We start from the raw sequence: 57,671 nt of genomic DNA, 5'->3' as shown, positions 1-57,671 counted from the left end.
GATCTGTGAGGGGTCAACCTGAATTTCATGTGCCAGCATTCGATTCGTAACTTGTGTGAGATTTTGTAAAAATATAAGTTTTTCATAGAATTGCATAAAATCCCTCGCTTTAGTCTCAATTCTGATGAGTCATGTACCAGAGGATCGTCTTCCTGAGACCCGTTTCAAAATCATAGGAGGGGACCCAGCCTAACTCCTGCGTGATTTTTGAAGTATCTGGTACAGATTGTCTGCTATGATTCCCATTATCTTTAGAACAGTAAATAAGATCTTCCGGTTTGTTCAGAATCCTTAATATTGTTTTAACGGCTTCGGTTTTCGTCAGCACACTTTCACTGACAATATGATAGATCTCACCGTCTTTTCCCTCATTTATAATCAGATCAAGGGCACGGCAGTGATCCGCTACATAGAGCCAGCCGTTTATGGTTTCTCCGTCTATCTCTGGAATTATCGTTTCTTCAGCCAGTGCTTTCCTGACAACCGTGAAAGGGAATTCATTTTGGTTACAATAAGGCCCATAGTTTTTGGAACATCGTGAAATAGTAACTGGAACACCATCGAATCTATGGCACATCCGGGCGGTCATATCCGTGTCTGTCATCACTGGGGAGAATGCGTCTGACACAGCTATGGGAGATTCTTCTGTAAAAATGTGAGGGGTATGATAAGGCGGACGTGTGCCATAGATTTTTTCTGATAATACGTGATGATACCGTCTGATACCGCAGGTGCGGCAGGCATCGAGAAGATTTATGGCTGCTGTCTCCGACTTTTCCGCGTATGAATCCATGTCACAGGGGTCTCTTTGTTCCTGTGAAAAGTTGATGATGATATCGGGTTTTACCGTATCAAGCAGATGAAAAACTGCCTCCCGGTTGGTCAAATTCCATTTCATAAACTGATAGTTAGCCATATCTTCCATCGATCTTAATTTCTGCTTATCCTCGTAAGTATCCAGGTTAATAATCTGATTTTCCGGGTATTTGCCGGCCATATACTGAACAAAATGACTGCCCATAAAACCCGAGCCGCCAGCAATTATTACTTTCATATGTAACCCTCCGTTTTATCTGATCGTAGACCGCTTAGCTGTGGAAGCAATTCATGGTATATCAAAAGAGTACAATTCAAGGAAAATGGCATATGTGTGATTTCTCTTCTTTGCAAAGAATACTTCATTTAATTGTAAATGACAAGATAATGGAAGATATTGGCAATGCCATTTATTTGGCATCAAAAATGCCAGAATATCGCCTGGATAAACCTTCATGATACTTTGGGTAGTCTGAATTGTATTTTCCAATAAAGAGAAAATGGCATCATTATTGCCACATAAATGGCATTGCCAAAACGGTGTAAAATCTTGTTATTTCCGGTAAAAAGAAGTATTCTAAAAACATAAGAAAATGTTAGAAGCGGCGGGAAATATCCCTTGAAGAATAAGTCGAAGGAATGCCAGCCAGTTGCCTGTGGATAGAAAGTCAGCTGTGTAGTATGAGGCTGGCTTTTATTTTATGCCGTATACAGGGGAGACAATGAATGTACGCTTAAAGCATACATTTGCGAGCGCCTTTCAATCCAGTCTGCCCGAAGCTGAATACAAGAGCCGGAAGGAGAATTCCATGAGCGTAGAAAGAAAGACCTCCACGATAGTTTCTACGGTAACAGGGGCGGTACTGTGTGTGTTGCTCATTCCTGTTATTATCATCAATCTGATTTTAATTGTCGGAAGTTATAGGAATCCTGATGAGCTTCCCGGTGTTTTTGGCATCAAGCCTGCCGTGGTGTTATCCGGTTCCATGGAACCGGTGATTCGGGTTGGAGATATGATTTTTATACATAATACGAATACGGATCTGCTGAAAGAAGGGGACGTAATCTGTTACCTTTCTTCTGGAAAGGCGATCACGCACCGTATCGCAGGCGTGACTGCAGGTGAGGAGGGAGAGGTAAGATATGTAACCCAGGGCGATGCCAATAATACAGAAGACCGTCTGCCAGTGACTGCGGATCAGATACAGGGCATCTGGAAGGGCGGAAGAATCGGGGGCCTGGGCAGTATGATCCTGTTTATGCAGACTACTACAGGGATGATACTCTTTATTATTTGTCCCCTGCTTCTTTTCCTTCTCTGGGATATCTGGCGGAGGCGCCGGGCTGACCGGGAGGAAGCGGCCCATACCGCGCAGCTGGAGGCTGAGCTTGCGGCCCTGAAAGCGGAACGTGAGGGCAGGGAGGGCCGTGTACCATGAAGGTTAAGGTCTGATAATTTCGTGTATGTAACGAAATGTAAGAAGATAAGTTGTATGGACTGGCTCTTGCTCTATGGGCACGGCGTAGGAGAGCCATACAGAACCGGGTATGGGAGTGCCCGGGATAAATCTAAATGTCACAGGCACAGGGAACCGTACCTTGACGATGTTCTGTTATCAGCTAAGCGGTTCCCTATTATATGGAAAGCGAGGAGATTAAGTATGAAGAAGAGATCGTATGTTTCCTGTCTTGGCGCTTTGGCAGTGGCAATGACACTTGTGACTACCAGCCTGACAGGCGGGACGATGGCTAAGTACGCTACGGAGGTTACAGGGAGCGCCACGGCTACGGTGGCGGCTTGGAGTTTTAAAGCGAATGGCAAAGAGGCAGCAATGACGGATATTGATTTGGGAAGTACTGTAAACAGAGCCAGTTATGACGAAGGTACTATTAAAGAGGGTGTGATTGCACCTGGGACAGAAGGTTCTTTTGAGATCGTGGTTGATGGAACTGGCAGCGAGGTGGGAATTGATTACAGCCTGGTAATAAAAAAATCTGACAGTAGTAGTTTACCTTCCAATCTTAAATTTACAGTAGGTAATGATGAGTATACATTAGGTAGTGAAATGAAGGGAGAGATCCCATATAGTGATTCTATGAATAAAACAGTTACTGTGAAATGGAAATGGCCAATCGATACACCACAGGATAAAAATGACAATGACTATAAAGGCAGTACTATCACACTGAATATTACTGTCACCGGTACGCAGCAACCCCCTACCGCACCAACTTCATAAAAAGCACTACCCCCTGTGCCGGGGTATTTCTGCGAGGGCCTTCAGCCCTCGGCAAAGAGTATGGGTAACCGTATTTTTTGCCATAGGCTGAATGCACTATTTTCCCTAAAGGAGGATTCATGCCATGGAACAACAGAAAAAAACGGGATCTGATGTAAAAAGACGGGATAACAGCAGAATATGGCTGGTACTGATCCTGCTGTTGTTTTTATTTACACTGATGACATCCAGTCTGGTGGGATACATATTAGGCAGCAATGCCGGACCGTCTTCTATGGGACAGCTGATCGATACGATCTTACTGACCCCGGAGAGCACGGACAACCGTACAGTGATTCATCTCTCCGGTATTGTGGCATACACGGATGGTACGCCGGCAGCAGGACGGCGCCTCGAACTGCACAGTGATCCGATTACAACCGTATCAGACTCAAAAGGCGGTTTTTTATTTCCCAATGTGCCGCAGGGAGAGCATACCATATCCATTCTCACTGATGAGGGAGAAGTACAGGTACAGAGAAAGATCAATATCCAGTATGACAGCAGAAAAGAGAAAGACGTGTCCATTCAATTGACGGAAAATGGGGCGTATGCGATTGAACTATCCATCGATGTACGGGTGCTGGAAGTAGTTATTGAACTGGATCAGGAGAGTATGAGGATTGACTCAGAAAACTTTACCTTTTCCACTCGTGACGGAGACGTTGTCACACCCACGGGAAGTGCAAATGTCAGAGACGGCGTAATCGTGACACCGGGTGGCAACGTGCATCTGCCCGATGGGAACGTAGTATTTCCGGGAGGCAAGACGGATGACACTGCCTATATTATACTCACAGATGACACCGTGATAGAAAAACAGCCGATGGAGTCCGGTGATATTAAGGTGGACGCAGATGGAACGGTAAGTCTGCCTGACGGAACGGTGATTGAGCCTGGAGGGAAGATTATAAAACCGGATGGAACTGCAGAGATTCCGGGCGAATCCGGCGTTGTTGTTGGAGACGGAATTATCAGTCCTATCGGCGGCGGAATCTCTAAGCAGCCGGAGACAGAAAGTGAAGCTGGAAGTGATACGTCTGCCCCATCCTCCGAAGAAGTTGGGAGACCGGGAGCGTCAGACCGTTTTCCGGAAATTCCAGAATCTCCGGAAGAACAGGAGAATCCAACAGAACCAACTTTCCCGGCAGACCAGGTAATGCCATCAAAGCCATCGGGTTCAGGTAACTCATCTGGTTCGGATCTTGATTCTACAAAACCTGAGAAACCGGAAGAACCGACGCAGCCTGATGGAGGAGTCCTTGATGTTTCCGGGCAGACAACGGATGGATCTTATGCACAGTGGACGCAGAACTGTACCATTGATTTATTCTTCAGCCGCACCGACACCGGCGGAGAGCTAAGCAAAATTGCACCGGGTTCTTCCGGATACTACTTATTCCGGCTGCAGAACACGCGGCGTACTCCGCTGAACGTAACGGTAACCATGTCAGAAGGAGATGGACTTCATCTTCCGCTTTCCTTCACGCTGACCCCAATGGATAACGCTGGAAATAAGCAGACGAAGCGGTCGGTTTCCGGTACTCTGCAAAGTAACGGTACAGATCTGAGTTTAAACACGGAAATATCCGCTGAATCGAGTGAATTATACCGGTTGGACTGGATCTGGCCGCCGGTAGGAAATGACAGAGAGGATACCCGTATCGGCAGCGGTACGGAACATACCTATATACTGAATATGAAAATTCATGCGGAGGAAAGCTGACGACACGTCTGCGGCAGATGCAGCGCTTAGCTGGAATGCAGAGACTGGCAGCAGAAGGAACATTTTGAGAAAACTGAGTAAAAACGTTGTTTTAATCCTGATAGTAATTGTCGTTTTAATCAATGCATGGCAGTTATTTTCAAATATAATATGGAAGGATCAATTACCGGCCATCTTTGGCTATTCCCAGGTTATTGTTCTGACGGGCAGCATGGAACCAGTCATATCGGCAGGGGATCTTCTGATTATCCATCGGGAGGAGCTGTATCAGGAAGGGGATATTATCAGCTATTGGGATAACGGCAGCCTGATTACACATCGTTTTATTGAAAATACAGCGGATGGCATTATTACGAAGGGTGATTATAACAATGTGGCTGACCGTGTCCCGGTCCAGACGGACCAGATTGCAGGCCGTGTGACAGTTATAATTCCGGGTATTGGTAATATTTTCATGTTTTTTCGTACAGTTCCCGGCAGGCTTCTCCTATTACTGGCCGTGGTATTGTTCGTATGCTTTCCCGGTCAGACGGTTCGAAAGTCTGAGAGAAATGAGCACTGAATAAGCAGAAATACCATAGGCAGGAAGGATACTATGAAAATGAAAAAGCACCTGACAAGAGCCAGAATCATAGGATATATCTTACTGTTTTGTGCAGTCACAATGACGATACTGCCAAATACCCTTGCCAGATACAGAACCCGAATAGAGGGCGGAGCGGTGGCATCTGTGGCATTGTGGGGAAGCGACAGCAGCGAATTTCAGATCGATATAAATGGGATGAAGCCGGGAAATGACTCGGCACAGCAATATGAGTTCGTTGTTACCAATACAAAAGAGGGCCAGATTAGTGAGGTAGGGCAGAACTATTCAATTACAGTCGAAACCACAGACAATCTGCCATTGAAATTTACACTTTCTGCAAAAGAGGAATCAGGGAGCAGCGGATTAGGAAATACAGTGAATACTGGAGTACTGAGCTTCTCGGATGGGAAAGCCGTCTTGGAAGGCGGCTTTCTTCCACATTCCGTAGAAACTAAACATACTTATGTATTAACTGTTTCGCTGCCCGTGAGCAATGCAGAATTTGCCGATGAGATAGACCTGATAACAGTGACCGTTCAGGCAGAACAGACGACCCCGGTCAGTCCGTGATGAGGAGACAAAGGGAATGAATAAAAATGAAAAAAGCCGGCGTCTGCTGCGGTTTCTTCCAGGAATAGTACTGTTGACCGCACTGACGGCCGGAGTGAGTGTCACTGCGGCACGTTACGTGTCCAGGAAAGCGCAGAGCGGAATCATTGCACCCCAGGAATTCTATTTTACAAGCGATCTTCTGAAGGAAGAGGCGGAGGATGTAAAATATTATATCGATCCGGATAAAGCAAGCTTCACGGTGCAATTGTTTAATTACGCGGATTCTCAAAGAATAACCCAGACAGAGATCCCATATGAGATAGAGGTAACAAATGGAAATGCATCGCCTGAATCCGGTAAGCTTTCCTCCGGTTCACAGACTACAGCAGAGATTACCGTGACGCCGGTTAAAAATGACCAGGTGACAACCGTAACCGTAAAATCGATGTCCCCATACGAAAAAACGTTAAAAGCCGTTTTTGAAAAAGGTCTGGGTAATCAGTATACGGTGGAGGATTACGTGGGCAATGCCGCCGCAGTACTGACAATGATCTGCGCCGATTCGTCAAGAGATATTAAAATTCAGATATTGTCAGATCAAATTACGGTGAATCAGGCCGATGACAGGGTGAAATTAAATGGCAGTGAATTTATCTATACATCACCGGGGCTCGGAGTGTATTCTCTGATTCTGCTGAAGTCAGATACCAGCCTGAATCTTACCGCAGGCGGTCAGTTTGCAGATTCTATCACGATTGGCGGGATAAGCGAGTAAAGGCTTCCTGTTATTCATAAAGTCGGAGGTATAACTATGGACACAAAACAGATACAAAACAGAAGGAACAGGCGGAGATATCACCGGCAGCGGTGGATTGCTGTTGGTCTGATCATCTGTCTTATGCTGACTAATTTGAATTTTGAGTCCATACTTGCCTATGCAACAGAGAGCAGAACAGAAAAATTCCATGTGGGTGAGAGTGTGACCGCTGAATTGGAAGACGGTGTTCTGACGTTAAAGGGTACAGGTGATACAAACGATTTTACCAGGGAAAGCGCACCATTTCTGGAGTATGCAAAAGAGATTCACACTCTGATGATAGAAGATGGCATTACCTATATTGGTTCCTGTTTGTTTTATAACCTTGGAGGTCTGAAAGGAGAATTGAGGCTTCCGGAGAGTATCATGGGGATTGGTGATTATGCGTTTTCAGGCAGAGACGCAGAACACGCTCCCCGATTTTCTGTTGTAATCAATGAATTTGAAGGCGGGGAAATTGTCAGCAGTGATTGGGAACTTTTAGAAAAAGAACAGAAGGCGACACCTTCCAATGCTGCGAAAAAATCAAGTCCAAGCAATGCTTATAGTAAGAATACGCCGCCGACTTTGAATGCAGGAATTATACCCCACCTCCAGCCGCTGTTGTGCAAAGGTGCAATAACGGCTGAGACAAATGACGATGATTCCAGAACGGAAAGTGGTACTGGTACATCCAAAGAAACGGGAGCAGAAAATAGTGCCGGAACACCCGAAGAACCCAAAGCAGAAAATGGTACCGGAACACCCCCGGAAACGGGAACAGAAAATGGTACCGAAACTTCCACAGAAACCAAATCAGAAAGTGCTGCCGGAACACACACAGAAACTGGAACAGAAAGTGATACGGAAACGCCCCCGAAAACGGGAGCAGAAAATGGTACCGGAACTTCCACAGAAACCAAACTGGAAAGTGCTGCCGGAACACACACAGAAACTGGAACAGAAAATGGTACCGGAACGAATACCGAAGCCGGAGCAGAAAACAGTACCGAAACAGATTTCGAAGCGGAGACTGGAGCTGCTGTGGAAACAGAGACCGGTGTGGAAACAGAGACCAGTGCGGAAACAATGCCAGGAGTAGTAAACGAAGCAGCCTCAGTAACGGATCCCACCACAGACAAAGGCAGAAGGAAGATTAAAAATCCCTTGGAGGATGAAGCGGAATACGCCATAGAGTACATAACGGAACAACAGATCGAAAACCCGGAGACCATATTTTATGAGGATCAGAGAGGTTTTGTGATTTGTTCTCAGGACAATCAGACTTTCATGGATGCGGCGGAATATGCCGGATACGAAGTGGCGGACGGACTTGTTACGGTTGCTTTGGATGATATGGCAGAGATGGAACTGCCGGTCCGGGATGAACAGATTCTTCTGCCGGAATGTCCGGAAGAGATCAGTCTGTTCCATGAGGATAACGAATTTTACCAGGAGACGTTTAAAGGCTGGACTTTAGAAGGGGAGGGACCTGGCCGGGTGAGAACTCCCGGGGAGGCCGTTTCTGCGGTGGAGGCAGAGTATCTGAGTTTGTACTCGGTATGGGAAAAGGCCGAAAACTATCATTTCCGCGTGGAAGCGAAGCGGGAAGGGAACACGGCAGTGTATACCGTCATCGATAACAGCACCGGGAAGATACCGGAAAATCCGGATGGATTTATGTACCGGTACCAGTGGCAGGTTACTGATCGTGCCGGGGATATAGAACAGCAGGAAGGAAAGAAGATCACAATCATGAACTCTGCCCATTTCGCTACCCCATCGGAAGCCGATGGCAGTGACATAGAGACAGAAAGCGGCTGGACGGAGCTTCAGGGGGCCGATACTCCAAGATACGAGAGCGCGCTTGAAGAAAATCGTGTTGATTTATATTACCGGTGTGTGATGACTCCCGTGAAACTGACACGTTCGCGCTCTGCTTCTGAGGCGGTTGTGCTGTATTCAGACGCAGTGGCTGCGGTAGAGGATATCAATATAATTTATGTAGATCAGTTAAATGGCAAAGACAGCAATTCCGGAAAATCCAGCGATCAGGCCGTTCAGACGTTGGAAGAGGCAGCATTGCGGCTAAAAAAGAGGGAATACGGAGGAACTGTTGAAAGTAACCAGATTATATTGACACAAAATTATACCTATAAAGGGAATAGTTCGGTGCCTGAGCAAAATAAATGGAAGTGGAATTTTTTATCAGACAATCCAGTCCCTGTCACAATTAAAGGTATCAATGATAAAATAGAATTATCGAATCACGCAAACAGTGCAAACAATGATTTTTACCAGTACGAGGAAATTATCTTTGATTCTGTTAAACTGTTGAACCTGGATCATATGTATTGTAACGGACATAATATTCGAATTAACAGCAGTGTTACAACTGGTTCAAGCATCTATTTGTATGGATCCGGACAGAATGACATCACTGAAAATGTAGGAGAGATTAGTGTATACGCCGGAAAAATCACAAGAATTGTAGGTTATATAAGAAGTAAGCCCTCTGTCGATGTTAAGCAGAAGAAAGCCGTTATTACGGTAGGGGGGAGTGCAGATGTAACGACTATTATTGCGGGCAGCGCCAGTGGAGAAATAAAAAATGCAGACGTGGAAATCAACATAGAAGGGGGAAATGTAGATAAGCTGGTCGGCGGCTGTCAAGGGTTTACTGAGATCAAATCTCCGTATTCCGGAACAACGGTCCTTAATATTTCAGGCGGAACGGTCAAAAGCATCTATGGGGCAGGATCGGGCAGAAATAAAAGCATTCCAACTTTTTCCGGTGAACTGGATATCAATATAACGGGGGGAAGTGTGGATAATGTATACGGTTCCGGTTCCGCAGCCTATGTTACCAGCAGTGGGAGTGAAATATCAAAAGTAAGGATTACTGCTTCCGGGGGCGTCGTAGGAAATATCTTTGCAGCAGGTATTGGCGGGGATGCCAGTGTTACTGCAGAAAATGATGCCAATCAAACGTTAGCTAAAGATTTCGGAAGCTTGACAGGTGACGTAACAATTACAATTAAAGACAATGCAGAGATAACAGGAGATGTTTATACGAGCGGAAGCGGGCATGACACAACGGGGACGCCCGGATATGATATCACCCAGAATGCATATCTGAAAGGAAATGTGACCTTGAACATCTCCGGGGGAGCGATTCAGGGAAATGTATACGGAGGCGGTAAAGGAATCAGCCGGACCGGATTCGATGACTGTGCCCGTATTGAGGAAGGCTCTTTAGTTCATTTTCAGATAAGTGGCGGCAGCATAAAGGGAAATGTCTACGGAGGCGGAAAAAATGCGAAGGTCAAAGGAAAAACCATCATATCCATTTCCGGCGGAACGATACAGGGACACGTCTATGGCGGAGGAGAAAAAGCAGAGATAAGCGGCTCCACGTCAGTAACCATAACCAATGGGATCATCGAGAGTAATCTCTATGGAGGAGGAAGTGAAGGTCTGGTTCGGGGAGATGCCTCCGTATCCATCACTGGCGGAACGATACAGGGATACGTCTATGGCGGCGGAGAAAAGGCCGAGATAAGCGGTTCTGCATCAGTGACCATAACCAGTGGGATTATTGAGAAAAATCTCTATGGAGGTGGAAGCGAAGGCCTGGTTAAGGGAAAAACCAACATTAAAATAGAAGATGGAACCATTAACGGTTCTGTTTATGGAGGAGCACTTGGCAAGGCTGGCGAGCGCTATGTCTTAGGCGGATCCACCGTCAACATGACGGGGGGCTGGATACGCGGCAATTTATACGGCGGCAGTGAATTCAGCAATGACGGGCCGGAAGAAGGCGACCCTGAAGATTTGATTTTTATTAACTTTGTCGGCGGCAAGGTCAGCGGCAAGGTATTCGGCGGCGGCTACCAGGGGATTACGAATGGATCGACTCATGTGCATATAGGGGTGGAGGCGATAGGAGCATGCCAGCACTATAAGGATAATCCGGGTGAAAAACCTGATTTGAAGGCATCCGATCTATCTGTGGAAAGCTCTGTATATGCCGGCGGTGATTTTGGCGGAGATACTCCGGATTATACGACCATAACTGTAAAAGGATTTTCACATATTTATATAGACGGAAAGGGGTATGATTTCGGCGGAGATCAGGACGGCAGTAAAATGAGTATTTCGGGCGGAGTATTTGGCAGCGGCGCCTCCTGTGACGCCGGTTCCGTCAGACTGGTAACCGTGGCTAATTATGGCAGAAAGCTAACGGACGCTAACGGGAATCTGGACAGCGTCAGCAGCACTCTTACATCGATCCAGAGGGCAGACCAGGTTCGTCTCATCAATTCTCATATCCATTTATCCGGACAGTCGGATGCGGCCAATAGTAATCAGACGGCATTGTATTCTTTAAACCGGATTGGAGATCTGGAAAAAACGGAGGAAGATCAGAAGAAGCTGGGCGTATTGGGAAACAGTCTGGTACTGGCAAACGGAAGTACGCTGGTTCTGGATTCCGCTTCCATTGAATTGGCTAATTATAAGAGTGTTCAGATTACGGAGGCGGGAATAAAAGAAGTGAAGTACGAGGAGCTTTCCAGTATTTCCAATACAATTATGCTGACAACCGGTACCGTATTCCTTGTCTCTCATAAATCAACGGCCGATTCTGGAACGGAAACGTATGGAGCGGTTAATGGGTATTCGTACCTGCTTGCGGAGGAGACCGCAAAAGCCTATGCCTACGCCCGGATCAAGAACAATGATGCTAATCCGGACGACGGAGGTTTTGCCTTGCCCGATCAGTCGGGAGAACTGGGGTATACGAATGTCATTGACCAGGGCTTCCGCTTCTGGCAGGTGGCTGGGGCCAATGCCAGCGCTGTGCGGGAAACCGTACTGACAGCGCAAAAGCTGGAAGACGGGCCGGCGGATGGGTTTTCTGTTGCATCAGGCACGGTTGAACTGCCCCCTGCGGAGCATGAATCAGTCTATAAAATCAGCAGTATCACGATTCCGGCCGCAGTTAAGCTTGCAGATACCGCAAAGGATAAGGAGGGAAATTGGATTAAATCCGACGATTCTATTGACAGTGAAACCGAGAAAAATAAGATTAAGGCAGACCCGCTGAACAGTTTCGGTCTGAGCATAGGCACAGACATCGGGCTTATTTCAGATGCGGATCATATCATTTCACCCCATACGGCCAATTCGGGTTCCTCCTATACAATTATCGGAAAAAGTTCAGGCTCTGTCAGTCAGGGAAAGGTACCTAAGATTACGCTGTACCTGACCTATGATAACGACGGGATTACCAAGAGTCAGGACTTAGGGACTGTGGCTGCCGAGATCGAACGCTACGAGGGAAATGTAAAAAAAGAGACGACCACCCTGAATATAGAAATAGTCACGAAGGCGGCTGCGCTGTCCGATCAAAGTGTGGAACTCTACGCGACACAGAGCGGCAATTACACGGGGAAGCTGGTGATACCGTCCGGAATGAGCAGAACGCTGGATTTAACAGGCGTGAAGACCGATTTTAAGGGAACAACCGCATTATGCAGCTATAATTCTGAAACGAAGCTTACAGGGTACAACATAGCAGTCGCCATGCAGCCGATCCAGAGTCAGGGATGGCACAGCGCGGACCTGATGGCAGAAAGTTATGACCTGAGCGGCTATACGGAAGCGGATTCCGTGAGAATTGGATCAACCGACAGCCGGTATGAAGCGGCCATAAAGTTTACCCTTTACAACGCGCCCGGATTTACGGCAAAGAACGATATTGATGTGTTGGCATTAAGTTTGCAGGATGGAAGCGGCGTGACGGTTACCATTGAACTGAATGTTCACTGGGAAGAATCAGCGGTTTCCGAAATAAAGACAGCCAGCGGAAAACAATATAATGGTTTCGAGGCAGCAGAAAATATTATGATCTCTCCTAAAAGTTCGGTGACGGCATCGTTTATACTCAGAAAGCCATACAATGCTGCGGATCTGTGGCTCGAACTGCAGAAGTCCGGAAAACGAATTCCGCTTCCGGCGGGAACGAAATTGACTCTGACAGAACAGGGGAAGCCATTTTATACATACCGTGTAACGGGAAATGAGCAGGACGAAAAGATTAAGCTTGATGAATTCGAGAAGATGTGGGCCGGCAGTAAACTGACTGGTGAGACAGGCAGCAATCCGATTACTGTTATCATGGAATTTGACTCGTCGGACGGGATAACCGCAGATGAGTACAGCCTTCGTCTCCGCAATGAAGAGAGTGCAGATTCCATAGGAGCCGGTTTTACGGTAAATAATTCGTCCGTGTCTTTAACCGTAAGCGGGGGCGATGGTCTTTCCCGCGGTGAGCATACGTTTCAGCTGGAGGTGGCGCTTAGAAACGATACCCGTATGCTGGATGGGGCGGCGGCGGTAATGCAGCCTGAGGACGGAACCGTTTTCCCGGACGGAACGGTATTCACTGTCGGAGAAAAGAATTACTATCCGGTTGGCGGCAGGGTTTATCTGCCCATCAGCTTGAGCGATCTGGAGAAGGGAAGCTTTTTTGTTACCATGAGCACTACAGATACCGTAGGATTACCTCCGGGCGAAAACCGCGTATCGGTACAGCTTTTTTCAACAGGAGTGAATTCTGGCGGAGCGGCAATCACGTCTGCCGTAACTGATTATACGGCAGAAGAAAATCCGGAATATGGATTGAAGATTTTTACCCATGAGGGGAAAAGATTATTTTCTCCTGGATCGGAAATGATAGTTTATGCAGATTATATTGTTAAAAATGCAGCAGAAGGAACTGCGGTGCAGGCAGAGTTTTACAAAAAGGAGAATGGCTCTTACGTGAAAATGGATGACTGGAATGTAAGCAGCAGTGGACTGCCCGAGGGCGGACGCTCACAATATACTGGTACCCAGACATTCCATATCACTGTGCCTGACGCAGATCAAATTACTCCCGGTACTTACCGTCTGGTATTTATCCTTGGAGACAGGAGCGTTCCGTATAATATCATTGTCCGGCAGTGAACTTGAAAAACCGCAGCGATCCCGCTGCGGCTTTTCTTTACCGGAAGAAAGGAAGGTCCAGGCCTGTATTATAAGGAACGCCGGAAGGCTCGGTGTCCGTCCGCCACAAAATCCTGAAAAAGTATTGTAGAAAAATGCGCATTAAGGTATAATAAACCCAATATGCCAAGTAATGAATCATTATAAATTCAACGAATTACCATACAGGAGGACCACAAACCATGACCAGGAGTAAACTGCGTGAACACTGCTTTAAGATGCTTTTCTGTGCCGATTTCTATCCGGCAGAGGAAAAAGAGGAGCAGATAGACCGGTATTTTGACGAGCCGAAGGAAGATGAGACGACTCCGGAGGGGGTAGATGAGATTCTTCATGATGTGGAGATGAGTCCGGAAGATGAAAGCTATTTAAAAGCCAAGACGGAAGCCGTTATGCGGAAGATTCCGGAGCTGGATGAGAAGATCGATGCTGTGGCCGAAGGATGGAAGACGAAGAGAATGGGTAAGTCGGAGCTGACGATTCTGCGCCTTGCGTTATATGAGATTTTATACGATGAAGAGGTACCGGAAAAGGTAGCGATTAACGAGGCGGTAGAACTGGCGAAACGGTTCGGCGGGAATGAATCCCCGGCGTTTATCAACGGAGTTCTGGCGAAACTGGTGTAATGGCCTATGGCGAGTGTATATTCCGTTTCACAGGTCAATGCTTATATTAAGAATATGTTTGCCCAGGATTTTGCATTGAACCGCATATCCATTAAGGGCGAGGTGTCCAACTGTAAGTATCATACGTCCGGCCATATTTATTTTACCCTGAAGGACAGGGGGGCGGCGATCGCGTGTGTGATGTTTGCCGGTCAGCGGAAAGGGCTGACGTTTAAGCTGGAGGAAGGCCAGAAGGTGGTCGCGAAGGGCAGCGTCGAGGTCTATGAGCGGGATGGCCGTTACCAGCTTTACGCTCAGGAGATCACGAAGGAAGGCGTCGGAGATTTATTCGAACGGTTCCAGAAGCTGAGGGACGAGCTTGAGGAGATGGGAATGTTTTCCCCGGAGTACAAGCAGCCTATCCCGCGCTATGCCAGGAAGGTCGGGATCGTAACAGCCCCGACAGGTGCGGCGGTCCGGGACATTATGAACATTTCCGCACGAAGGAATCCGTATGTTCAGCTCTATCTCTATCCGGCCCTTGTTCAGGGCGAGAACGCAAAATTCAGCATTGTAAAAGGAATCGAGACGCTGGACCGCCTGGGACTGGATGTGATCATCGTGGGAAGAGGCGGCGGCTCCATCGAGGATTTGTGGGCGTTTAATGAGGAAATCGTGGCGCGCGCCATCTTTGCCTGTAAGACGCCTGTGATCTCGGCGGTGGGACATGAGACCGATGTGACGATCGCAGATTATGTGGCGGATATGAGAGCGCCGACACCGTCCGCGGCGGCGGAACTGGCGGTGTTTGATTACAGCCAGTTTGAAGGGCAGGTGGAATTATACCGGGACGCCCTGGGGAAATCCGCGGCCAGAAAATTAGAACGTTACCGCTATCAGACGGAGCAGTTCAGGCTCCGTTTTCAGCTTTTTGACCCGCGACGCCAGGTGAGGGAAAACAGGCAGCGGGCGGCCGATCTGGAAGAAAAGCTGAAAAACAGGATGGCTTCCCAGATTGTGACAGACAGGAACCGTGCCGTGGAGGCGGAAAGCCGCTTAAGGCAGCTCATCGAAAAGCAGGCGGTAAGGGACAGGCATCGCCTGGAGCTTATGAGCAGCAGGCTGGATGGACTGTCTCCCCTCAAGAAGATCGGCGGCGGCTACGGCTTTTTGACCAATGATAAGAACCGACGGATCGAGTCGGTGGAACAGGTGAAAAAAGGAGATCTTATTCAGATGAGAATCCGCGATGGACGGATCGATGCTGTGGTTTCCGGCACTGCTGCTGCGGAGCTTGGAACTGGTACGGCGCTGCATAATAACAGTGAATCCGCAGCACAGTACCAGGGTAAAGAAGACATCGGACAGTAAGGAGGCAGATGCGAATGGCTGCAAAGAAAGAGAAAAGCGTTGAGGAGACCTTTCAGGAGCTGGAGGAGATTATTCGTAAGCTGGAAAGCGGCGAAAGCTCTCTGGAGGAATCCTTTAAATATTATGAGGCAGGAATGAAGCTTGTGAAATCCTGCAATGAAAAGATAGACAAGGTAGAGAAACAGATTGTTGTCCTGGAGGAAGATGGTGAAAGTCATGAACTTTAATGAGATGCTGGAGACCAGAACGAGGGAAGTGGAAGCTGTGGTGGAGCATTATCTTCCGGCTGCGGATGGATATCAGAAGACCGTTCTCGATGCCATGAATTACAGCGTGCGCGCCGGCGGCAAGAGGCTGCGTCCCATGCTGATGGAGGAGACATACCGGTTGTTTGGCGGCAGCCGGGAGGTGGTCGAACCGTTTATGGCGGCCATCGAGATGATCCATACCTCATCCCTGATTCACGACGACCTTCCCTGTATGGATAACGACGAACTCCGGAGAGGGCTTCCGACCGCATGGGTGAAGTACGGATACGACATGGCGGTTCTTGCTGGCGACAGCCTGCTTATTTACGCAGTGGAGACTGCGGCAAAGGCATTTGCCATGACGGAGGATCCGGCGGTCGTGGGCCGCTGTATCGGAATTTTGGCGCAGAAAACAGGAATCTATGGCATGATAGGTGGGCAGACTGTGGATGTGGAGCTGACTAATAAACCCATTCCTCATGAAAAGCTGGACTTTATCTACCATTTAAAGACGGGGGCTCTCTTAGAGGCTTCCATGATGATCGGCGCGCTGCTTGGCGGCGCTGACGAGGAGGAGACCCGGCTGGTGGAACAGATGGCCGCGGCCATCGGCGTTGCATTTCAGATTCAGGACGATATCCTGGATGTGACCAGCAGCATGGAAGTGCTGGGAAAGCCGGTACTCAGCGATGAAAAGAACAATAAAACCACTTATGTGACCCTGGAGGGGCTCGAGAAGGCAAAAAAGGACGTGGCCCGGATTTCCGACGACGCTGTCCGAATCCTTCATGAACTGCCAGGGGAAAACGAATTCCTGGAGGCATTGATTCACATGCTGGTGAGCCGGGAAAAGTAAAAGGATCTGGTTAAATTATGATACTGGAATTAATCAATGGCCCGGAGGATATCAAGAAACTGACGGGGAAAGAACTGGATATACTGAGACAGGAGATACGGGACTTTCTGATCGGAAAGATCAGCAGGACCGGAGGGCACCTGGCTTCCAATCTGGGAGTCGTGGAGCTGACCATGGCTATTTATCTCGTGTTTGATCTGCCGAAGGATAAGATCATCTGGGATGTGGGACATCAGTCGTACACTCATAAGATCTTAAGCGGCAGAAAGGGTGAGTTTGACGATTTGCGGCAGTACGGCGGGATGAGCGGCTTCCCGAAACGGAAGGAGAGCCCCTGCGACGCCTTTGATACAGGTCACAGTTCTACTTCTATTTCGGCAGGACTCGGTCTTGCACAGGCCAGGGATGTTTCCGGACAGGACCATTTCGTCGTGTCTGTGATTGGCGACGGTGCATTAACCGGCGGTATGGCCTATGAGGCGCTGAATAACGCTGCCCGCATGAAGAAGAATTTCATCATTATTTTAAATGACAACAACATGTCCATTTCCGAAAATGTCGGGGGAATGTCCAGGTATTTAAATGGAATCCGGACCGGCGACGGATACCTGGATCTGAAGAAATATGTGACAAATATCCTTTCCAGAATCCCGGTAATTGGAGATGAACTGATTGACAAGATCAGCCGTACGAAAAACGGCATCAAGCAGCTCCTGATTCCGGGAATGCTGTTTGAAAACATGGGAATCACGTATCTGGGACCGGTGGATGGCCATGATGTCAAGGCCCTGGCCAGAGCGCTCAAAGAGGCGAAAAAGCTGGACCACGCGGTTCTCGTCCATGTTATCACGAAAAAGGGAAAAGGCTATGAGCCTGCGGAAAAGAATCCGTCCAGATTCCATGGTGTGGAACCATTTGATGTGCTCACAGGGGAATCGAAAAAAGAGAAAAAGAATCCCAGCTATACGGACGTATTTTCCAAGACGATCTGTCAGCTGGCGGAAAAGGACCCAAAGATCACGGCGGTGACGGCAGCGATGCCGGACGGAACCGGACTCAAGCGTTTCAGCCGTCTCTATCCGGAACGGTTCTTCGATGTCGGAATCGCGGAGGAGCATGCGGTGACTTCCGCGGCTGGGATGGCTGCCGGCGGTTTGAAGCCGGTGGTGGCGGTCTACTCATCCTTTTTACAGAGAGGCTTCGATCAGATTCTGCATGATGTCTGTATCCAGAATCTGCCTGTGGTATTTGCCGTGGACCGTGCCGGACTGGTCGGCAGCGACGGCGAGACCCATCAGGGAATCTTTGATTTATCCTTCTTATCGGCAATCCCGAACATGAGCATCTTCGCCCCGAAGAATTTATGGGAGCTGAAGGCGGGACTGGAATTTGCCGTGTCCTTCGGTGGGCCGTTTGCCATTCGCTATCCGAGGGGAGAGGCCTACAGAGGCTTGAAGGAATTTAACGCGCCTGTCGAATACGGCAGAGGCGAGATGCTGTACGAGGAAAAGGACATTGCCCTTCTGGCCGTGGGCAGTATGGTGAGTACGGGAGAGCACGTCCGGGAGAAGCTAAAGTCAGAGGGCTGGAGCTGTACGCTGGCCAACGGCCGGTTTGTCAAGCCGTTTGACGAGGAGCTGGTGGACCGCCTTGCGAAAAACCACTGGCTGATCGTCACCATGGAGGAGAATGTCCTTCAGGGCGGCTACGGCCTCATGGTCACCCGGTATATCCACGAGCACTATCCGCACGTGAAGGTGATGAATATCGCCATTCCGGACGGCTATGTGGAGCACGGCAATGTATCGCTTCTGAGAAAAGGTCTGGGAATCGACAGTGACTCCGTGATCTGGAGGATGAAGAAGGAATATCTCGATACCGAGCGTCAGAATATGGAATGGAAGACTATCAATACAGAGGAAAAGAAGGCATGAAAGAACGATTAGATGTGCTTTTAGTGAAACGGAATTTAGCGGAATCCAGGGAGAAGGCGAAGGCTGTGATCATGTCCGGAATCGTCTATGTGGAAGGTCAGAAGGAAGATAAGGCCGGAACCACCTTCGATGAGTCCGCGAATATTGAAGTGCGGGGTCATACGTTAAAGTATGTGAGCCGTGGCGGACTTAAGCTGGAAAAGGCCATGAGTCATTTCGGCGTCATGCTGGAGGGAAAGACCTGTATGGATGTAGGCTCTTCCACCGGCGGCTTTACCGACTGCATGCTTCAGAACGGGGCTGTAAGGGTCTATGCCGTGGACGTCGGACACGGCCAGCTGGCCTGGAAGCTTCGGAACGACGAGCGGGTAGTCTGCATGGAAAAGACAAATATCCGCTATGTGACGCCGGACGAGATCCCGGAAAAGATCGATTTCGCATCCATCGACGTGTCCTTCATCTCCCTGACGAAGGTGCTGGAGCCTGTGAAGAAGCTTTTGAAGGAAGACGGCGAGATCGTCTGCCTCATTAAGCCGCAGTTTGAAGCAGGCCGTGAGAAGGTTGGGAAAAAAGGGGTGGTACGTGAGAAGAGCGTGCATCTGGAAGTGATTGAGATGGTGATCGCCTACGCGGTTTCCATTGGCTTTGAGGTGCTTCATTTAGAATACTCTCCGATCAAGGGGCCGGAGGGCAATATTGAATATCTCCTTTATTTGAAGAACCATCCGGAAGGAGAGCATTTTCCCGACGTGCCTGTGGCGCCGAAGGAAATTGTGGAAGCCGCGCATCAGGAACTGAGCGAGGGAAAATAAGGAGAGGTTATGAAAGAGTTCTTTATCATCATGAATCCCGAGAAACAGGGGGCGAAGGAGACGGCGCAGGTGATCCGCGATTATCTGACCAGTCATGGCGCTTCCTGTCTGATCGGGAAGGGGGACGGCAGACGGGGCGGGGATTACCATTATACGGACGCTTCCATGGTGCCGCCGGAGACGGAATGCATCATCACGCTCGGCGGAGACGGAACCCTGATTCAGGCGGCCAGGGACTTAGCGGGCAGAAATATTCCCATGCTGGGAATCAACCGCGGAACCCTGGGTTACTTAACGCAGATTTCCAGGACGGAGGAGATCGATACGGCTCTGGATGCCCTTCTGGCAGACGAGTATCATCTGGAAGAACGAATGATGCTAAACGGGCGGGCCTACAGCAGTACAGGCCGTCTGTATGAGGACATCGCGCTGAACGAGATCGTTATCACGAGAAATGAACGGCTGAAAATGCTTCATTTTCGGGTTTATGTCAACCATGAATTCTTAAATGAATACCGGGCGGATGGGCTGATCGCAGCCACCCCCACAGGATCTACCGCGTACAATCTGTCGGCCGGGGGACCGATCATAGTTCCGGATTCCACTCTGATGGTATTAACGCCCATCTGTTCCCACGCATTAAATGCCAGGAGTATCGTCATGTCCGCTGACGCGCGGATACGGATTGAAATACTTGGCGACCCGGGAACGAGCCAGGCTGCCGTCTACGATGGGGACACGGCCGCGGAGCTGCATTCCGGGGATTACATCGAGATACACCGGTCGGAGACGAAGACCGTTCTTATAAAATTAAAAGATGTATCATTTCTTGACAACCTGCGCAATAAAATGGCTGGCATATAGGAGGGCACATTATGAAACTGGAAAGACACAGCAAAATTGTGGAACTCATCGGAAAATATGAGATTGAGACCCAGGAGGAACTGGCGGAATACTTAAACCAGGCCGGATTTGCCGTGACTCAGGCGACGGTATCGAGAGATATCAGGGAGCTGAAGCTGACAAAAGTTCAGTCGGAGTCCGGAAAACAGCGGTACGTGGTGCTTCAGAACCAGAGCTCCTTTTCTGACAAGTACATCAGAATTCTGCGTGACGGGTACATGTCCATGGACATGGCGCAGAACATTCTCGTCATCAAGACTGTTTCGGGCATGGCCATGGCCGTGGCGGCTGCCCTGGACGCTCTTCATTTTAATGAAATCGTAGGCTGTATTGCCGGGGATGATACGATCATGTGCGCAGTGCGCAGCGCGGACGATACCATTCTGGTGATGGACAAACTGAAAAAACTCATCGCAGGATAAAGGAGGCGTGCCATGCTTTCAGAATTACATGTGAAGAACCTGGCCCTGATCGAAAAGGCGGATATCGAATTCGGGGAGGGGCTTAACATTTTAACGGGTGAGACGGGGGCTGGAAAGTCGATTATCATCGGCTCAGTCACCATGGCGCTGGGCGGTAAGGTGCCGAAGGACATGATCCGCAGGGGCACGGAGTATGCCTATGTGGAACTCTTATTTACCGTAACGGAGCCGGACAAGGTGCGCGTATTGAAGGAGATGGACGTCTGCCCGGATGAGGGCGGAACCGTGATCATTTCCCGGAAAATCATGCCCGCGCGCAGCCTCTGCAAGATCAACGATGAAACGGTAACTGTCGGAAAGCTTAAGACGATTACCGGTCTTCTAATCGATATTCATGGTCAGCATGAACATCAGTCTCTGCTGTACAAGCACAAGCATCTGGAAATTCTGGATAAATACCACGAGCGAAAATCACATGACCTAAAACAGAATATTGCCGGCCTGTACCGGACCTATACCGGGCTTAAGGATCGGGTGGCTTCGTTTCACATGGATGAGGAATCCCGCCTGCGGGAGATGGATTTTCTGCGGTTTGAGATTGATGAGATCGAGGGGGCGAACGTAAAAGACGGGGAGGAAGAGGAGCTGACGGCCCGCTACCGCCTGTTTGCCAACGCCAGAAGGATCGCGGAGAGCCTGTCGGCCGCTTACGCGGCGGTGAACACCGATACGCTGGATTACGCCTTAAAAGAGGTGGAGCATGTGGCCTCCTTCGATGAGAAGCTGGGGGCCATCCGGGATCAGCTGTTTGATGCCGACGCGATTTTGAGCGATATCAGCCACGAGATTTCATCGTATATGGAGGACATGTCCTTCGACGAGGAGGAGTACCGGGAGCTGGAGGAGCGGCTGGATGTGATCCACAATCTGGAGGCCAAGTACGGGAAGACGGCGGAGCAGATTCAGGAGAATTTAGAGAATAAGAGGAAGCGTCTGGAAGAGCTGGAAGATTACGATGCCTTAAAGCAAAGGACGGAGCAGGAGCTGGAAGAGACGGAGAGCAGGCTGGAGGTGCTCTGCGGGCAGCTGTCCGAGATGAGAAAGGCTGCGGCGAAGGAGCTGACGGCGAAGATCAAAGCCGGGCTCACGGACTTGAATTTCATCGATGTGGAGTTTTCCATGGAATTCAGCCGTTTAAGCCACTTTACCGCCGGCGGATTTGACGAAGCGGAGTTCATGATCTCCACGAACCCGGGAGAGAGCGTAAAGCCCCTGGGCATGGTGGCCTCCGGCGGCGAGCTGTCGAGAATCATGCTGGCTATCAAGACCGTGCTCGCGGATACCGACGATATTCCCACTCTGATTTTTGATGAGATCGACACCGGAATCAGCGGCAGAACGGCGCAGATGGTATCGGAGAAGCTTTCTTACATCGCAAAGAACCATCAGGTTATCTGCATTACCCACTTACCGCAGATTGCGGCTATGGCCGATGCGCATTACGAGATCGCGAAGACGGCCTCGGATGGGCGGACCACCACTACGATCCGGCCGCTGGCGGAGGACGAGATGGTGGATGAGCTGGCAAGGCTGCTGGGAGGCGCGAAGATTACCGAAGCAGTGAGAGAGAACGCCAGGGAGATGAAGAGGCTGGCGGGGGAGAGGAAATAGAGAAGGCAACTGTATTTTTTACAAAAAGAATCACCGGATTTTTGTCCGGTGATTCTTTTTGTATCTTAGCTGTGATATCCGAGCTGGTAGGAAATATCCTGGACAGCCTCCAGGATTGTCCGGAAATTAGAATTAATAAAATCATCTGTCATACGGCCAAGCGGACCTGTAACACTTAATGCTGCTATAATCTGACCGTTGTAGTCACGCAGTGGGAAGGCAATGCAGCGGGCGCCGAGTTCACACTCTTCATTGTCATAGCCGTACCCTCTTTTCCGGATTAGCTGCAACTCGTTAAGGAGCATCTCCTTGGTAACCAGGGTATTGCTGGTGTAACGGGTAAGACCTTTCAGCCGGATCATCTCATCGATCTTAGATTCCGGGAATTCTGAGAGGATTACCTTGCCGACACCGGTGCAGTGCATGGGAGCCTGACTGCCAATCCGCTGGGTGGTCCGCAGCATCTGGCCGGGACCGTCTGCGACGTGAACGTAGACTACAGTATAGTCCTGTTCTACCGCCAGGCAGACACATTCACCAAGATTGGTAGACAGCTGTTTCATCGGACCGGATGCGATTTCCACAATGCCGGTCCGGTTGCTGATATGGCTGGCAAGGCCGCATAACTTGTAAGTCATCTGATACTTTAATGTTTCACGGTCCTTGTAGACATAGCCGTTGCGTTCCAATGAATTTAAGAAACGCAGAGTCGTGCTGGTGTTGTAATTTAACTGGTTTGAGATATCAATAAGTCTCATGGGCTCTTTGCTGCAGGAAAGCAGTTCTATAATGGCTAATACCTTGTCAGTCGATTGATTGTCCTTTGCAAAGCGGTTTGAATGTTCTGTCTCTTCCATGATCCGCCTCCATTTCTGTTCTTGAAGATTAGTATACCATAAATACGAAATTCGTGGAAGACCTTACTTCGTGTTCATAGTATTCCATACTTTATTGGGCTATGAGTATATCATATCGGCTGCCCTATATCATTGTCAATGGATTTTGGAAAAATAATTTTAATAAATGAAATTTGATTTTGAAAAATAACATAAAAATATAAAAATATCTTGACTTATTTTGTAAAATAATATATAATTTTGATTAACAAAAGTAGAGTTCAACTGTAAAAACAAACAGCCGGAAGGAGGGTATAGAAATTACGCTGCACTGGGGAAGCAAGAGGAAAATATGGATTGGTACACGAAGGAGGAGAACATGAAAAAGAAGATTTTAGCTCTTTTAGCAGGAACGGTATTGGTAACGGGGATACTTGCCGGATGTGGAAGCTCCGGAAAAACAGAGGTGCAGAATAACAGCACCGAGGCGGGGAAGGCAGAGAATACGGAAACGGCTCAGACTGAGGAAAAGAAAGAATCAGTGGAGATGGAAACCATCACCGTATGGTCTGATAATGCCCATGAGCAGGAAGTGAGAGAAAAACAGATTGCGGATTTTAACAACGGAGAAGGAAAAGAACTGGGAATTCAGATCGATTACAAGGTTTACGGGGACAAGTACTCCGATACGATTAAGATTGCAGCCCAGGCGGGAGAAGCTCCCGACTTATTCCGTTCGGATTCAAAGTGGATGCAGGATTTTGTGGACAATGGCTTCCTGGTTCCGATCGAGGAACTTCCGGGAAGCGTGGCACTTCTGGAACAGTATAAGGATCTGGTGGCGAACCAGTCCCATGTATTTAACGGCAAGACGTACACACTGCCTTATAACCTGACTACATATGGATTTGTAATTAACAAGGACTTATTTGCAAAGGCTGGTCTCACGGAAGCAGACTATCCGACGACCTGGGATGAAGTAAGGGAGGTGGCAGCGAAGATCACAGAGGCTTCGGAAGGAAAGGCGTACGGCCTGGGACTTTCCAGCACGCTATGGACGATCAGTTCCTTCTATACCATGCCGGCAGGACAGAACGCAGGTCACTATGGGTATGACTGGAATGCGAAAAAATTCGATTATTCCGCATTTAATCCGATGATTAAGGCGATTGATCAGATGGTAGCGGATGGAAGCGTGTTCCCTGGATTTGAGACGTTGGATGGCGATGGCATCAGAGCTCAGTTTGCAGCGGGCAATATCGGTATGATCGGTGCGGCCAGCTTCGACTGTGCAGTTTATACGACTCAGTTCCCGGCTGTATGTGACTGGGAAGTCATTGATATTCCGAAGTTCAGCGAGGATCAGGTAACCTATAAGCGTTTCGGAAATCCAACAAACCTTTTATGTGTGGGTACAAAGGCCAAAGAGCATCCGGAGAAGGTGCTGAAGGTGCTGGAATTCTTCTATTCAGACAAGAACGCAGCCGAGATGTATGAAAACGGCTTATATATTCCGGTCAGATCACAGGCGGTCGAGATGGCGGCAAATAAGCCGGAGTTAAAGGGCTGGGAGGCATTTGCTGATTTTGATGAGATATTTGCTATGCCGCCGGTTCCGGATACCTTAATTACAGTGGAGGGCACTACCTACAGAGAGGCCATTGCCAATATCTGGGCCAACGCGGATATCGATGATGTGGATTCGATTATGGCAGATATCGATCAGCGTTACAATGACGCCCTGCAGAAGGCCGATCAGGCAATAGTGGCGCTTTACTCACTGAAGGACGGGGTAACACCGGAGAAAAGTAAATAGTATACCAGGATAGTGAGAACAGGAGCCGTATTCTTAAAACTGCAGAAAATTTAAGGATGCGGCTCTTATAAATGCAGGAGGCGGGGGATTAAAAAATGAAGGTAATCAGGAAAGAACAGGCCCTGGAGGTCTGGAAGCATGTGGATATCGTCGTGGCAGGAGGCGGTCCTGCGGGGGTAGGAGCGGCCGTGTCAGCTGCACGTCAGGGGAAAAAGGTGCTTCTGCTCGAAAAACGGGCGTACCTTGGCGGTAATATTACGGCGTGTTATGTGGAGAACTGCAACTACTTCCTTAAGGGGACGGGTTTCGAATCAGAGGGGATTTATGCCGAAATCGAAAAAAAATGTTATGAGAAATATGGGAATGATAATCTGCGGGAACGCAATAAGACGTGTTTCAGCAGCGAGTATCTGAAGGTGTTCCTGGATGAGTTTGTGCAGGAAGCGGGTGTGGAAATCCTGTTTCATTCCTTTGTAAATGAAGTGATCATGGAGAAGGACCGGATTGCTGCCATTCTGATTCAGACAAAGAAAGGTCCGATGGCAGTAACTGCTGATATCTACATTGATACCACCGGCGACGGTGATGTGGCCTTTGCGGCAGGAATTCCATATGAGCAGGGACGAAAGGAAGATGGACTCTGCCAGCCGGGAACCGTTTCCCTGCGGCTTTCAGGCGCCGATACGAATGCATTGCTGCAGAATGGAGACCGGCTCTCTGAAATCGGGCGGATATTTAAGGAGGATTACCGGGCCGGCAGGACGGGGCTCCCCTGTAAACGCCAGGATCTGCCGTTTGGAAGGCTGACTGGAGGAGGGGTGATCTCTTATGTGAATTATTCCTGCTGTTATGGCCTGGATCCTACGGATCCCGGGGATTTGACAAAGGGAGAACTGGAATGCAGACAGTATGTCATGGATATCTACCGCTATTTAAAAGAGCATTTTGAAGAGCTGAAAGGAATCGAAGTCGCCTCCATATCGCCGGAAATTGGCTTCCGTGACAGCAGAAGAATTCTGGGTAAGTATTATCTGACAATTGAGGATATGGAGAGTCAGCGCCATTTCGATGACGTAATAGCAGTATTTCCACGATTTTATGACATGCTTGCACCGGATGCCTATATGGATGGAGACGGCAGGGTGGAAGGAAAAGGCTACAAAGGCCATATCTATGAACCGGTTGTGGACAAGAGAACGTTTGAGATTCCGTATGGCAGTCTGCTTCCTGTATCCGTCACTAATCTGTTGACTGCGGGGCGGTGTATCAGTGCGGATCACGTGGCTGAGAGCGGCGTGCGTGCGATTTCGCTCTGCATGATGACGGGAGAAGCGGCAGGTATGGCGGCGGCGCTTGCAGTCAGAGACCAGGTGACTCCGGCGGAGATCTCTGTGAAGGAACTGCAGACCATGTTAAAACAGCAGAACAGACTGCTGCCGGTATAAGACAGGGGTGGATAAAATGGGAAAAGAGAGAAACAGAAGGCTCCCCGGAAAGAGACGCAGGCTGAAAGGGGATTCCATTCAGGCAATCGCCATGCTGGCGCCGATGATGCTGGGATTTGTAATATTTACTTATGTACCGATTGTATACATACTGCGCTACTCTTTCTATCAGTCAAACGGTTTTCGGGAAACCTGGATCGGTCTCGATAATTTTGTCAGGGTATTTACAAGAGATCCTGCATTCTGGCAGTCCATCGTGAATGTCTTTATCCTGTCGTTAGGGAAGTTGGCTGTGGAAATCCCGCTGGCTCTTCTGCTGGCAGTACTGTTAAACAAGGGGCTGAAGGCTACAGGTCTGTTCAGGGTTGCCTTATTCCTTCCGGCGATCATCAGCACAGCCATAACCGGCCTCATCTTTTCGCTGATGTTTGCCTCGTTTAACGGAATCATCAACGGCATGCTTCAGAGTATTGGATGGATTCAAAAGCCGATCAGCTGGTTCAGCCATAAGGGCACCGCCATGCTGGTGCTGGGAATGGCTTCTGTTTGGAATAATTTCGGAATCAACATGATTTTCTTCCTCATGGCACTCCAGAGTGTTCCGGTAGAACTGTATGAATGTGCGGATATTGACGGAATTACTCCGTTTAAGAAGTTTTTCTACATCACGCTTCCGATGATAGGGCCGACCTTCCAGGCGGTACTCTTAATGGCGATTGTGGGAAGCTTAAAGATGAGCGAGCTGATACTCGCTTCCACCAACGGCCAGCCGGCAGGCAAGACCGAGGTGGTTATGACATATGTTTTCAAGTATTTCTTTGGATATGACGGAAGAACCGTAGAGGTGGGGTACGCTTCCGCGATGGCACTCGTAACGGGTGTGATTCTGGCAGGTATTTCCGCCGTATACATGAAGTGCAGCAATAAAATCGGACACAGCATTGATTAGGGGACTGGAAAGGGGTGTACATATGAGCGAAGGCAAACGAAAAAAATTAATATCATCCGCACTGGTTTATCTGGTCCTTACGGTAATCCTGATCATTTCTATTTTTCCTGTTCTCTATACGATTCTGGGTTCGTTTAAAGGAAATATGGAACTGCTGACCGAAGGCAACCGTTTATTTCCAAGGAAATTTGTTCTGGATAACTATATTCAGGCGTGGAATCTGGCGGATTTCGAGAAATATACCGTGAATTCCGTGTTTATGTCGGGGACCATTGTCATCGGTACGATTGTGACCAGCACGATCGCCGGATACGTATTTGAGCGGGGAGATTTCCCCGGAAAGAATCTTTTATTTGGACTGGTTATTTCATCCATGTTTGTGTCACTGGGAAGCCTGACTCTTTATCCGACCTTCGTGATCGCCAAGTTTTTCGGCATCAATAAGTCTTTATGGGGCGTCATTATAATCCGGGTATTTGGGTTAAATGTGACGAATCTTTTTATCACCCGGTCCTATATCCGGTCCATCTCGAGAGAGATAGACGAGTCGGCCAAGGTGGATGGCTGTTCCTTCTTTGGCATATACCGCAGAATCATTTTTCCGCTGCTGAAGCCTCTGATTGCTACGATAGCGATTCTGGAGTTCCGCCATTCCTGGAATGATTATCTGATGCCCATGGTGTTTACGCTGTCGAATCCGGACCGTATGCCGCTGATCGTGGGAATCATGAACTTAAAGGGATCGGGAGAAGCGGCATCATCCTGGAATTTAATGCTGGCCGGATCATCCATCGCGTTAATTCCCATGATTATTGTATATCTGATATTTAACCGTTATTTTATCGAGGGCCTGACGGCCGGTTCTGTAAAAGGATAAGGAGAGGAAACCAATATGACGAAAAAGGAATTGATTACAGAAATAAGAAAATACAGATGTTCCGATCTGTCTGATGGTATGGATGCGCTGGGGCTGGTCGATACGGGAACAATGGCTGAAACCATGCGGCCCATCCGGCCGGGAATCGAGTTTAAGGGGTATGCCCATACGGTAAAACTTCTTCCGAGACAGAGCGCGGTGACCCGCTGCACGAGCGTGGAAGAATGGAGAAAAGTACTGGCAGAGGGCTGTGATAATATTTATAATTTCGTGGATACCGTGACGGAAGAGAATGCCGGCGATATGGTAATCTGCATCGACATGGCCGGTGTGCGTGGTGGTGTGTGGGGATCAGAGATTGCCATGACCATGATGGAAAAAGGAATTGAGGGTGCCGTGATTGATGGAGGATGCCGGGATTCGTATGAAGCGAATCTGGAAAATGCGCCTGTGTTCTGCACAAAAAGAACCTTTACTCATGCTTATGGCAGAGTGGAGCGCGGCGCCATCGGCGTACCTGTGGAATGTGCCGGTGTTACCGTGAAACCGGGAGACATCATCTGTGCAGATGACGACGGTGTTCTGGTGATTCCCATTGAATACGCGGAGGAAGTGATACAGTATGCACGCGCCCAGCTGGAAGACGATATCGCGGTCAGAAGCAGACATTACGAGAATCTGGGATATGAGCCGGACTCCACTCTGGAGCGGTTAAAGGAGTAAGATGTTTTACGTATACGGCAGTATGGCGGAAGAACAGCCTGTGCAGTTCGCCGCCGGAAAAGTGAGAGAATGGCTGGAGGGTTCAAACAGCGGCGGTGATCTGTCTGTTTCCCTGGAAGAAGACAGGAGGTGCCCCGAAGAGGGATACCGGCTGAGGCGGGAAAATGGCGGTTTTCGAATCGCGGCTTCAGACCGGGCCGGCATGATGTACGGTCTGCTGGATCTGGGCCGGGCACTGGCTAACGCGGATGGCCGGGCGGAGTGTGTCAAAGACAGGAGTGTGACGCCGTACATACGAAAGAGAGGGATCAAGTTTAACATCCCTCTGGATGCCAGAACGCCCAGCTATTCTGATGCATCAGACTCCGCCTTCGAAACAATCCCCGATGTGTGGAATTTTGAATTCTGGCAGGAATACTTAGACGCTATGGCGGAGTACCATTACAACGTCCTTTCCCTCTGGTCTCTGTCTCCTTTTCCTTCTATGGTGAGGATCCCGGAGTACCCGCTTACCGCACTGGAAGATGTAATGCGGTCCGTAATTATTCCTCAGCCGGAGATGAGCGGATGGAAGATGTATACAGAGGACATGAAGAAAGGGCTGTATCCGGTAAAGAAGATGTCCATGGATGAGAAGATGGATTTCTGGAAACGGGTTATGGCCTGCGCCGCAGACCGATGCATCGAAGTGTATCTGTTTACCTGGAATCTGTTTGTCTATGGTACGGAAGAGAGTCCGTACGCGCTGACTTCCGATCAGCATAATCCTGTGACAAAAGATTACGTGTACCATGCCGTGCGCGCTATGCTGGAGACGTATCCCCTGTTGGCAGGAATCGGCGTGACAGCAGGCGAGTATATGGCCGGAGACGGCACAGATATTGCATTTATCAGGGATACCTACGGAAGGGCGGTGGAAGACTGTCTGAAATGCCATCCGGGCAGGAAGATCCGGTTTATTCATCGGATGCAGTATGCGGCATTCCATGAGATAGAAGAGAAGTTTCGTGATTTTCCGGGGAGGTTTGAGATCAGTTTTAAGTACTCCCAGGCACATATGCATTCCTCGGTAAAACCGCAGTTTTTCCCGGATTTTATAAAGGAACATGATACGGAGACAAGGTTCTGGTTTACACTCCGTGACGATGATTACTATATGTTCCGCTGGGGAGATACGGATTTTGCAAGAGAGTATTTAAGGAATATGCCGGTTTCAAGGATAACGGGATTTTGTCTCGGTGCGGACGGATTTACCTGGGGGCGCGATTATATGGACCGGATAGATCAGACGCATCCCCTCTATATACGAAAGATGTGGTACAAAATGTGGCTGTGGGGCCAGCTTTCCTATGATATAAACTGTGAAGAGGAATTCTTTGCCGGAGAATTGGAGCGCGTGTATGGAACAGAGGGAAAGAGGCTGAGTGCCGTATGGAAAAAAGCATCACGGATTATCAGCACATTTCATCTGGTTCACTGGCACGACTACGATTTTCAGTGGTATCCGGAAATGTGCTGCAGCCTCGAGCATCCACCGGTAAGAAAACTGGAATTTGCAGATATCAATGAATTTATGGCATGTGGGAGCATGCCGAAAGGCGGATGTATCTCTGTTAAGGAGTTTGCAGAGTGCCTCCTGGTGGAAGGGCAGACTGTAAATGTGGTCACGCCTCTTCAAATTGCACAGATTATGAAACAGTATTCGGAATTTGTGCTAAAAGAAGTTGCATTATTGGAAAAAGGTTGTAAGATGGGATGCGGGCTTTATCGTCTTCTCATGGATATGAGAGCGCTGGCATATCTGGGAACCTATTATTCTGATAAATTGAAGGCTGCTGTTCATTTATGCGTCTGGCGCATCGATCCGGAGCGGTACCAGGAGAAAGAGGCGGCAGTCGGACTTTTAAGAGACTGTGCCGGGCACTGGAAAATGTATTCGTCATTTATAAAGCAGTATTATAAACCACAGCGGTTTGCAAGGCTGTGCAGCTATGTAGATCCGGAATATTTTGACCGGTGGGCTGAGCTGGATATTCAGCTGGCTGAAAATCAGTGAGGGACGGGAGGGAAGATTATGCCATGGTGGAAGGAAGAGCCGTGGAGGCTGATTCAGACGAATCTCCGGGAAATCGATATGCAGGATTTATCAGCGGAACGGTATGCTGCGGATTTAAAAGATTTCCATGCTACGGTTGTCCTGCTCAATGCGGCGGGAATCAGCGCGGGATACGATACGAAACTGCCGTATCACAGCAAAAATCCGTATCTGACAGGGGACAGCCTGGAAAGAATCGTGAAACTCTGCCATGAAAATGGTATACGGGTGATTGCCAGAGCCGACTTTTCAAAGGTAAGGCGAAACGTGTACGAAATGCATCCGGAATGGGCATTTCGAACGGAACACGGCGATGTAATGGAACAAAATGGCTTTGTCCAGACGTGTCTCTGCGGAGATTACCAGCAGAAATACGCCTTTGAAATTCTGGAAGAGCTTTTCGGACGGATCCCATTCGATGGTCTGTACTGCAACATGGGCGGCTTTCAGACAAGGGATTATGAATTTCGGGATTATGGATTCTGCCACTGCCGAAGCTGCCGCGAAGCGTTTCGGAATTACTCGGGAAAAGAACTTCCGGAACAAAGAGATTCGCAGGATCCTGCCTGGCGTGAGTATGAGGACTTTCAGAAACACATGCTTACAGATTACCGGAAAAAGATGGCAGGTTTCCTGAAGGGGATAAGCGGGGAGATCTGTTTTGACGACGTAGATTACGCCAGGATTGAAGCGGCTACAGAGGTAAGCACACGCCTGCCCCACTGGATCTACCATGCTTCCAGCAACTGCCGGGCAATCATTGGTGACGGCACATCCGGAATTATCTGTTCCAATACCTCTGTAAGCTATCCTGGTTACGGTCTGCGCCACGCGTCGGTGAGTCCTGCTCTGCATGCCATGCGTCTGTGGCAGAATATGGCGAACTTAGGAGCCCTGGACTACTATCTGATTGGAAGGCTTGATACGGCGGCGGACAGAAGCGCATTTGAAACCGTAAAACGTATTTTTGCATTTCGTGAGAAACATGATGCGGTATACCGGAATCTTCGTTCGACTGCCAGTGTTCTGCTGCGAAGAAAGGACCGATGGGTGGCCACGGAAGAAGAAAAAGGCTGGATTCGCGTTCTGACGGAAGCACATATTCCGTTTGCGGAGATCTTGCCTGACGCGATGAAGCAGGCAGATTTGAGCAGGTACCGGGTGGTAATTCTCGCTGACGAGGGGGAACTGGAGCAGCAGGAAGGAGATCGGATTGATGAATATGTCCTGCGGGGCGGAACCGTAATCGCATCGGGGCAGAACCGGATCAGAGAGTCCCCCGCCGAAAGCGGAGGTACGAAATTCCTTAGAAGCTCCGGCATTCTGAAATTAGAAAAGGAAGACCGGCAGGCCATGTCTGCACAGCTGCTTCTGGAAAAAGAAGAAAAACAGGCATTTCCTTCTCATCAGGCCATCGATGCGGTTCCAGTGGGAGACACCTACTTTTTCCTGGAGTGGGACGAAGCGGCGAAGACTTTTCTAAAACTGATACCCCTTCAGCCCTTTGGTCCGCCGGAATGCTGTTATTCCCGGGAAGTATGGGACTATCCCGGCCTGATTGATTATACGTACGGTTCCGGGAGATATTTCACTCTTCCCTGGCTTCCTGGAAGCTTCTACAGTAAAACAGGCCATTCCAATACAGTTGGAATCATGAGAGATATTCTTACAGAGCACTGCGGCCTGGTAAGTGTGGCTGCGGACTTAACACCGATGGCAGAGGTCACCGTATCTGAGGATGACAGTGGTCATATCCTGATCCAGCTGGTTAATAACAGCGGCGCCTTTGGTCTCACATTTTTCGATCCGCTGCCGGTGGAACAGGTAAGCCTGCAGATTCCAACAGAAAAAATACCGGTAAGTGTTATAAGTCTTATGGGAGGCCATGTGACGTGGCGGAAGGAAAATGGAACCCTGTTTCTGCTGCTGGACCGCCTGGCAGAGTACGATGCCCTGAGAATAGAATTTGAGGATGGAGGAAGTGCCGATGAGAGACAGTATTCATAAGTATTTCAGGATGGGAACCATACTATGGATGAGTTACCCGCCAGCCCAGTATGGTTTTACAGAACCGTTAAAAAAGATCCTGAGCGACGATTATTTTGACGCAATAGAAGTGAAGTCGGTCGAAAACGAGACACAAAGAACAGAAGCAAAGGCACTTCTTGCCCAGTCTCATATGACTGTATGCTTCGGCGCGCAGCCAGGGCTCTTAAGCCGTGGATTAAATCCCAACTCGCTTGTGGAGGAAGAGCGGAAGGAAGCGGAAGCCTTTCTCTGCGCTTCCATCGATGAGGCGGAATACCTTGGCGCGGAGGGAATTGCATTTCTGTCCGGCGCATGGGAAGAGGAGACGAGGGAACAGGCCTTTGAACAGCTAAAAAAAACCACACTGGCCGTATGCAGATACGGAGCGTCAAAAAATATGACTGTAAATCTGGAAGTATTTGATTACGATATGGATAAGAAAGCGCTCATAGGGCCTGCGCCTTATGCCGCGAGATTTGCCTCTGAAATCAGATGCTTTTGCAGGAATTTTGGCCTTTTGGTGGATCTGTCCCATTTCCCGACCACATATGAGACGAGCCGGTTTGTTATTCAGACTCTGAGACCGTACATTACCCATCTTCATATTGGAAACGCGGTGGTGAAGGAAGGGTGTGACGGATACGGTGATAAGCATCCGAGATTTGGATATCCGGGCAGTGCCAACGACACTCCTGAATTGCTTGATTTCTTTCAGGTATTGAAGGAAGAGGGCTTTTTTAGGAAGGATGATCCTCTGGTGCTGTCCTTTGAGGTGACGCTGCGGCCAGGAGAAGACGGGGATCTGATACTGGCCAATACGAAGCGGGTGATTAACCGTGCATGGGCTCTGCTGGAGGATTAGAGAATGAAGATTGTAATATTGGATGGATATACGGAGAATCCGGGGGATTTAAGCTGGAGCGGATTCGAAGCGCTGGGTGAGGTGACAGTCTATGACAGAACAGAGGGATCACAGATACTGGAGAGAATAGGCACTGCGGAGGCGGTGCTGACCAATAAGACGCCTATGACTGCGGAGACGATGGCGAAGTGCGGGAATCTGCGTTATATAGGGGTTCTGGCCACCGGATATAATGTTGTGGATCTGGAGGCAGCCGGCAGACACGGCATTACCGTGACAAATGTGCCCGCCTACAGTACTGATTCCGTGGCGCAGCATACGATGGCGTTAATTCTGGAACTTTGCAACCATGTTGGCGTGCACCAGGAGAGCGTCAGGAATGGTGACTGGGTGCGGAGCCGGGATTTCTGCTACTGGAAGCAGCCAGTCATAGAACTGGCGGGAAAGACCCTTGGAATTGTAGGGTACGGAAGGATTGGGGAGCGGACGAAAGCTCTGGCAGAGGCGTTTGGCATGAAGGTCCTGGTGACATCAGGCCATCTTGGTCCCGGTGTGCTGCCGGGAGGGACGGCAAGAGTGGTAGATCTCGAGACCCTGTTGTGCAGTTCGGATTTCGTGTCTCTGCACTGTCCTCTGACAGAAAAGAACCGGCATATGATGAATAAGGATTCATTCAGAAAGATGAAGAAGAGCGCATATGTAATCAATACCTCCCGCGGCCCTCTGATCTGTGAGGACGACTTAAAAGAAGCAGTATTAAACGGTACCATAGCAGGTGCTGCGGTCGATGTGGCGGAGGAAGAGCCTATGAGGGCAGACAGCCCGCTTCTGGATGTGGAAGGAATTCTTGTCACTCCACATATTGCCTGGGCGTCGAGGGAAGCCAGAGAACGTCTGATGAAGATTGCAGCAGAGAATTTAAAAAAGTATGCGGCGGGGATACCCGTCCATGTAGTCAGTGAAATACCCCGCATTCATTAGCGGGAGTCAATATAATTTGGAGGAAAAAGAAATGAATATCAGTTTATTGGAGCCAATCGGTGTACCGGAAGAGATGATCAACAGCCTGGCAGAGGGCTTAAGAAAGGAAGGGCACGTATTTACGTATTACGATACGAAGACCACTGACGTGGAAGAACTGAAGAGACGTTCTGCCGGACAGGAAATAGTGATGATTGCCAACAATCCCTATCCTGATGAAGTAATTCAGGCCAGTGACAGCTTAAAAGTGATCGCAGTGGCGTTTACAGGAATCGATCATGTGGGACTTGCAGCCTGCAGGGAGAAGAATATTGAAGTTCTCAACTGTGCCGGTTATTCCAACCAGTCGGTGGCAGAACTGGCTGTAGGCATGGCAGTAACTGTGATGAGAAAGATTCTGGAAGGTGATTTCGCGGTGAGAAACGGCAGGACTGCAGCTGGCCTTGTCGGAACGGAAATCTGCGGCAGAACTGTGGGCATCGTAGGCTGCGGCCAGATTGGTTTTAAGACAGCAAGACTGTTCAAGGCATTTGGCGCCGAGGTGCTGGCATACTCCCGCCATGAAAAGGAAGAGTGGAAGGAAGCCGGGATCCGCTTCGCAGATATCGATACCTTATTAAAGGAAAGTGACATTGTATCCCTTCATCTTCCGTTAAATGAAATGACAAAGGGATTTTTTGACGGAGAAAAGATTGAGAAAATGAAGGAAGATGCAATTTTGATTAACTGCGCAAGGGGGCCGATCGTTGATAATGCGGCTCTGGCAAAGGCGCTGAATGAAGGCAGGATCGCTGGAGCCGCCATCGATGTGTTTGATATGGAGCCGCCGATTCCCGCGGACTATCCGCTGTGCAGTGCAAAGAACGTTCTCCTGACACCTCATGTCGCCTTTGCTACAAAGGAAGCAATGGTTCGGAGAGCAAAAATAGAGTTTGATAATGTTTACGCATATCTTCAGGGAAAACCGGAGAATGTATGTAAATTCTGATCCGGCTATTCGGGAAAGGATAGGAGTACATGACAGGAATCGTCTTTCAGAAAATAACCGTTATGTTTCTCATTTTAGCTGTCGGAATCCTGTGCTGCCGATGGAAGCTGATTGATGAAGAGGGCAACCGGAAACTGTCCAATCTGCTTCTGCTTCTGGTCAATCCTGTTGTCATATTCGTGTCTTACCAGATGGAATATGACAGCAGGCTGATCCGAAATCTGATTTTGGCATTTCTTCTTGGGCTGCTCTGTTTTGCTCTACAGATCGCAGTCTGCAGTCTGCTTATCCCTGCAGGCGGCAAGTCAGGTCTTCTGACCCGAAAAAAAGAAAATAAAAATTATCAGATCGAAAGGCTGTGTGCCGTCTATTCCAACTGCGGGTTTATCGGAATCCCCCTGATTAACAGTCTGTTTGGAAGCGAAGGAGTCTTCTATCTGACCGGCTATCTCACGATCTTTTATCTGTTTCTGTGGACTCACGGCGTGATACTCATGACGGGAAAAGCGGACAGACGTACAACCATAAAGAATCTCTGTTCTCCTGCTATTATCGGAGTGCTGCTGGGGTTGTTCTGCTTTGCGTTTCAGATACTTCTCCCGGATACGGTGGTCGAAGCGTTAAGCAGCATCGGGAGTATGAATACTCCCCTGGCCATGCTGGTTGCTGGAGCCGCGCTGGGGCAGACCAGTCTGCGCTCCTGCGTTGGAAATGTAAGAATCTATTATATATCCATGATCAGACTGCTGATCATTCCATTCTGTCTTATTCTGCTGTTTCAGTTTCTGCCGTTTTCCCCGGTTTTACTTTTGACAACGTTAATTGCAGCATCCTGTCCTGTAGGCGCCTGCTGTACCATGTTTGCACTCACATATGGAAAAGACGGAGCATATGCATCCCAGATATTTACGGTTACCACTTTGCTTTGCATCATAACGATTCCGTTTGTAGTGGCGGCTGCGGGGATTGTGGGGATTGGATAGTTGGGAAACGAGGACAGGAATTGGCGTTGCGCTGAAAGGGTATGGGAAGCGGTAAAGGAATGGGGAAACGATATGGAATGAGAAAACAATATGGAGAGGATAAAAAATATAAGAAGTGGGAGGATTCAAAATGGAGAAGACTGATTATTTGAAACACCGGAAAAACAGTGTTGTGATAACGGTTCAAAGGCCGGATGGAAGTCCGGTCAGTAAAAGGGAGGTGGAGATCCGGCAGACGGGTCACAGTTTCCTGTTTGGATGCGGCGCATTTGAGACGCTGAACATCACAGACCGTGATTCTGAACCGGAAAAACGGGCATTCTATGAAGAACGCATGGAGAAGTGGCTGGAACTTTTTAACTTTGCGACGCTGCCGTTTTATTGGGGACAGTTTGAGGCATCAGAAGGAAATACGAGAGCGGAAGCGGTCAGGCAGGCAGCTCTCTGGTTGAAAGAGAGAGGCGTTAAAGTAAAGGGACACCCACTGTGCTGGCATACCCAGACAGCGCCATGGCTTTTAAATCTTGCCAATCAGGACATTTTGAAGAAGCAGCTGGCGCGGATCCGGAGGGAGGTTACGGAATTCCAGGGACTGATTGATATGTGGGATGTGATCAATGAGGTCGTAATCATGCCGGTATTTGACAAATATGATAATGGAATCACCCGCATCTGCAGGGAACTGGGACGGGTACAGCTGGTCTCGGATGTTTTTGGAGAGGCGAGACGCAGTAATCCAGGCGCTGTGCTGCTTTTAAATGATTTTAATACCAGCCCCCAATATGAAGAATTAATAGAGGCGTGCCTGGAAGCGGGCGTTTCCATTGATGCGATTGGGATTCAGTCGCATCAGCATCAGGGATACTGGGGAAAAGAAAAGCTTCTTGAGGTGCTGGCACGGTTTTCGCGTTTTGGACTTCCTGTTCATTTTACAGAAAACACATTTATTTCCGGTCATCTGATGCCGCCTGACATCGAAGATTTAAATGATTACCAGATCGCAGAATGGCCGACTACGGCGGAGGGAGAAACAAGACAGGCTGAAAACGTAGAAGAATTTTACCGAATTCTGTTTGCAGATCCCCATGTGGAAGCCATTACCACGTGGGCATTTCAGGACGGCGCGTGGCTGGGTGCTCCGGCCGGTCTGGTGAGAACGGATAATTCAGAAAAACCGGCCTATGAGGCTTTGAGACATTTAATAAGAGAGGAATGGAACACCAGCGAAGTAAAGTGCACCGATGAATCAGGGCGGGTGGAAGTATGCGGATTCAACGGGCGCTACGAAGCAGTGATTGATGGAGTGGTTAAAAACTTTGAAATAAGGAAGCGGCAAGAAGGCGGAAAGCAGGAAGGTGTGAGACGGCAGGAAGAAATTGCAATTACGCTGAACTGAGTGAATGATTTTTCGGAAGGAAGTGATAAATGTGGCGTCTGAGTATGTACACGATATGACTTCCGGCAATATCCCGGGACAGCTTCTGGCCTTTTCGGCTCCCATGCTTGTTGGAAACATTATACAGCAATTTTATAACATGGCGGATTCTGTTATTGTCGGTAATTACGTCGGCGCCCGGGCATTAGGCGCTGTGGGGGCCTGTAATTCTTTAAATTTCCTCTTCTTTTCTCTGTGTTCCGGGATGGCCCTTGGAATTGGCGTGATTATGGCCCAGTATTTTGGAGCCCAGTCGGAAGTTAAAGTTAAAAAAACGATTATAAACGGATTTTTTCTATTGACAGTCGTGTCTGTGTTAATGGGAGGAATGGGATATCTGCTGGCAGAACCGGCTCTCAGGCTTCTCCGGACGCCAACGGAATACATTGGGGATTCCGTTACATATTTAAGAACCGTATCCTGCGGAATGGCAGCAGTGGCAGCCTACAATGGAGTCGCAGCCATGCTGCGGGCATTGGGCGACTCGAAAACACCACTGATTTTTCTCGTGCTGGCAAGTCTTTTAAACATTGGACTTGATTTGCTGTTTGTTCTCTATTTTAATATGGCAGTCTATGGTGTGGCGATAGCAACCGTGATTGCTCAGGGAACCAGTGCAGTGGGATGTATGATTTTTGCTTTTCGGGTGAATCCTTACTTTAAAGTAAAAAGAAAAGATATGATTCTGGATCGGGACATTCTTGGCCAGTGTATCCGTCTCGGTGTTCCGGTCACCTTTCAAAATGCGCTTATAGCCGTATCAACCTCCTGCCTTCAGGGCGTTGCCAACGGATTTGGTCCCAGTGTGGCTATCGCATATACCATGACAACCAGGCTGGAACAGCTGATCGGCCAGCCATACAGCTCTATGGCCTCCGGCATTTCGACGTTTACGGGCCAGAATATGGGAGCGGGCCGGATTAAGCGGGTAAGACAGGGGCTAAGGACCGGACTTATTTTTTCCGCCGGTTTCAGCGCGGTCATGCTTTTTCTCATGCGTTTTGGCGGTCATTTGATTTTACGGCTGTTTGGCAATGATACAGAAATTCTCGATATCGCCGTAAATGCGCTGAAAATTACAAGCTTTTTTTACTTTCCGCTGGGTGTGATCTACTTAATCCGGGGCCTGTCTAATGGAGCCGGAGACGCGGCCTATTCCATGATGAATGGAATTGTTGAGGTATTTTGCCGCTTTTTCTTTTCCATGGTGCTGACCAGGATTACCGGGATCGGCATGTGGGGAGTCTGGCTGACGACCGGATTTACATGGAGCCTGACCGCCCTGGCCAGCGTGGTACGCTATAAACAGAAAAAGTGGATGAGAGGATATCCGGGAATATCCGTTAATAATTATGTTCAAACAGAGAAAAATGTATGCAAATTCTGACAAGAACGATTTTACGTAAAATCAATTCTGGTTTTAAAAGAAATTAGTTACAACTAAAATATGACAGAGTGTTTTTACCGATTTCTCACATACTATGAAAGGAGCAAAAAATTGTCTCCTTTCATTTTTTATAAGGAGGTATGTGAGATGACGGGAAAAAAATTCCACAGATATGTGGTGGCTGCGTTTTGGGTGAGCCTGGTGTTTTGCATCGGCTTCTCTTATTTCTATATGAAGTGGGTGATACCGGACAAGCTGAATGTCGTAGCTGAAGAAGAAGAGCAGTTTCATTTCTCCATGCCTTTTGGAGTGACGCTGTCTTCAGACAGTGAGGAAGTGGTTTTAAGTAATGGTTCCAATATTCCGACGGATCAGATTAACCTTTCCGTGAACCAGCCGTTTTCTGTATATTCAGAAAATCAGGGAAGCTACAAGATTGGCTTGAAGCTTTTTGGCTGGCTCCAGCTAAAGGATATCCAGGTGGATGTGGTGGATACGAAATACGCCATTCCATGCGGAACTCCAGTGGGAATTTACTTAAAATCTGATGGGATTATGGTGATTGGTACGGGGGATATAACGAAGAAAGACGGTATGATTGTAGAGCCGGCCTTTGGAGTGCTTCAGTCGGGGGACTATATTGAGGCATTTAATGGAACACCTTTAAAGGATAAGGAAGCGCTGGTTACAGAATTAAACAAAAATGGTACCAGCGAGGCGGTTTTGGCAGTCCGGCGCGGAGATCAGGAGATCGAAGTGAAGATGACTCCGGTGGAGGGAGAGGATGGAAATCCGAAGCTGGGCGTCTGGGTCCGTGACGATACTCAGGGTATTGGAACCATGACTTATATTGACATGAATGGTAATTTTGGGGCGCTGGGACATGGGATCAGCGACAGTGACACAGGCGGAGTCGTCCAGATTGAGGACGGCGCACTATATGAAACTTCCATTTTAGGAATCGAAAAGGGAACTTTCGGAAAGCCGGGAGTCATGAGCGGAGTGATCTACTACGGTCCGGGATCGGTGTTGGGAACGATTCATTCCAATACGGAAGAGGGAATATTTGGTACGGTCAATGAACGGTTTAAGCAGACCGCAAAAGCAGACGCGATACCAATCGGATACCGCCAGGATGTTAAGAAGGGGACTGCTTATATAAGAAGCGATGTTTCTGGTGTTGTGAAAGATTACGAGATCGAGATTCAGAAGGTGGATTATACAACGACGCATAAGAATAAGGGAATGGTGATTAAGGTTACTGATCCGGAGTTGCTGGCAATTACCGGGGGGATTGTGCAGGGAATGAGCGGAAGCCCGATTATCCAGGATGGGAAGTTGATTGGGGCGGTGACTCATGTGTTTATTCAGGATAGTACGAGAGGGTATGGGATCTTTATTGAGAATATGCTGGAGGCGGCAGAATAATAGGAACAAAATATGTAATACGCAAAAATCGAGGATGCCGCTCTGAGCTTCCTCGATCTTTGCGTACATTTAAGAAGTTTTATATGCCGTTCCGCCTTCCCATATTCTTATCCCAGTTCTCCAGACTCTTCACGGATTCGGGATCATCCGCGTAGACAAGGTGAATATTATGCTCTGCGATCTGTTCCAGAATCTCCGCCGGTGGCTCGGGATGCGTTGTAATAATGCAGTGTATCTGTGAGGCACTCCCAAAGATAAACATCCGGTTTCTGTGAAAACTCTGACTGGAAGTGACAAGAATCACCTGCCTTGCGACCTGAATCATAGCCTGCTTTACACCTACTTCAATATTTAAGGAAGCAGTCAGGTTTAAATCACTTGAAATACCAGTAGTGCCGATGAACACCTTATCAGGTCTGATCTGATAAAATATCTTTTCCGCCTCCGGGCCGACGGTACACATACTGCGGCTGAGCACCTGGCCTCCGGCGAGAAATATGGTATGGTGGCTTTGCTCCAGTGCCATGGCGGCCCGGATAGAATTGGTAACGATATTGACCGGTGGTAAGGATTTGATTTCGTTGGCGATCATATACGTAGTGGTCCCGGAATCAAGAGCTATGGCGTCATCTGGATGAATCAGCGTGGCGGCGGCCTTGGCAATCAGTTTTTTGTCCTGTTCATTAAACGCTTCACGAAGACTGAAGGGGATTTGATTGTTTTCATATTGATAGGGCAGCGAAACGCTGCCATGCTGTCTGGAGACAAGTTCCTTTGCCTCCAGATTTGCTACGTCTTTTCTTATCGTTACCAGCGAAACACCCAATGTACTGGACAGTTCAGACAGGGATATGGACCCGGTTTTCTGCAGAGCCTGCAGAATATATTTTTCTCGGCTGTTCATAAGTCATTTATTTTCCTTTCTTACTCTGATCTTTTTGAAATAACAACTAAAGTTATCTCGTATTTCCAATTCAATCTTCCAATTATTAATTCACTTCTTTTCATATCCCATATATAAACACAAAAAATGAAATAAGTATACTTTCTAATATTATTTTTTCTTCTATTTAATTTTAGAATACATGATTTTTGTAAAAAACACAAGAGAAAAACGAAAAAAAAGTAAGATAAAAATTTCGATTGCAAAATAAAATCCAAAAATATTAGTGAAAATGATGGTATACATTTGAAAAAGAAAAGAAAGTGAAGGAAAAATAATAAATAACGATTAAAACGAAATATAAAAAGCAAATAAAAATACATAAATAATTTACATACATGTAAAAATAACTAAAAATATAGCGATAAAATGAATGAATATTGACAAAAAATAAAAAAACAGCTAAGATAAAGTCGAGAAAAGAAACTAACAAACAGAAAAAAGAAATAAAAACGAAAGAAAGGAAAATAATGGAAAATCAGAACTCAAGTTTTCAATACTGGATGCCCGTCAGGATTCTTTTCACAGAAGCGGAACCGGATATCAGAGAAGAAATCGCAGGGGAATCCATAGTCATAGTGACCGATCCATTTCTCTATGAATCGGGGGTAGCCGGGCGGACAGGGGACAGACTGGGAAATGCAGACGTTTCCTATTTTTCAAAGGTTGAGCCGAATCCATCGACAGATACAGTGAATGCATGTGCGGCTATGATCCGGGAGCATGAAGCTAAAACTGTAATTGGAATCGGAGGAGGAAGCAGTATGGATACAGCCAAAGCGGCGGCCTGTCTGGCTTCATCCGGCGGTGTGATCGGAGACTATGCAGGAAAGGGGAAAAGCTTCGGAAAACGAACCGTTCGTCTGATTCTGATTCCTACTACAGCGGGAACGGGCAGCGAGGTCACTAATGTGGGGGTCTATACCGATTCGGAGACGGGAGAAAAGAGACCGGTGGTCTGTCCGGAATTTTATGCCGATCTTGCCGTAATTCATCCGAAATATACTTATACTATGCCACGCAGCGTGACTGCGAATACGGGCATGGATGCATTCTGCCATGCTATAGAAGCCTATTGGAATTTAAACAGCCAGCCGATCAGTGACTCCTTTGCTGTACAGGCGATGAAGCTGATTCTCGATAATCTGCTTACAGCGTACCGCTTGCCGGAAGATGGAGCTGCACGGGAGAATTTATGTACTGCCAGCCTTCTGGCGGGACTTGCATTCGGGCAGACACGGACTACGGGGGCACATGTGCTGAGCTATCCGCTGACAGCAAGATACCACGTTCCTCATGGAACCGGATGTGCCGTTACGCTGCCGGCTTTTATACGAATCAGCGTTGAGAAGGCGGGAAAGAAGATGCAGACGCTGGCGGAGGCACTGGGATATATCGATGTGGAAGCTTTGGCAGATGGTGTATGTGATCTTATGAGATCATTGGAGATGCCGGTCGCTTTGAGGGAAATCGGGACGAAGGCAGAGGAACTTTCAGGCATTGCGAAAGATGCAATGAATTATTATCCACAGCTTTCGCTGACGCCTGCGTTCATGACAGAAGAGACGGTGTTTGACCTGCTAAAATCGGTTTACTGAAAAGGAGTTGTTTCTATGATCTGTGCAGAAAATAAAGAACTGGAACAAAAGGCAAAAGAGATTCGTAAGCTGACGCTTACAAGTATTGCAAAGGTCGGAAAAGGCCATATTGGAGGCGCATTGTCTCTCTGCGAGGTGATGAGTGTCCTGTATTTTAAACAGATGAATGTGCGGCCGGATGATCCGCTGTGGGACGACCGGGACCGGTTCGTGCTTTCCAAAGGCCATGCGGGACCTGTGGTTTATGCGGCCCTGGTACTGCGGGGGTTTCTTGATCCTTCCGAGCTTGAGACCATGAACCATTTCGGCAGCATGCTTCCGAGCCACTGTGACAGGAAGCTGACCAGAGGCATCGATATGTCGACGGGAAGCCTGGGACAAGGGTTTGCGGCAGCAGCAGGGATGGCACTGGGGGCGAAGCTGGATAAGAAGGACTGTTTTATCTATGCAATCATCGGCGATGGGGAAAGCCAGGAAGGATTAATCTGGGAGACGGCAATGCTTGCAGGAAGCAGAAGACTGGATCATTTTATTGCATTTACCGACTATAATAAGATGCAGATTGACGGATATATCGGGGACGTGAATGATTTGGAGCCTCTGGATAAGAAATGGGAGTCATTCGGATGGCATGTGCAGAGTATTGATGGTCACGATATTGGAGCAATTGATTTCGCCATTGAGACAGCCCGAAAAACAAAGGGGAAGCCGTCCATGATTATCTTAAATACAGCAAAGGGAAAGGGAGCATATTTTGCTGAAAATAAACTGGAGAGCCACAGTATGAATATCACGGAAGAAATGTATGTGAAAGCGCTGGCAGAAATAGAAGGCCGGGAGGTGTGTCTATGATCTATGAGAGAGAAGAAAGACCGCTTAAGGAGGTTTACTCAGACCTTCTTGTGGAGTACGGCAGGAAAGATCCGCGCATCGTAATCGTGGAGGCAGATCTGATGAAAAGCGGTTCTACGGACAAGTTTCAGCAGGAATTCCCGGACCGGACCTTTGATGTGGGAGTCGCAGAGGCCAATATGATCTGCGTAGCTGCAGGGCTGTCACTCATGGGGAAAATACCGTTTACACATACCTTTGCAGTATTTGCTTCCCGACGTTGCTGTGATCAGATAAACCAGAGCGTGGCCTACGCAGGCTGCAATGTAAAAATGTGCGGTTCGGATCCAGGCATCACCACCGAGCTGAACGGCGGCACTCATATGGCCATGGATGACGTGGGAATCATGAGAAGTATTCCGGAAATGACAATCTTTGAACCGGTTGACAGTCGGCAGCTGCGAGCTGTTTTTCCGCAGATTATTAATCTGGAAACACCTGTTTACATACGGCTGTTCCGTCCCAATGCCACCAGAATTTTTACCGAGGAAGAGACTGACTTCAGACTTGGAAAAGGAATTGTACTAAGAGAAGGAAGTGATGTTACAATTCTGTTGTCCGGAATTATGGTAGCGGAGGCGCTTAAGGCGGCGGAGCTTCTGGAAGAACAGCAGATACAGGCGGAGATAATCAACATCCATACAATAAAGCCTTTGGATACCAGGCTTATTATAGAGAGCGCAGCAAAGACCGGCTGTGTGGTGACTGCGGAAAATGGGAGTATTTACAATGGACTTGGCAGCGCTGCGGCGGAATGTCTGGCGGAGCACCTGCCAAGACCGATGAAACGGATCGGAGTGCAGGACTGTTTCGGGCAGATTGGCCATGTGGAGGAACTTTTGAATGCATTTCACATGGCAGCCGAAGATATTGCCGCGGCCGCTGCCGAACTGGTAAGAAACAAGGAAAAGGGAGGATTGTAATATGTTTGTTTCAATGAAAGAAATGCTGAACCATGCTCATGAAAATAAATATGCAGTGATGGCTGTAAACTGTGTAAATATGGAGCAGGTTAAGGCATGTGTGGAGAGTGCTGAGGAGGAGTGTTCACCGATTATCTTAAATATTTCTCCAAGACAGATGAGAGAGCACGGACACAGCTATGTACTGACGCCCATGGTGCGTTCCATAGCGGAACGTGCGGCGGTACCGGTGGCTTTTAACCTGGATCATGGAGCCGCATATCAGGATTTTGTGACGGCCCTGCAGTCTGGTTTTTCCAGCGTCATGATTGATGCCTCATCCTGCGATTTTGAGGAGAATGTCAGGCGTACACAGATGATTGCAGCACTGGCCCACGGATGCGGTAAATCCTGTGAAGCGGAGCTTGGCCATGTGGGTAATGCGGACGCGGGTGATGATTCCAACAGTGATTATTATACAAATCCGGAACAGGCCAGGGAATTTGTGAAGCGGACCCACTGCGACTGTCTGGCGGTCGCCATAGGTACGGCCCATGGAAGTTATCCGAAGGGGATGATTCCAAAACTGGATTTTGAGCGTCTTACTCTGCTTGCCAATACGCTTGATATACCCCTGGTGCTGCACGGAGGCAGCGGAGCAGGGGAAGAGAATATCAGAAAAGCGGTTGCCTGCGGAATTAACAAGATCAATGTAAATACAGATGTCATGGCCCATGCGGTAGCAGAGACAGGCCAGGCGCTGAAAGAGAATCCGGAATACGGCTATATGGATCTGTGCATGCGCTGTGAAGACGCCATGAAAGATTTTATTAAGAGTTATATGCGTATGATTGGCTCCAGCATGCGTTATACCTTTGAGAGAACGGCGGGAGCGGAATTCGACTGACCGAAAGGAGACGGCAATATGAAAATTGCTTTAATTAATGAGAGCAGCCAGGTATCGAAAAACAGACTGATCTTTGAGACACTGAAGGAAACGGTTGAACCTCTTGGGCACGAGGCATTTAATTATGGTATGAGCGAGGATGATCCGGACTATGTGATCAGCTATGTGGAAGCGGGATTATTGGCAGCGATTCTGTTGAACAGTCAAACGGCAGACTTTGTCATCACAGGGTGCGGAACGGGGGAGGGAGCCTGCCTGGCCTCCAATATCTATCCAAATGTATACTGTGGCTATGTGAAGGAGTCTGCCGACGCTTTTCTGTTTACACAGATTAACAGTGGAAATGCCATTTCCATGCCGTTTGCTAAAGATTTTGGATGGTGTGCGGATCTGAATCTGAAATACGTGTTCCGGGAACTGTTTTCCTGCCGCCACGGAGTCGGATATCCGCCTGAGCGGGGAGCGGTTCAGAGACAGTTCCGGGAAGGCTTCGAAAGGGTTAAGGGGCAGGTGTCAAAAGACATGATGACGGTCTTAAAGGAGGTGGACAGAGATATCCTTGAAAATACGGTCAGCGGAAAGAATTTTAAAAGTCAGTATTTTGTCCATACACCAGATTCGGAAATCCGGCGTTACATAGCTTTGATTTAATCATACGAGGAGAAAGGAGGTGTGTGAGTGAGACATATACTGATTGCAACACATGGCCGCATAGCCAGTGGATTAAAATCGGCGCTGAAACTGTTTTTGAATAAAGCGGATGATATTACAGTTATCGATGCATATGTTGGGGAGGCAGATGAGAACTATGAGCGTGATTTGGAGTTGTTTCTCGGTGGGATGCAGGAGGGGGATGAGGCATACATATTTACAGATATCAAAGCCGGGAGCGTAAATCAGAAGGTGATGGCCGCCTTAGACGGTTTCGATAAGAGGACGGTTCTGGTTACTAATGTCAATCTGCCGCTTCTCGTCGGCCTTCTGGTGGAGGACGATGTGAAGACACCGGAAGAAATAAAGGCAATGATAGAGATGGCTCAGCCGGAGGTCATATCGCTTGAAGAGCTGAAGAAAAATCACGTATACACAACAGAAAATGACTTTTTTTAGGAGGAGGTAAGACAATGATACCATCGTTAAGGATTGATGACCGTCTGATTCACGGTCAGATCGCGCTGGTCTGGAGCAAAGCCTTCGGAACCAACCGAATTGTGGTGGCTAATGACAAGGCGGTGACAGATGAAGTGACGAACGTGTCGCTGCAGATGGCGGTTCCGACAGGAATCAAGCTTTTAATCAAGACTGTGGATGATGCGGTTAAACTGTTCCATGATCCGAGAGCGACAGAGAGCAGTATTTTCGTATTAACAAACTGTATCGCTGATGCGGTGAAAATCGTAAAGGCCTGTCCGGGCATGATACAGTCGGTAAATGTGGCAAATGTCGGCAGGTTTGATACGTCACCGTCATCGGAGAAACAGGTATTATCAAGTACAATCATTGTGAATAGGGCAGAGCTGGAGGCGCTGAAAGAATTGGCTGCTATGGATATTCCTGCATATCAGCAGGTAATACCAAGTGATGCAAAAAAACCGGTAAAAGACCTGTTAAAGGGGCATTGATCAGAGAGGGGGAAACAGTAAATGGTTTTACGTGCATTTTTAGCAGCATTAGCGTATTTTATCTGTTATGGAGGCAACTGGCTGTTTGCACAGTCCATGACGGAGCGGCCAATCGTGGTCGGATTTATCACGGGTTTATTTTTAGGGGATATTAAGACAGGAATCATTGTGGGAGCCGCGGTCGAGGCGATCTTCATGGGTTCTGTGAATATTGGGGGAAATATTTCGGCAGAGCCTGCAGCTGCGGCAACCTTTGCAGTAGTTATGGCAACCATGGAAAATATCAGCGCGGACGCGGCGCTGGCTTTATCCGTTCCGGTTGGCGTTTTTTCAGCCTTCCTTTTCATGATTATCAACAATGTTTTATATAACTTCACAGCGCCTATTATCGACCGCCTCGCTGAAAAGGGCAACGATAAGGGTCTTATTACCATGAACTTTACGATGTGGTTTATCCGATTCTTTATCGTGGCTCTATGCATGTTCGCTGGTCTGCTGGCAGGCGGCGCAGCCATCGAAGCCGCGATTAACAGTATTCCGGCAGTAGTTCTGACAGGACTTAATACCGCTGGAAAATTCCTCCCGGCAGTGGGTCTTTCAATCCTCATGAAAATGCTTTGGAACAAACAGCTGGCAATCTATTTCTTCCTGGGATTCATTATGGTTGTATATTTAGGACTTCCGCAGGTCGCCATTGCGGCACTGGCAATTATTCTGGTAATTTCGGTTGCATTGCGGGATATGGAGCTTCATAAGCTTCAGGAGACCAGAACAGCCGTAACACCAGTTGACAGAGAGGAGGATTTCTTCGCATGAAACAGAACACAATGTCAAAAGAAGACAGAAAGATGCTGAACTCCATTTTCTGGAGATCCATGTTCTTATCATCAGGCCGCTGCGGCGGTCAGGTGAGAATGCATGCCGTTGGATTTATTAACAGCATTCTGCCGGCTCTTCGGCGCTACTATAAGGATGATCAGGAGGGCTACCGCCAGGCACTGATGCGCCACACTACATATTTTAATATGACACAACACGTGTCCACCTTCTGTATGGGGCTGGTTGCATCCATGGAGAAGAAAGCATCGGAAGACAGTACCTTTGATACCAGTTCCATATCCGCGGTAAAGACCTCCCTGATGGGACCAATGTCGGGAATCGGCGATTCGATTTTCTGGGGAGTCCTACGGCTTCTGGCCGCGAGTATTGCAATAACTTTTGCTGCCAGTGGTTCAATTCTGGCTCCGATCTCTTTCCTTCTCATCTTTAATGTGCCCGCATTTATCTGTCGGTATTATTTAACCTATAAGGGATTCAGCCTTGGTACAACGTTTTTATCGGATATGCAAAAGAGCGGAACAATACAGATCCTTACAAAGGCCGCCAGTATTTTGGGCCTTGTTATGATCGGAGCGATGGTGGCATCTACAGTTACCTTTAAGTGTGCGCTTGCCATTCCCGTTGAGAATGCCGATCCAATTACGGTTCAGACGTATCTGGATTCTATCTTCAAAGGGCTGGTACCTCTGTCACTGACTCTGGGCTGCTTATATGCGCAGATGAAGAAAATCAATATTAATATAATCATGCTTCTGGTTCTGGCACTCGCTATGATTCTGGCTTTGTTGGGGGTTGTTTAAAGACTGCCTGCCAGGTCGAGGCCCTGCAGGACAGGCTCCTCTCTCAACATAAATAAACAATTATTTAACACAGAATGGCAAAGGTTCCCGAATTACTGGGCCTTTGCCGTTTTAATGTCAGAAATAAATCTTAATACCTTTCAAAAAGCACCATAATATGGTAGAATATTCCGATAATCACGCAAGAAGGTTTTTCCCGACACCGAGCCACAAATTTCAACATTTACATAAAAATGAAGTCTGTCGGATTTTGTGACCAGGCCTGGATTTGGATCGAAGGGTGATTATTTCACTTCGGGGGCCATCGGAGGAAAATGTGGGAAAAACGCCCGCCTTTTGTCGAAAAATGCGACAGAATTCCATTGCGGCAATTCGGGGGCAAGTCTATAATGGCTTTACACTAATCATTCAATCAACAAGAAAGGGAGAGTAGGAAGATGTCGGAAATCAGTATTGCAATAGCGGACGATAACCTGCAGACGCTCAGTCTGTTAAACGATATATTGGAGGGAGAGGAGGATTTCCATGTCGTCGGGAAGGCGGATAATGGAGAAGATGCTTACAACATGATTGTAAAAACGAGCCCTGATGTTGTCTTATTGGATGTCATTATGCCGAGAATGGACGGAATTACGGTGATGGAGCGCGTGCGCGGCAATGCAGCACTGACTAAGATGCCGTCGTTTATTATGGTAACAGCGGCCGGAAGTGAGAATATTACCGAAGATGCGTTCCGCATGGGCGCCAATTATTACATCATGAAGCCTTTTAATAAAGATATTGTTGTCGATAAAGTCAGAAGAGTCGGACACAGGAAAGCGAAAACATCGGGACTTTCAGGCATGAAGAAGGTCAAGCCATATGTGAACAAGAATGAGTACATGGAACAGAATCTGGAAAATGACGTGACTCAAATGCTTCATGAAATCGGCATCCCGGCTCATATCAAAGGATATCAGTACTTAAGGGATGCCATTGTTATTTCCGTGCAGGACCAGGAAATGTTAACCAGCGTTACCAAAATTCTCTATCCGTCCATAGCCAAGAAGCATCAGACAACGCCGAGCCGTGTGGAGCGTGCGATCCGCCATGCCATCGAGGTTGCGTGGAGCCGGGGCAAGATGGATACGATCAATGATCTCTTCGGATATACCGTCAGCACCGGAAAAGGCAAGCCGACAAACTCCGAATTTATCGCCCTGATTGCGGATAAAATAAGACTGGATTACAAAAAACTTTAGAAAATCTATCACAAATATACTTCCTTATTTAATCAAAATGCAGTATACTATAAGACAAAGAGTGGCGCCCTCAGGGGTGACTGTAAATGAGGGAGGTTTTTTGATGAAGAAGATTTTATTCGTTGCATCGGAGGCAGTACCTTTTATTAAAACCGGTGGACTTGCTGATGTAGTAGGTTCCCTTCCCAAATGTTTTGATAAGGAATATTTTGATGTCAGGGTTATGATTCCCAAGTATCTGTGTATGAAAGAGTCGTGGAGAAACGACATGGAGTATGTAAACCATTTTTACATGGATTACATGGGACAGAGCAGATACGTTGGAATTCTTCAGTACGTATACGAGGGAATTACTTTTTACTTTATTGATAATGAAGGCTATTTTAACGGACCAAAGCCATACGGCGACTGGTACTGTGATTTGGAAAAATTCTGCTTTTTCTCAAGGGCGGCATTGTCAGCGCTTCCGGTAATTGGATTTCAGCCGGATGTGGTACACTGCCATGACTGGCAGACGGCGCTTATACCTGTCCTGTTAAAAGACCGGTTCCATGACGGAGAGTTCTTCCGCAGCATGAAGTCGGTTATCACCATCCACAACTTAAAGTTCCAGGGAGTGTGGGATGTCATGACGATCAAGAGGCTGACAGGCCTCCCGGATTACTACTTTACACCAGATAAACTTGAAGCATACAAGGATGGCAACCTGTTAAAGGGCGGCATTGTTTACGCCGACGCCATAACCACTGTAAGCGAGACGTATGCCGAGGAGATCAAGATGCCATTCTATGGCGAAGGGCTGGACGGCCTGATGCGGGCGCGTGCAAACAGCCTGCGTGGTATTGTAAACGGCATTGATTACGATGATTTCAATCCAGAGACGGATCCTTACATTGTGCAGAAGTACAATGCAAAGAATTTCCGCAAGGAAAAGATAAAGAACAAACGGGCCCTGCAGGAAGAACTGGGACTGCCCCAGGACGACAGGAAGTTTATGGTCGGTATAGTATCCAGACTGACTGACCAGAAGGGCCTCGATTTGATCCAGTGTGTTCTGGACGAGATATGTCAGGACGATATCCAGCTGGTTGTGCTGGGAACTGGAGAAGAGCGGTACGAGAATATGTTCCGCCATTACGACTGGAAGTATAATGACAAGGTATCCGCGAATATTTTCTATTCCGAGCCGATGTCCCATAAGATTTATGCGGCCTGCGACGCATTTCTGATGCCGTCCTTATTTGAGCCGTGCGGTTTGAGCCAGCTGATGTCGCTTCGCTACGGAACCGTTCCGATTGTCCGCGAAACAGGCGGTCTGAAGGATACAGTGGAACCGTATAACGAGTTTGAGAACCGTGGAACCGGATTCTCATTCCAGAATTACAACGCTCATGAGATGCTGGCGGTTATTCGCTATGCAGAGCGCATATACTATGATAAGAAGCGGGAGTGGAATAAGATCATAGACCGCGCGATGGCGATGGATTATTCCTGGAATACTTCGGCTGTCAAGTATCAGGAACTGTATGACTGGCTGATTGGCTATTGAGTTCAGATAAAGAAGGAAGCGGACATAGCATGAAAAACAAGTGTTTTACTCGGGAAGAAAAGGAGGAGGTGCTCCGCTGGGCGGAGGACTCTTCCTGGATCAATCAGGAGCGGTATGAGGATGATGAAGCGTATCTTGCGTGTGTAGAGGACATTCTGGAAAATCCTGTGTTTCAATCCATGGATTATTTTATGCAGCATGGGGATACTACCTGTAAGGCGCACTGCATCAAGGTATCCTATTTAAGTTACCGGATCTGCCGCCGCTTTGGATGGGACTATGTACAGACCGCCAGAGCAGGACTTCTGCATGATTTATTCTTATACGACTGGCATACCCATGCGAAGGAGACGGGAGAACACTTTCACGGATTTACCCATCCGCGCAGGGCGTTAGCCAACGCAGAGAAGTACTTTGACTTAACGGATAAGGAAAAGGACATGATTCTGCGCCATATGTGGCCGCTTACCCCGGTTCCGCCAAAGAGCAGGGAAGGGATGGCCATCATTTATGCGGATAAGTTCTGCGGCCTGGCAGAGACGGCCGCCAGAGTAAAAAGGTGGGTTTTATACAGCCTGAGAGCGGGAAGAACCGCTTAACCGGCTGGATGGATCCTCTGATACAAAAAGCAGGAGAAAACCATGACATTTTGGGACGAATTACTGGCAAATCAGGTTCTGATGAGCGCTGTCACCGGCTGGGTGGTAGCTCAGGTACTGAAGACAATCATCGACCTTGCCCTGAATAAAAGCTTTAATCCGGAGCGGCTGGTGGGATCGGGCGGTATGCCCAGCTCCCACTCCGCAACGGTATGTGGAATGACGACCGCCGCCGCCTTGCATTACGGCGTCGGTTCTTTTGAGTTTGCAGTATGTTTTATCCTTTCCATGGTGGTTATGTATGACGCCATGGGAGTCCGCAGGGAGACAGGAAAGCAGGCGAAGCTGTTAAACAGCATACTGCTTGAGAATCCGCTCAAGTTAAGCGGAGAGGTGTTGCAGGAAAAGTTAAAGGAATATGTGGGACATACTCCGCTTCAGGTGGCGGCAGGTGCCATTCTTGGCATTGCTCTCGCCGTTTTCATGGCGCAGTATTATTAAAAAAGTCGGAATATTTCCGTGAATCGTAAGAAATTAATTCTTGATTTCTTAAGATATCCATATTATACTTTAACAAGTTAAAAAACTGTTAAAGTTGGAGGTACAATGGATATGACGATTTACCATACGATTAACTGGTTTTTCGCGTTTAGTTTCATCGGTTACCTTCTGGAATGTACCGTGCTCAGCTATGAGAACCGGAGACCGGTGTTGAACCGGGGATTTGGACATGGCCCGTTTTGTGTCATATATGGCTTTGGAGCGCTGGGGGCCTGCCTGATTCTGGAACCGCTGGCAGGACAGCCTGTGGAGCTGTATTTTGCTTCCGTGGTGATGGCAACTTCCATGGAACTTGTGACGGCGCACATTATGATTAAGCTGTTCGGAGCATTCTGGTGGGATTACAGCCAGAAGCCATTCAATTACAAGGGCATTATCTGTCTGGAAAGCAGTATTGCCTGGGGATTTTTAGGATTATTTTTCTTCAAGTTTTTAAATGGGTTTGTAAGCCAGCTGGTGGATGTTGTTCCGATCGGTCTGGAACGCCTTGTGGCCTTGGGACTCTTATCCTTCTATGTAGCGGATTTTACATACACCATGCGGTATCAGCTTAAGGCCGCGGAGATGGAAGAAGAGGAAGGCGTGTCAGTCGTGGGGCGTCTGAAAGTATATTGATGGTTGGCGGGATTCGTAAAGGGTCCCGCTTATTTCATTCTTGGAAACGCGCCCAGATGTGAGCGTGGTAACGTGTCCGGTTGTGAGCATGTGTGCCGTGCTTATGTGTGAGAATCCGGACGGCCGGGCTTTTAAAACAGAACAGGAGGCAGATAGTTTGACTGAAGACAGAGAGATCGTTCTTGCATCCGCGTCACCGAGGCGCAGGGAACTGTTAGGACAGATAGGAATCGTGCCGGAGATTATTCCCAGCACGCTGGAAGAGAAGATAACGACCGACAGGCCGGAGGAGGTTGTAAAGGAGCTGTCGCTTCAAAAGGCCGCTGATGTGGCGGAGCGTTGTGCGAAGGGCACGATTGTGATCGGTGCGGACACGGTGGTGGCCGCGGAAGGCCGGATTCTGGGAAAGCCTAAGACCCATGAGGATGCGGAGCACATGATTGCGCTTCTGGCAGGGAAGACCCATCAGGTGTACACGGGAGTGACCATGATCGTATGCGGCCAGGAAGGCAGGGCCCGCAAGACATTTGCAGAGAAGACGGATGTGCATGTCTATCCGATGACGGCTGAGGAGATCCATGAATACGCTTTTTCAGAGGAACCCATGGACAAGGCCGGGGCTTATGGAATTCAGGGAAAATTCGCTTCTTACATCAAAGGGATTGACGGGGATTACAATAATGTAGTAGGATTGCCTGTAGGACGTGTTTATCAGGAAATGAAGAGCCTTTTGACGCTCACAGCAAGGAGGAATAACGGATGATTAAACTGATCGTATCCGATATCGACGGCACACTGGTGCCGGATGGAAGCCATGAGATGAACCCGGAGCTTCTCGATGTGATCATGAAAATTAGAGAAAACGGGGTACAGTTTGCGGCTGCCAGCGGCCGTCAATGGGCCAGCATTGAGTCGATATTCGGACCAATCAAAGAAAAAGTATTTTACTTATCCGACAACGGAGCCTATGTGGGCTGCCATGGCCGGAATTTATTTCTAAATCCCATCGACAGGGAAACGGTGATGGATATGGTGCGCGATGTGCGCCGGATGGAGGGCCTTGAGGTGATGCTCAGCGGCCCTGATGTGGTCTATTTAGAGACGGAGAAGCAGGAGTTTGTAGACTGGCTGGTGGAGGGATACCAGTTCCGCGTGGAACAGGTACCGGATTTGACGATGGTGGACTCCCAGTTCATCAAGGTGTCCATATACCGTGAGACCGAGGTGGAGGAATACACCAGGGAGCTGAGAGAGAAATACAAAGACAGGTTTAAGATTACCATCGCAGGCGATATGTGGATGGACTGCATGAAGCCGGGAATCAACAAGGGACAGGCCGTGAAGCTTTTACAGGACAGTTTGGAGATCAAACCGGAGGAGACGATGGCTTTCGGCGATCAGCTAAATGATATCGAGATGCTGGAACAGGCGTACTACAGCTTTGCCGTAGGAAATGCCAGGCCGGAGGTGAAAGCCACAGCCAGGTTTCAGACGGATACCAATGTGAACGACGGCGTGTTAAAGATTCTGAAGCTTTTGGTATAAGCCCCGTTGGATACGTAAGAATCAGCAGGGAAGTAAGGGACGAAAGGGAACGAGGATGCGATTTATTCATACATCAGACCTCCATATTGGCAAGACCGTCAGTGGATTCTCCATGCTGGAGGAACAGAAAGCGGCACTGAAACAGATCATGGATTACGTAAAAGAACGGCAGGCAGATGCCGTTCTTTTGAGTGGTGACTTATATGACCGTTCCGTGCCGCCTGCCGCAGCAGTAACCATGTTTGACGCGTTTTTGACCGGACTGTCCGAAATGGGAGTGACGATTCTGGCCATTGCCGGGAATCACGACTGTGGAGAGCGTATCGGATTTGCCAACCGGATTCTGGAAAAGAGGGGCCTCTATCTGGAGGGAAAGCTGGAAGCTCCGGTACGGTTCGTGGATATCCCCGACCAGTGGGGCTTTGTGCGTGTTCATCTGGCTCCGTTTGCAAAGCCGGCGGAGGTTAGGTCCCTCTACCGGTGCGAGGGCAGCATGAAGACGTTTGAAGAGAGCTTCGAGGAAATTCTCCGCCATGTGACATACAGTCCCGGAGGAAGGGATATTCTGATGGCCCATCAGTTTGTGGTGAACCAGGGATTGTTGCCGGAGCTCTCCGATTCGGAGACACGGGTGTCTGTGGGCGGAACGGATCAGGTGGAAGCGGCATTGTTTCAGCCATTCTGCTATACGGCTCTGGGGCATATCCACGGCTGCCAGCAGATCGGGAAGAATCCGGTATACTACAGCGGCTCGCCGGTAAAATACTCTTTTTCCGAGTGCAGTCACCGGAAGTCGGTGCTGTACGGTGAGGTGGGAGAGAACGGGAAGGTCACGCTGGAACGCCTTCCGCTGACGCCGGTCCACGATATGCGAAAGATCAGGGGCCGTCTGGCAGATTTAATTCTCCCGGAGGTTGTGAGCGCGGCGGATCCGGAGGACTATATCCTGGCGGTTTTAACGGATGAGACGGAGCTGCTGGATCCGATCGGAACACTCCGAAGCGTCTATCCCAATATCATGCAGTTAAAATGGGAAAAACGGGCGGTGGAGCAGGACGATACCGTGATCCATGATGATATTATGAAGGAAAAGGGTCCGTATGGACTGTTTGCGGATTTTTACGAGCTTGTTACGGGAAAGACCATGTCAGAAGAGCAGGAAGCCGTGATGAGGGAGACGGCTGAACAGGCAGAGGAGGAGGTTTCATGAAGCCGACAGCGCTTGTTTTGAGCGGATGGGGGCCTTATAAAGGTGTGGAACGGGCAGATTTTGAGGCCATGCAGCGGGGGCTGTTTCTGATCTCAGGACCGACCGGCGCCGGAAAGACCACGATATTTGACGGAATTACCTTTGCTCTTTACGGGGAGGTCAGCGGAAGCATCCGGGAGAAGGACAGTCTGCGGAGCGATTTTGCGGACGCTTCCACACCCACGTATGTGACGCTCACCTTTTCCCATAGAGGAAAGCAGTACCGGGTTACCCGAAATCCAAAGTATGACAGACCGAAGCTTAAGGGCGAGGGAATGACCACGGAACTGGAGGGCGGCGAGCTCTACGAAGAAGAGGCGCTTCTGGCCTCAGGAAGCACGCAGGTGAC

At 48.5% G+C, this 57,671-nt stretch carries 53 protein-coding genes (2 of these 53 cut by a window edge); 49 read left to right on the top strand and 4 right to left on the bottom strand.

Annotation, left to right across the window (positions count from 1 at the left end):
* Nucleotides 1–39, bottom strand: the start of a protein-coding gene (locus tag DFR60_RS02390) for a hypothetical protein (protein WP_243004960.1). 1,410 nt of this gene lie to the left of the window's left edge; the window shows 39 of its 1,449 coding nt (coding positions 1–39); it begins with the start codon at nt 37–39; the stop codon falls past the left edge of the window.
* A 76-nt stretch (nt 40–115) separates the two neighbouring features.
* Nucleotides 116–1,054, bottom strand: a complete 939-nt coding sequence (locus DFR60_RS02385) for a GDP-mannose 4,6-dehydratase (protein WP_110321447.1) — start codon at nt 1,052–1,054, stop codon at nt 116–118.
* A gap of 53 nt (nt 1,055–1,107) precedes the next feature.
* Here DFR60_RS02385 and DFR60_RS30230 point away from each other — a divergent pair, with 53 nt between their 5' ends.
* From DFR60_RS30230 to recN, 17 genes are all read left to right on the top strand, one after another.
* Nucleotides 1,108–1,275, top strand: coding sequence for a hypothetical protein (locus tag DFR60_RS30230; RefSeq protein ID WP_167437484.1), 168 nt, complete (start codon nt 1,108–1,110; stop codon nt 1,273–1,275).
* A 350-nt stretch (nt 1,276–1,625) separates the two neighbouring features.
* A complete protein-coding gene (locus DFR60_RS02380) occupies nt 1,626–2,255 on the top strand; it encodes a signal peptidase I (RefSeq protein ID WP_110321619.1) in 630 nt (209 codons plus the stop codon).
* Between the two features lie 222 nt (nt 2,256–2,477).
* A complete protein-coding gene (locus tag DFR60_RS02375) occupies nt 2,478–3,056 on the top strand; it encodes a hypothetical protein (RefSeq protein WP_110321446.1) in 579 nt (192 codons plus the stop codon).
* A gap of 124 nt (nt 3,057–3,180) precedes the next feature.
* Nucleotides 3,181–4,821 (top strand): hypothetical protein, encoded by a 1,641-nt coding sequence (locus tag DFR60_RS02370; RefSeq protein WP_110321445.1) that lies wholly within the window; start codon nt 3,181–3,183, stop codon nt 4,819–4,821.
* A gap of 64 nt (nt 4,822–4,885) precedes the next feature.
* Nucleotides 4,886–5,383, top strand: a complete 498-nt coding sequence (locus tag DFR60_RS02365) for a signal peptidase I (protein ID WP_167437483.1) — start codon at nt 4,886–4,888, stop codon at nt 5,381–5,383.
* 33 nt (nt 5,384–5,416) lie between these two features.
* Nucleotides 5,417–5,977: a hypothetical protein gene (locus DFR60_RS02360; protein ID WP_110321443.1), complete on the top strand. Its 561-nt coding sequence runs from the start codon at nt 5,417–5,419 to the stop codon at nt 5,975–5,977.
* Between the two features lie 16 nt (nt 5,978–5,993).
* Nucleotides 5,994–6,734, top strand: a complete 741-nt coding sequence (locus tag DFR60_RS02355) for a hypothetical protein (RefSeq protein ID WP_110321442.1) — start codon at nt 5,994–5,996, stop codon at nt 6,732–6,734.
* Nucleotides 6,735–6,770: 36 nt separating this feature from the next.
* The gene (locus tag DFR60_RS02350; RefSeq protein WP_110321441.1) at nt 6,771–13,766 is read left to right on the top strand and encodes a hypothetical protein; all 6,996 of its coding nucleotides are present in this window, start codon (nt 6,771–6,773) and stop codon (nt 13,764–13,766) included.
* 221 nt (nt 13,767–13,987) lie between these two features.
* Complete coding sequence (nusB, locus tag DFR60_RS02345) at nt 13,988–14,431, top strand: transcription antitermination factor NusB (RefSeq protein WP_110321440.1); 444 nt, start codon at nt 13,988–13,990, stop codon at nt 14,429–14,431.
* A gap of 6 nt (nt 14,432–14,437) precedes the next feature.
* Entirely contained in the window at nt 14,438–15,781 is a 1,344-nt protein-coding gene (gene xseA / locus DFR60_RS02340; RefSeq protein WP_243004959.1) for an exodeoxyribonuclease VII large subunit, read from the top strand.
* Nucleotides 15,782–15,795: 14 nt separating this feature from the next.
* Nucleotides 15,796–16,008 (top strand): exodeoxyribonuclease VII small subunit, encoded by a 213-nt coding sequence (xseB, locus tag DFR60_RS02335; RefSeq protein WP_110321439.1) that lies wholly within the window; start codon nt 15,796–15,798, stop codon nt 16,006–16,008.
* A complete protein-coding gene (locus DFR60_RS02330; RefSeq protein WP_110321438.1) occupies nt 15,998–16,885 on the top strand; it encodes a polyprenyl synthetase family protein in 888 nt (295 codons plus the stop codon). Before xseB ends, DFR60_RS02330 begins: the two co-directional genes overlap by 11 nt.
* A gap of 17 nt (nt 16,886–16,902) precedes the next feature.
* Nucleotides 16,903–18,819, top strand: coding sequence for a 1-deoxy-D-xylulose-5-phosphate synthase (gene dxs, locus DFR60_RS02325; protein WP_110321437.1), 1,917 nt, complete (start codon nt 16,903–16,905; stop codon nt 18,817–18,819).
* Entirely contained in the window at nt 18,816–19,631 is an 816-nt protein-coding gene (locus DFR60_RS02320; protein ID WP_110321436.1) for a TlyA family RNA methyltransferase, read from the top strand. Before dxs ends, DFR60_RS02320 begins: the two co-directional genes overlap by 4 nt.
* A 9-nt stretch (nt 19,632–19,640) precedes the next feature.
* On the top strand, nt 19,641–20,495 hold the full coding sequence (locus DFR60_RS02315; protein WP_110321435.1) for an NAD(+)/NADH kinase: 855 nt from the start codon (nt 19,641–19,643) through the stop codon (nt 20,493–20,495).
* Between the two features lie 11 nt (nt 20,496–20,506).
* A complete protein-coding gene (gene argR / locus DFR60_RS02310; RefSeq protein WP_110321434.1) occupies nt 20,507–20,956 on the top strand; it encodes an arginine repressor in 450 nt (149 codons plus the stop codon).
* A gap of 12 nt (nt 20,957–20,968) precedes the next feature.
* On the top strand, nt 20,969–22,627 hold the full coding sequence (gene recN, locus DFR60_RS02305) for a DNA repair protein RecN (RefSeq protein WP_110321433.1): 1,659 nt from the start codon (nt 20,969–20,971) through the stop codon (nt 22,625–22,627).
* 65 nt (nt 22,628–22,692) lie between these two features.
* On the opposite strand, the gene DFR60_RS02300 is transcribed toward recN, so the two are convergent.
* Nucleotides 22,693–23,484 (bottom strand): IclR family transcriptional regulator, encoded by a 792-nt coding sequence (locus DFR60_RS02300; RefSeq protein WP_110321432.1) that lies wholly within the window; start codon nt 23,482–23,484, stop codon nt 22,693–22,695.
* Between the two features lie 358 nt (nt 23,485–23,842).
* Here DFR60_RS02300 and DFR60_RS02295 point away from each other — a divergent pair, with 358 nt between their 5' ends.
* The 14 genes from DFR60_RS02295 (at nt 23,843) to spoIVB (ending at nt 41,460) form a co-directional block, all read left to right on the top strand.
* Nucleotides 23,843–25,279 (top strand): ABC transporter substrate-binding protein, encoded by a 1,437-nt coding sequence (locus tag DFR60_RS02295; protein WP_167437482.1) that lies wholly within the window; start codon nt 23,843–23,845, stop codon nt 25,277–25,279.
* Nucleotides 25,280–25,374: 95 nt separating this feature from the next.
* Entirely contained in the window at nt 25,375–26,724 is a 1,350-nt protein-coding gene (locus tag DFR60_RS02290; protein WP_110321430.1) for an FAD-dependent oxidoreductase, read from the top strand.
* A 16-nt stretch (nt 26,725–26,740) separates the two neighbouring features.
* Entirely contained in the window at nt 26,741–27,673 is a 933-nt protein-coding gene (locus DFR60_RS02285; RefSeq protein WP_110321429.1) for a carbohydrate ABC transporter permease, read from the top strand.
* A gap of 22 nt (nt 27,674–27,695) precedes the next feature.
* Nucleotides 27,696–28,550 (top strand): carbohydrate ABC transporter permease, encoded by an 855-nt coding sequence (locus tag DFR60_RS02280; protein WP_110321428.1) that lies wholly within the window; start codon nt 27,696–27,698, stop codon nt 28,548–28,550.
* A gap of 15 nt (nt 28,551–28,565) precedes the next feature.
* Nucleotides 28,566–29,273, top strand: coding sequence for an RraA family protein (locus DFR60_RS02275; RefSeq protein WP_110321427.1), 708 nt, complete (start codon nt 28,566–28,568; stop codon nt 29,271–29,273).
* A 1-nt stretch (nt 29,274) separates the two neighbouring features.
* A complete protein-coding gene (locus tag DFR60_RS02270; protein WP_110321426.1) occupies nt 29,275–31,329 on the top strand; it encodes a beta-N-acetylhexosaminidase family protein in 2,055 nt (684 codons plus the stop codon).
* An 18-nt stretch (nt 31,330–31,347) separates the two neighbouring features.
* Complete coding sequence (locus tag DFR60_RS02265; RefSeq protein ID WP_110321425.1) at nt 31,348–33,375, top strand: alpha-amylase family protein; 2,028 nt, start codon at nt 31,348–31,350, stop codon at nt 33,373–33,375.
* Nucleotides 33,356–34,258: a sugar phosphate isomerase/epimerase family protein gene (locus DFR60_RS02260; protein ID WP_110321424.1), complete on the top strand. Its 903-nt coding sequence runs from the start codon at nt 33,356–33,358 to the stop codon at nt 34,256–34,258. The genes DFR60_RS02265 and DFR60_RS02260 overlap by 20 nt, the downstream gene beginning before the upstream one ends.
* 3 nt (nt 34,259–34,261) lie before the next feature.
* A complete protein-coding gene (locus DFR60_RS02255) occupies nt 34,262–35,239 on the top strand; it encodes a D-2-hydroxyacid dehydrogenase (RefSeq protein WP_110321423.1) in 978 nt (325 codons plus the stop codon).
* A 31-nt stretch (nt 35,240–35,270) separates the two neighbouring features.
* Nucleotides 35,271–36,227, top strand: coding sequence for a 2-hydroxyacid dehydrogenase (locus DFR60_RS02250; protein ID WP_110321422.1), 957 nt, complete (start codon nt 35,271–35,273; stop codon nt 36,225–36,227).
* A gap of 29 nt (nt 36,228–36,256) precedes the next feature.
* Complete coding sequence (locus DFR60_RS02245) at nt 36,257–37,210, top strand: AEC family transporter (RefSeq protein ID WP_110321421.1); 954 nt, start codon at nt 36,257–36,259, stop codon at nt 37,208–37,210.
* Nucleotides 37,211–37,340: 130 nt separating this feature from the next.
* Nucleotides 37,341–38,606, top strand: coding sequence for an endo-1,4-beta-xylanase (locus DFR60_RS02240; RefSeq protein ID WP_110321420.1), 1,266 nt, complete (start codon nt 37,341–37,343; stop codon nt 38,604–38,606).
* A 31-nt stretch (nt 38,607–38,637) separates the two neighbouring features.
* Entirely contained in the window at nt 38,638–40,032 is a 1,395-nt protein-coding gene (locus tag DFR60_RS02235; protein WP_110321618.1) for an MATE family efflux transporter, read from the top strand.
* Nucleotides 40,033–40,179: 147 nt separating this feature from the next.
* On the top strand, nt 40,180–41,460 hold the full coding sequence (spoIVB, locus tag DFR60_RS02230; RefSeq protein ID WP_110321419.1) for a SpoIVB peptidase: 1,281 nt from the start codon (nt 40,180–40,182) through the stop codon (nt 41,458–41,460).
* Nucleotides 41,461–41,539: 79 nt separating this feature from the next.
* Here spoIVB and DFR60_RS02225 read toward each other — a convergent pair whose 3' ends face one another.
* Nucleotides 41,540–42,364 carry a DeoR/GlpR family DNA-binding transcription regulator gene (locus DFR60_RS02225; protein WP_110321418.1) on the bottom strand — a complete coding sequence of 275 codons (825 nt, stop codon included), beginning with the start codon at nt 42,362–42,364 and terminating at the stop codon, nt 41,540–41,542.
* Between the two features lie 509 nt (nt 42,365–42,873).
* Between DFR60_RS02225 and DFR60_RS02220 the strand changes: the two genes are divergently transcribed.
* The 18 genes from DFR60_RS02220 to DFR60_RS02135 form a co-directional block, all read left to right on the top strand.
* Nucleotides 42,874–44,001 (top strand): iron-containing alcohol dehydrogenase family protein, encoded by a 1,128-nt coding sequence (locus DFR60_RS02220; RefSeq protein ID WP_110321417.1) that lies wholly within the window; start codon nt 42,874–42,876, stop codon nt 43,999–44,001.
* 15 nt (nt 44,002–44,016) lie between these two features.
* The gene (locus DFR60_RS02215; protein WP_110321416.1) at nt 44,017–44,853 is read left to right on the top strand and encodes a transketolase; all 837 of its coding nucleotides are present in this window, start codon (nt 44,017–44,019) and stop codon (nt 44,851–44,853) included.
* Entirely contained in the window at nt 44,850–45,815 is a 966-nt protein-coding gene (locus tag DFR60_RS02210; RefSeq protein WP_110321415.1) for a transketolase family protein, read from the top strand. The genes DFR60_RS02215 and DFR60_RS02210 overlap by 4 nt, the downstream gene beginning before the upstream one ends.
* 1 nt (nt 45,816) lies before the next feature.
* A complete protein-coding gene (locus tag DFR60_RS02205; RefSeq protein ID WP_110321414.1) occupies nt 45,817–46,701 on the top strand; it encodes a class II fructose-bisphosphate aldolase in 885 nt (294 codons plus the stop codon).
* 18 nt (nt 46,702–46,719) lie between these two features.
* Entirely contained in the window at nt 46,720–47,352 is a 633-nt protein-coding gene (locus DFR60_RS02200; protein WP_110321413.1) for an RpiB/LacA/LacB family sugar-phosphate isomerase, read from the top strand.
* Between the two features lie 27 nt (nt 47,353–47,379).
* The gene (locus DFR60_RS02195; protein WP_110321412.1) at nt 47,380–47,811 is read left to right on the top strand and encodes a PTS sugar transporter subunit IIA; all 432 of its coding nucleotides are present in this window, start codon (nt 47,380–47,382) and stop codon (nt 47,809–47,811) included.
* Nucleotides 47,812–47,825: 14 nt separating this feature from the next.
* Nucleotides 47,826–48,323, top strand: coding sequence for a PTS sugar transporter subunit IIB (locus DFR60_RS02190; RefSeq protein WP_110321411.1), 498 nt, complete (start codon nt 47,826–47,828; stop codon nt 48,321–48,323).
* Nucleotides 48,324–48,344: 21 nt separating this feature from the next.
* Nucleotides 48,345–49,139 carry a PTS mannose/fructose/sorbose/N-acetylgalactosamine transporter subunit IIC gene (locus tag DFR60_RS02185; RefSeq protein WP_110321410.1) on the top strand — a complete coding sequence of 265 codons (795 nt, stop codon included), beginning with the start codon at nt 48,345–48,347 and terminating at the stop codon, nt 49,137–49,139.
* On the top strand, nt 49,136–49,963 hold the full coding sequence (locus DFR60_RS02180) for a PTS system mannose/fructose/sorbose family transporter subunit IID (protein ID WP_055656431.1): 828 nt from the start codon (nt 49,136–49,138) through the stop codon (nt 49,961–49,963). Before DFR60_RS02185 ends, DFR60_RS02180 begins: the two co-directional genes overlap by 4 nt.
* 437 nt (nt 49,964–50,400) lie before the next feature.
* Nucleotides 50,401–51,204, top strand: a complete 804-nt coding sequence (gene spo0A, locus DFR60_RS02175; RefSeq protein WP_110321409.1) for a sporulation transcription factor Spo0A — start codon at nt 50,401–50,403, stop codon at nt 51,202–51,204.
* 103 nt (nt 51,205–51,307) lie between these two features.
* On the top strand, nt 51,308–52,753 hold the full coding sequence (gene glgA / locus DFR60_RS02170; RefSeq protein ID WP_110321408.1) for a glycogen synthase GlgA: 1,446 nt from the start codon (nt 51,308–51,310) through the stop codon (nt 52,751–52,753).
* 29 nt (nt 52,754–52,782) lie between these two features.
* Complete coding sequence (locus DFR60_RS02165; RefSeq protein WP_110321407.1) at nt 52,783–53,352, top strand: HD domain-containing protein; 570 nt, start codon at nt 52,783–52,785, stop codon at nt 53,350–53,352.
* Nucleotides 53,353–53,394: 42 nt separating this feature from the next.
* The gene (locus DFR60_RS02160) at nt 53,395–53,853 is read left to right on the top strand and encodes a divergent PAP2 family protein (RefSeq protein WP_002600988.1); all 459 of its coding nucleotides are present in this window, start codon (nt 53,395–53,397) and stop codon (nt 53,851–53,853) included.
* A 111-nt stretch (nt 53,854–53,964) separates the two neighbouring features.
* Nucleotides 53,965–54,528: a putative ABC transporter permease gene (locus DFR60_RS02155; protein ID WP_110321617.1), complete on the top strand. Its 564-nt coding sequence runs from the start codon at nt 53,965–53,967 to the stop codon at nt 54,526–54,528.
* A 157-nt stretch (nt 54,529–54,685) separates the two neighbouring features.
* Nucleotides 54,686–55,291 carry a Maf family protein gene (locus DFR60_RS02150; protein ID WP_110321616.1) on the top strand — a complete coding sequence of 202 codons (606 nt, stop codon included), beginning with the start codon at nt 54,686–54,688 and terminating at the stop codon, nt 55,289–55,291.
* Nucleotides 55,288–56,073: an HAD family hydrolase gene (locus tag DFR60_RS02145; RefSeq protein WP_110321406.1), complete on the top strand. Its 786-nt coding sequence runs from the start codon at nt 55,288–55,290 to the stop codon at nt 56,071–56,073. The genes DFR60_RS02150 and DFR60_RS02145 overlap by 4 nt, the downstream gene beginning before the upstream one ends.
* A gap of 55 nt (nt 56,074–56,128) precedes the next feature.
* Nucleotides 56,129–57,283 (top strand): exonuclease SbcCD subunit D, encoded by a 1,155-nt coding sequence (locus DFR60_RS02140; protein WP_110321405.1) that lies wholly within the window; start codon nt 56,129–56,131, stop codon nt 57,281–57,283.
* Nucleotides 57,280–57,671: the 5' end (the start) of an AAA family ATPase gene (locus DFR60_RS02135; RefSeq protein WP_110321404.1), read on the top strand. It continues 1,882 nt past the right edge of the window; only the first 392 of its 2,274 coding nucleotides appear in the window; it begins with the start codon at nt 57,280–57,282; its stop codon lies beyond the right edge, outside the window. The genes DFR60_RS02140 and DFR60_RS02135 overlap by 4 nt, the downstream gene beginning before the upstream one ends.

Source organism: Hungatella effluvii, from assembly GCF_003201875.1.
Taxonomy (GTDB): Bacteria; Bacillota; Clostridia; order Lachnospirales; family Lachnospiraceae; genus Hungatella; species Hungatella effluvii.
Note: the sequence above shows the minus strand (reverse complement) of the source record. Positions and strands in the feature narration are given on the sequence as shown.

Excerpts from the sequence above, each read along its gene's own strand:
- DFR60_RS02385 (WP_110321447.1), bottom strand. The coding sequence starts at position 1,054 with ATGAAAGTAATAATTGCTGGCGGCTCGGGTTTTATGGGCAGTCATTTT.
- DFR60_RS30230 (WP_167437484.1), top strand. The coding sequence starts at position 1,108 with ATGGTATATCAAAAGAGTACAATTCAAGGAAAATGGCATATGTGTGAT.
- DFR60_RS02380 (WP_110321619.1), top strand. The coding sequence starts at position 1,626 with ATGAGCGTAGAAAGAAAGACCTCCACGATAGTTTCTACGGTAACAGGG.
- DFR60_RS02375 (WP_110321446.1), top strand. The coding sequence starts at position 2,478 with ATGAAGAAGAGATCGTATGTTTCCTGTCTTGGCGCTTTGGCAGTGGCA.
- DFR60_RS02370 (WP_110321445.1), top strand. The coding sequence starts at position 3,181 with ATGGAACAACAGAAAAAAACGGGATCTGATGTAAAAAGACGGGATAAC.
- DFR60_RS02360 (WP_110321443.1), top strand. The coding sequence starts at position 5,417 with ATGAAAATGAAAAAGCACCTGACAAGAGCCAGAATCATAGGATATATC.
- DFR60_RS02355 (WP_110321442.1), top strand. The coding sequence starts at position 5,994 with ATGAATAAAAATGAAAAAAGCCGGCGTCTGCTGCGGTTTCTTCCAGGA.
- DFR60_RS02350 (WP_110321441.1), top strand. The coding sequence starts at position 6,771 with ATGGACACAAAACAGATACAAAACAGAAGGAACAGGCGGAGATATCAC.
- nusB (WP_110321440.1), top strand. The coding sequence starts at position 13,988 with ATGACCAGGAGTAAACTGCGTGAACACTGCTTTAAGATGCTTTTCTGT.
- xseA (WP_243004959.1), top strand. The coding sequence starts at position 14,438 with ATGGCGAGTGTATATTCCGTTTCACAGGTCAATGCTTATATTAAGAAT.
- xseB (WP_110321439.1), top strand. The coding sequence starts at position 15,796 with ATGGCTGCAAAGAAAGAGAAAAGCGTTGAGGAGACCTTTCAGGAGCTG.
- DFR60_RS02330 (WP_110321438.1), top strand. The coding sequence starts at position 15,998 with ATGAACTTTAATGAGATGCTGGAGACCAGAACGAGGGAAGTGGAAGCT.
- dxs (WP_110321437.1), top strand. The coding sequence starts at position 16,903 with ATGATACTGGAATTAATCAATGGCCCGGAGGATATCAAGAAACTGACG.
- DFR60_RS02320 (WP_110321436.1), top strand. The coding sequence starts at position 18,816 with ATGAAAGAACGATTAGATGTGCTTTTAGTGAAACGGAATTTAGCGGAA.
- DFR60_RS02315 (WP_110321435.1), top strand. The coding sequence starts at position 19,641 with ATGAAAGAGTTCTTTATCATCATGAATCCCGAGAAACAGGGGGCGAAG.
- argR (WP_110321434.1), top strand. The coding sequence starts at position 20,507 with ATGAAACTGGAAAGACACAGCAAAATTGTGGAACTCATCGGAAAATAT.
- recN (WP_110321433.1), top strand. The coding sequence starts at position 20,969 with ATGCTTTCAGAATTACATGTGAAGAACCTGGCCCTGATCGAAAAGGCG.
- DFR60_RS02300 (WP_110321432.1), bottom strand. The coding sequence starts at position 23,484 with ATGGAAGAGACAGAACATTCAAACCGCTTTGCAAAGGACAATCAATCG.
- DFR60_RS02295 (WP_167437482.1), top strand. The coding sequence starts at position 23,843 with ATGAAAAAGAAGATTTTAGCTCTTTTAGCAGGAACGGTATTGGTAACG.
- DFR60_RS02290 (WP_110321430.1), top strand. The coding sequence starts at position 25,375 with ATGAAGGTAATCAGGAAAGAACAGGCCCTGGAGGTCTGGAAGCATGTG.
- DFR60_RS02285 (WP_110321429.1), top strand. The coding sequence starts at position 26,741 with ATGGGAAAAGAGAGAAACAGAAGGCTCCCCGGAAAGAGACGCAGGCTG.
- DFR60_RS02280 (WP_110321428.1), top strand. The coding sequence starts at position 27,696 with ATGAGCGAAGGCAAACGAAAAAAATTAATATCATCCGCACTGGTTTAT.
- DFR60_RS02275 (WP_110321427.1), top strand. The coding sequence starts at position 28,566 with ATGACGAAAAAGGAATTGATTACAGAAATAAGAAAATACAGATGTTCC.
- DFR60_RS02270 (WP_110321426.1), top strand. The coding sequence starts at position 29,275 with ATGTTTTACGTATACGGCAGTATGGCGGAAGAACAGCCTGTGCAGTTC.
- DFR60_RS02265 (WP_110321425.1), top strand. The coding sequence starts at position 31,348 with ATGCCATGGTGGAAGGAAGAGCCGTGGAGGCTGATTCAGACGAATCTC.
- DFR60_RS02260 (WP_110321424.1), top strand. The coding sequence starts at position 33,356 with ATGAGAGACAGTATTCATAAGTATTTCAGGATGGGAACCATACTATGG.
- DFR60_RS02255 (WP_110321423.1), top strand. The coding sequence starts at position 34,262 with ATGAAGATTGTAATATTGGATGGATATACGGAGAATCCGGGGGATTTA.
- DFR60_RS02250 (WP_110321422.1), top strand. The coding sequence starts at position 35,271 with ATGAATATCAGTTTATTGGAGCCAATCGGTGTACCGGAAGAGATGATC.
- DFR60_RS02245 (WP_110321421.1), top strand. The coding sequence starts at position 36,257 with ATGACAGGAATCGTCTTTCAGAAAATAACCGTTATGTTTCTCATTTTA.
- DFR60_RS02240 (WP_110321420.1), top strand. The coding sequence starts at position 37,341 with ATGGAGAAGACTGATTATTTGAAACACCGGAAAAACAGTGTTGTGATA.
- spoIVB (WP_110321419.1), top strand. The coding sequence starts at position 40,180 with ATGACGGGAAAAAAATTCCACAGATATGTGGTGGCTGCGTTTTGGGTG.
- DFR60_RS02225 (WP_110321418.1), bottom strand. The coding sequence starts at position 42,364 with ATGAACAGCCGAGAAAAATATATTCTGCAGGCTCTGCAGAAAACCGGG.
- DFR60_RS02220 (WP_110321417.1), top strand. The coding sequence starts at position 42,874 with ATGGAAAATCAGAACTCAAGTTTTCAATACTGGATGCCCGTCAGGATT.
- DFR60_RS02215 (WP_110321416.1), top strand. The coding sequence starts at position 44,017 with ATGATCTGTGCAGAAAATAAAGAACTGGAACAAAAGGCAAAAGAGATT.
- DFR60_RS02210 (WP_110321415.1), top strand. The coding sequence starts at position 44,850 with ATGATCTATGAGAGAGAAGAAAGACCGCTTAAGGAGGTTTACTCAGAC.
- DFR60_RS02205 (WP_110321414.1), top strand. The coding sequence starts at position 45,817 with ATGTTTGTTTCAATGAAAGAAATGCTGAACCATGCTCATGAAAATAAA.
- DFR60_RS02200 (WP_110321413.1), top strand. The coding sequence starts at position 46,720 with ATGAAAATTGCTTTAATTAATGAGAGCAGCCAGGTATCGAAAAACAGA.
- DFR60_RS02190 (WP_110321411.1), top strand. The coding sequence starts at position 47,826 with ATGATACCATCGTTAAGGATTGATGACCGTCTGATTCACGGTCAGATC.
- DFR60_RS02185 (WP_110321410.1), top strand. The coding sequence starts at position 48,345 with ATGGTTTTACGTGCATTTTTAGCAGCATTAGCGTATTTTATCTGTTAT.
- DFR60_RS02180 (WP_055656431.1), top strand. The coding sequence starts at position 49,136 with ATGAAACAGAACACAATGTCAAAAGAAGACAGAAAGATGCTGAACTCC.
- spo0A (WP_110321409.1), top strand. The coding sequence starts at position 50,401 with ATGTCGGAAATCAGTATTGCAATAGCGGACGATAACCTGCAGACGCTC.
- glgA (WP_110321408.1), top strand. The coding sequence starts at position 51,308 with ATGAAGAAGATTTTATTCGTTGCATCGGAGGCAGTACCTTTTATTAAA.
- DFR60_RS02165 (WP_110321407.1), top strand. The coding sequence starts at position 52,783 with ATGAAAAACAAGTGTTTTACTCGGGAAGAAAAGGAGGAGGTGCTCCGC.
- DFR60_RS02160 (WP_002600988.1), top strand. The coding sequence starts at position 53,395 with ATGACATTTTGGGACGAATTACTGGCAAATCAGGTTCTGATGAGCGCT.
- DFR60_RS02155 (WP_110321617.1), top strand. The coding sequence starts at position 53,965 with ATGACGATTTACCATACGATTAACTGGTTTTTCGCGTTTAGTTTCATC.
- DFR60_RS02145 (WP_110321406.1), top strand. The coding sequence starts at position 55,288 with ATGATTAAACTGATCGTATCCGATATCGACGGCACACTGGTGCCGGAT.
- DFR60_RS02140 (WP_110321405.1), top strand. The coding sequence starts at position 56,129 with ATGCGATTTATTCATACATCAGACCTCCATATTGGCAAGACCGTCAGT.